Consider the following 57,671-nt stretch of genomic DNA (forward strand, 5'->3'; position numbering starts at 1 on the left):
TGACCTATATCACTCTCGTCGATTCGGGTGTGTTGATCCCCCCACCGCAACAGGCAAATCCGATTGAAAAATCAGAACCGCCAGTCCAGCAGGCTTCGCCTTTTAAAACCACCGAGCGTCTCTAAATCCCCGTATCCTGACCGCAGGGATGGTATCTCCTTCTTGGGTCCTTTATAATCGCACGGGTAAAAACTCAGCGAGATCAGGAATAGCCCAATCTAGAGCAGGGGAGCAACAGCATGATTATAGCCGGCGTCCAGATGGATATCGCCCTGATGGAGAAAACGGAAAACCTCCATCGAATTATCGCAAAGATGCACGAAACGGCTTCTGAGGGAGCGGAACTGACTGTGTTCCCCGAGTGCGCACTGACCGGCTACTGCTTTGACAGTCTGCAGGAAGCAGTGCCACTGGCTGAAACGATTCCGGGTCCCACAACCAAAACTTTGCAGCAGGTTTGCCGCGAGTTAAAACAGACTGTTGTGATCGGTATGCTCGAGCAGGCTGCACATGGGGTCTATAACTCAGCAGTTGTAATTACACGAGAAGGTGTGCTGAGTAAATATCGAAAAATCCATTTACCTTATCTCGGTGTCGACCGGTTCGCGACGCCTGGCGACCGGGGATTCGAGGTCTTCGAACACCCATCCGCACGTATCGGTTTGAATATCTGTTATGATAGTGCGTTTCCAGAGTCATCCCGGGTCATGACACTCCAGCAGGCTGATCTGATCATCCTGCCGACGAACTGGCCCACCGGTGCAGACTGCTTAGCCGAACATGCCATCAATACACGGGCCATGGAAAACGGAATCTTCTATTGCGCTATCAACCGGGTCGGTGAAGAGCGGGGCTTCCAGTTCATTGGCAAGAGCCGCATCTGCGGCCCCGCCGGCGAAACTTTGGCCACTTCAACCGGGAGAGATGAAGAAATTCTGTATGCCACCTTCGATCCGGAGCGAGCCCGCAACAAACGCGTTGACCGTGTCCCGGATAAACATGTGATTGATCGTCTCGCGGATCGTCGTCCTGAAATGTACGGTCTGATCGTGGAGCCCCACGGATTAAAACCTCCCCACCGTGGTTGATCTGCCGACATAATGAGCCCATAGGCATGCCGGACAACCGCTTAGTTTGGCATACACAATGCTATATGTTCTCCAACTGGCAGCATTCCCGCTTCCGTTCCCTGGATACGTACCGGGACCAGAACAGGCTGAAATTCACATAACAGCCTTTGTTCATTTACACTTACAGAGACGAATGGAGCGTTTCAGTTTCTTGACAAACCCGCTCGCCATGAAAATGCGAGTCAACTAATCAGTGATGCTGAAAAGAAACACATGAAGTCCAGACTGTTTCAAAATGTGATCGCGGCCCTGATTCTGTTAATCGTTTCAGGAGTCTGTTTTCAGGCACTCGTGAGTCACCCGGCAGATGTCCTGGTGGGTGTCCAGAACCAGGGATATAACGACACAACCAACCAGTTCATCGGCTTCAAAGACTATCAGCGCGAGTGCATCCAGCAATTCAACCAGTTTCCTTATTGGAATCCCTGGTCATTGCTGGGCATGCCCTGGGTGGGAAATCCACAAGCGTCTCTGTTCTACCCGATCAACTGGATATTCTTTTTCCTAAATGCGGCTTCTACAATCAGCTGGGTACTGGTTCTACATCACTGGTGGGCCGGCTGGGGCGCGTATCTGCTCGGTAGAATGTATCGGTTGAATTTCTTCAGCGCACTGCTCTCAGGGATTGTTTTCCTGGCAGCTCCTTACTTTGTTGCCAAAACGGGCGAAGGGCACTTCACGTCTGTCACACAAATCGCCTGGTTCCCCTGGATCTTATACGCGTACGAACTCCTGCGCACAGGCAGTAAAAAAGCGGTTCCCTTCCTGGTTGTTGTGATCTCTCTTGCATTTTTCTGTGGTCACGTTCAGGAACTCTACTATCTGCTGCTGTTCCTCACCGCTGCGATTGTCATTGAATCTATCCTCGAACTCTTTTTCAAAAAGAAACCAATTGAAAGTGAGCAGGGTGCCGTAACCGAACTGGAAGAAACAAGTAGACCAGGTCTCTGGATTAAAGGCTGGCTGACGGCGGGGCTGTTAACAGCAGGGCTTGTCGCCATTGATCTGATCCCGGTGTTCATCTATACGAAACAGGCAGTCCGCTCCAGTGGAATTGACCTGGCCAGCCTCAGCGCAGGTAGCCTGAATGCAGCCAGCCTGCTGCAACTGATTGATCCGTTCGTCTGGGGAAAACCGGACCAGTATACCGGCCCCGGAACCTTTTACTGGGAAGCGATCTGCTCGTTTGGATGTCTCCCTCTGCTACTGGCTATTGTGGGAGTTTTAAGTTCCTTTCACCAACGAATCGTCATCCGGCTGACACTGATTGGACTGATCGCATTTCTGCTGGCATTCGGCCCCGAACTTCCATTTTATAAGTTGTTTTATCAACTGATTCCCGGGGCATCGATGTTTCGAATTCCTGGTCGTCAGCTATGGATCTGCACCCTGGTCGTCGCAATGCTGGCCGGGTTTGGATCTCAGTGGATTTCGCTGTTGTATCAGAACTCAAAAGGTCGAACCATGCGGCTGCTTGCAGGAATCGCTGTTGTTGCAGCTCTACCAATCCTGATCTATCTGATATTTAAGTCTGCAGGGAGTCTTAAAGTCAGTCTGGCTCCAGACAAGTTGTTCAACATCCAGGCAGGCTACCTGCTGACAGCCCTGCTAGGCATCTCGATTGCTATTTTTCTCACCAGCCTCTCACGAAAAGCCGCTTTCGGAGGACTCGTGATCCTCTGCCTGATCTGTACCGGAGAACTCTCGATCTATTCAAACCACATCCTGTGCACGATCCCCCAATCATCCATCCGGGGAGAGACAGAAATTGTCCAATTCCTGAAGAATAACCTGGGGGAACACCGTGTTCTGGCTGACCAGCACCTGCTGAGTGATCGTGAGGCCTGGAAAAATCAACTCTTAAAAGTTCAAGGTTATGAACCAGTGCCCCTCGTACGACTCGGGCTCCTGGCAGCCGCCACGTTCGACCAACCCAATGCAGCCAGGATGATGGCAGGATTCGACTCGCCACAACTTGAAACAGCGGAGCCACAGCTACTTGACCTGATGAGTATCAAATATGCCGTATTGAGAACCAGCGAGCCCGTTAAGCTGGAAGGTTGGAAGACGGTTTTACAGGGTCAGGTGCCTGCGGAATATACTCTCAGGGGATCAAAGCCACGCCAGATTCCATTCCAGATTATCGAAAACCAAAACCCGCTTCCCCGCGCTTACCTGGTCGGACAAACCCGTGCTCTTCAGGACGAGGAGTCCAGTAAGAAAATCGTAGCAGTCATTTCGAAAGTCAAACCACGTGATGAGGTTTTACTGAGACAGGATGTCCTCCCCAAGGGAGACAGACAGGCATTTCAACCGGCTTCCATCCTGGAAAACAGCCCCAATTCACTGAGTCTTCAAGCGGATCTTGACGCGCCAGGCTACCTGGTCCTGTCCGACATTTATTACCCCGGCTGGACTGCCAGACTCGGTCAGCAGGAACTACCAGTCTTGCCCGCGGATTTCTCTTTGAGAGCGATTCCTCTGCCTCCTGGCCAGCATCAGGTTCAACTGAGCTTCGTTCCGCCCGGCTTTCAGATTGGTCGTGTTATTTCTCTCACCGCCCTGGCAATATTATGCATTCTGCTGGTAAAAGCATTCCGTTCAGACTCTAAACCGCAAGCCGAATAAGACTTGGTATAGACGAGGATCGATCAATCATTCTTTCGATCGTTGTTCTCTGATGTACTCTCTTTTTGTCGCTGCAGGAATTTTTGCACTTCCGTTTCTGTCGGTACAAAACCACCGCCGATGAATTTCCCCAGGGGACGTTCTACCCGATGTACCAGATAGCGTCCCGATCGAAACACGACGGGTTGAGACCAGGGATAGGCTCCCTTGAGACTGACGGGGTACTGAGGCGGCACATTCTTTTCTGGACTTTCCGCAGTTGCGAGTGCTGTTTCCCTGTTAAACCCGCTCTCGATCAAATCGGTCACGATGAATTTCTGCGGGCTGTCTTGAATCGCCTGGTGAAGATCACCGCGGTGCTTGCGACAGAAGACCAGTACCGAATCGAAAAAGCCAAAGCGGGTCGCTGGCTGCAACCCTAATTCCGGATAGAGATAAATTAAAGTACTGTTGTAACAATGCAACTCGCGGTCTTTGAGCTGCTGCTCCGCCAGAAACTCACGTACGGCTGCGAGATCTTCCCAGTCGACCTGGACCAGTAATGCCAGCTTCGATTTTAATTCTGCATCGCTGGATTGCAGCAGACAGGTCTTCCACAAGCGGACTCGATCAGGCTTAAACGCAGGAAAAGTAAGCACCACCAGCAGTAAAAACAGGGCCATTCCTGACTTCCAGCCCCAACCTAAAGCATGTTGACTGTAACGACTGCCCAGATAGCCGCCGATCACCGCGATCGCCAGCAGATGAGCAGGGGGATGGACATAATCAAACAGATGCTGAAATGCCATCGACTGAAACAACCAACCCAGGTACATCAGGGCCAGTAGACTTTGATCTCTTGAATCAGGACTGGAAACATCCTCTGGTTCAGCCTTGCGACGTGCTTTCCAGCCGTCTTTCAACATGATCAGCGCCAGAGGAATTGCAATCAGATTCAGTAGAAACCAGGGATAAAATCGATACAGAAACTGCGCAAACCGCATCACAGTCCAGCCAGATTTCCGCGCTGCTACATATTCCGGGTTCCACTCTAGAAACGTTTCCAGAAACCAGGGCCAGGCACCGGTCTGCCATAACCAGGCAATGCCGGCTGCTCCCAGAAACAGTCCCCCTGACAATAATCCTGTCAGGTCAAGTAGAGAACGCCGCCACTGTCCCAGCAGCCAGACAGATCCCAGCCAGACGCATAACGCGGGAACCGCGACAAAAGGTTTGATCCAGAATGCAGTTGCCCAGAGCAAACCTTCCAGAAATGCCCAGCCCCAGATCGAAGCGACTCTGATTTGTTTGTCTGCGAGCAGGCGATCGAGCTGTTTTCGCCTCATCCAGAGTGCTCCCATTGATGGAAGCAGAATGATGGTATCTCGCTGGAAGTGACACCACTCCGAGAGAGAGAAATAAAAGGCATAGAGTGCAATGGCGATCCAGAGCATGCCCGTAATGGAGAGCTGGCTTCTTCGACTCCAGAAGGCCAACAAGGTCACCGATCCGGTAAAAAACAGCAGATCGACACACCGCAGGGCATCAGAACTCATGCCGATGATCGGTCGAATCAGCATGTGCAACCAGACAATGCCCGGCAGATTGGTTTCAAACATGTGCTGATACAGCGTCCCGCCATCCAGCACCGTCTCTGCTTGAACATCGTAAAGCACGACATCTGTTGCCAGCGGCATTCTGATAAACAGGGGGACACACAGTATGACCAGAAATAACAAAATTATACTGGCAAACCAGGCCCCCAGGGAAAACTGTCTGTCTGGCTGGTCAATCACCCAATAACTCCACATAATTACAGTACTTTTGTGCAATTACACATCACCAGACAACACTATAGACAGCATAAGCACTATAGTTAAAATATATATTTTGTATCCAATACAAAAAACAGACATTTCATATGGAAACTGTCTAGTTCTACTGATTACCCTGACTTGGCTCAGAGTTATCTAAACTTATGACATCAACGTTATTTCGTATTGAGATCTGATCACGTGGACCCGGCACATCTGACTGAATTAATTGAGCTTGAGGACAACTACTGGTGGCATGTTTCCAAGCGGAAACTGGTTACCGAGATCCTGACCAGAGAGTTCCCCGCCCCCGGGCTGCTGATTGAGGGGGGGATCGGTTCAGCACGAAATCTGCTTGAATTCAATCGCATGGGATATGATGTCATTGGATTTGACCTCATGGAAGCAGCTGTGGAATATGGTCGTTCCCGAGGACTGGATCAGCTGCACGTGCATGAATTGAGCCAGCCCTGGCCCGTTGATCCAGGATCTGCGAAAGCGGTCCTCTTACTGGATGTCATGGAGCATGTGGAAGATCCGGTGCAACTCCTCACCAATGCAGCCGAAACGCTGGAACCGGGCGGAGGCATCATCATTACCGTTCCTGCTTACCCCTGGCTCTACTCCGACTGGGATCGCAAGCTGGGGCACTTTTGTCGCTATACAAAATCCCGATTTCGGGATAACGCCAGGCAGGCAGGTTTAAAAGTGAAATGGGTGACTCACTGGAACTCCTTTACACTGGCTCCCGCAATTTTGGCTCGTGGCAGGGACCGCTTGTTGAATAAAAGAGATGACTCGCCCCCCCGTTTCAACCGTGTCTCTCGCTTCACAAATTCCTGTCTCATGTCATGCGCAAGGCTTGAACGCACACTGATTCATTCGACGGGGGTTCCTTTTGGACTGTCCCTGGTAGGAGTTCTGATCAAATGAGCGCAGCCAGTGATATCCAGACCACAAAAGATTCTGCTCGCAAACCGGTTACTGATGTACTCATTTCAGTAGTACTTCCTGTGTTCAATGAAGAAAGCGTCCTCACGGAACTCCAGCAGGCAGTTGAGGAGGCTCTGCAAACCGTAGGAAGTCAATATGAAATCATCTTCGTCAATGACGGTTCCTCAGATAAAAGTGGACTGATACTCGATGAGTTGGCTGAGCTCAACCCACGAGTAAGGGTATTACACTTTGCGAAAAATTTTGGTCATCAGGCAGCAGTGCAGGCGGGACTGCTGCATGCGATCGGCGATGCCATCGTGATCATGGACTCCGATATGCAGGACAGCCCGACTGCGATCGTGGATTTCGTGGAAACCTGGCAGGCTGGTTATGACGTCGTTTACGCCATTAGAACCAAGCGTAAAGAAAACAGTCTCAAACGCTGGGCATTTCAGACTTTTCATAAAATACTGAATCAGATCTCCCATACGCCCATTCCCCGTGATGCCGGCAATTTTGGTTTAATTGATCGCAAAGTTGCCATTCAAATCGCACAACTCAATGACCGTGACCGGTATTTCCCTGGTCTGCGTTCGTGGGTTGGATATCGACAGACCGGAATCCAGGTTGAGCGAATGGCACGGTACGATGACAACCCCCGTGTTTCTTTCGTACAACTCTGTCGACTGGCCAAGACGGCAATTTTCTCATTCTCATTCCTGCCTCTGACCATCTTCTACCTGATTGCTGCCCTTTCCACTCTGGTATGTCTCGCTCTGATCTCATTTGTGCTGTACCACAAACTGTTCACCGGGTTGGCGATTCCAGGCTGGGCATCAACCACGATTACCGCCTCTTTCTTTGGTGCCCTGAATGCACTGGGAATCGGTATCCTGGGCGAATATGTGACACGCATCTATGACCAGGTTCGGGCACGACCCATGTATATCGTCGGTTCCAAGACGAATTTTACAAACCCGGAAATTGAAGCTCCATTGCTGGCCAGGCAGAAACAATCGGAGCCAGAACCGACACCTGTTTCACGGGATTTGGATCCAGAATACTCCAGACAGCGTTGAGAACAGGCTACTGCGAAGTGTGCTTCGCAATACTGACCGAATCCTGGAAGCGTGAGCTCGGCTTTTCGCCGGACTGCTGATTGCGATCCACTTCATAATTCTGCGTCGTATGCAACAGACGCGGTCGGAAGACGACCATCAGCAGCATCGGCAGATACCAAAGCAGATAGACACTTCCTTGCTGCGGATACCAGAGCAGGGTGGCAATGATGATCGCCGTCGTGTGTGACATTAAATGTCCCAGGTTTTTACGGCGGGGCCAGATCGTCAGACAGGTGATCAAAAGCACAAAAATCACAAATACGGGGATGCGATACGCCGAATCGTACGTGCTCCAGAAGCCCGGCATATGCTGGCCTCCTTCGAACTTCAGCACGGACCAGTTGATCGAACCGATCGTCTGTTGCGTGAAAGAGAACCGATCAACTGATGTCAGAATCAGGCTGCCCAGCAGGACCACAGCCACCAGAGTTCCGGAAAGTACAAATCGCTTGAGCCCGTTTTTCCAGTAGAAACTGGCCCAGAGAGGCAGCAGGAAGACAGGGAAGAACATCGCCCCACAGGCCAGACCCATGAAAATCCCGGACAAAATTGGCTTCTGATACGTTACGAATGCCCAGACCAGCAGTGCCGCTGGCAACACATGGTTGGCTTTACTGACGTCATAAGCGGTACAGGGGAGCAGCAGATAGAGCAGGGCCATCGCGAGCCCCACTTGCGTGTCTGCAAAATGGACCTTCCCCATGATAATCAGTCCCACAACCACAAACGCGTGCGCCAGAATCGCCATGATTCGAGCAGCCAGAGTCGCGTGATCCAGGGTCCCGGTAACGACTGCATTGGAGAAGGGAACCACTGGAGCAGCCAGCAGTCGCGCGGTAGGACCAGCTTCAGCAGGCTGAGCTTTTGAGGCATTACCGGCATCCTGCATACTTAGCAGACTGTCAGCCTGTTTAACTGTTTGGATCGTATCTGGTGCTGGGTTTTCAGTGAACACGCGCACGACAAAAAACGCAAAGATCGAGACACAGAGAAACGCCATTCCGAAGCTGTTTAAATTCTGTTCGCCGCGAGGACGCCGCTGAAAGAGACAGTCGATGCTCATCCGGATTACAAACAGCCCCGTCCCGACAAACAGCCAGAAATTACCAACCACGGGGTAGTCACCCAGGAATAAAAGACCCGGCGAAATTAAGAGGAGCAGAATCAGGTCCAGATTGCGCAGCGAAAAGATCCGGTCAAATCGGAAAAAGACCGCCAGCGTCAGCAACAGGGAAAGATAAAACCATGTTGCTTCACTCACATAATAATCAGGTAAGATGTGATTCATACAAGAATACCGCCAGTGACCTGAAATAAAATCACCAGTCGTCAGGGCTTAAGTTTCGAACAGGTCCCCTTGTTCAGCTTAAACCGATGCACTCCGACTCAGCCAGATCACGTTTGACCCAGACCTGACTGGGGAGCAGATTTGGCTTCATTGTTCACAGAATTTACATTTTAACCAGCCGATAATTCCAATTTTCTCAAGATCGCGGCGATTTTACCCGGAAAAATAACCATATGTCCACATAAACAGCGATCAGATCAGCCGGAATTGATCTGATCGCACTGTTTTGCAACCAGTTCAATTTCTAAATCGAAAGTAAGAACTCAGACAAAAACATCAGATTATTCAGGATTCTCTTTGAATATCTGATTTCTTACAGACATGATAAAGCCAGCAGACAGCCTCCCCAAAGCTGGCTGAGACGACAACTTGTTTCCCCGGAAATCCATGCCTGATCAATGGAGATTTCAGATGAAGAAATACTGGACTTCAAGTTTCCTGTTCCTCTTTCTGATGTTGATCGGAGTATCGTCTCCCACTTTTTCGAAAGAACCTGCTGTTAGCGGGCAAGAGAGTTCATCATTCCTGGAAGCCTGCCTCCCCAAATTGAACACGAAACAGGGTATCTGCGTTGTATTGGGACCGCTCCCGGATCAACAGGTATCTGAGATCAATCGACTCATTGAGCAAACTCAATTTCAGATCTATTTCCAGTCTTCTGATGCAGCGCAACTGGCTGAACTCCGCATGCTGGCAGATCAACGGGGTTTTCTGGGAAGTCGTCTGTTTGCTGATGCGGGTACCAATAATTCAATTGCTCTCGCCAGTAATTTAGCCGATGTCGTACTGGTACCAGGCCCCCTTAAGAATGATCAGACTCGTGCAGAAATTCTCCGGGTCCTGCGTCCTCAGGGAACCGCTTATCATTCTGAGGGAGAACTCACCAAACCGATTCCAACCGGCAACGATGACTGGACGCATCCCTATCATCGTCCCGACAATAATCCTCAGTCAGAAGATCAGAATGCGCGGGCTCCCTACCGCACTCAGTTTCTGGCCGATCCTAAATTTTCCCCCATGCCCGAAGTTTCGGTGGCAGCGGGGGGGAAAGTCTTCAAAGCCTTCGGGCATATCGCACACAAACAGAATCAGAATGCAATCCTGAATACCTTAATGTGTATCAATGCCTTTAACGGCACGATCCTCTGGAAACGTCCTCTGCCTGAGGGATTCATGATTCACCGTAACACGATGATTGGCACTCCCGATGCCCTTTACATGGCCGATGATAAGTCCTGCAAAATTATCGATAGTGAAACCGGTAAGATCAGAGACGAAATCGTGATCGATCAGAAGTTTTCTGATGGACCGGTCTGGAAATGGATGGGAATGCAGGATGGCGTGCTGTATGCACTGGTCGGAAATAAAGAGGTCAAAGTTGATACCCAGAAATCTGCACGGCGTGGACTGGGGCACTGGCCCTGGGACATGTGGAAGGGCCATGATTATTCCGATCCGAAAAATGCATTCGGCTTCGGCAGAACTTTCGTGGCAATCGATATCAGCAACAAACAGATCCTCTGGCACTTCAAAGACCAGGACTATATCGACAGTCGGGGCGTCTGTATGAAAAACGGACGCATTTTCTACTACTGCCCAGATAAATTCCTGGCATGCCTGGAGACGAAAAAGGGCAAACAACTGTGGAAAAACAACGATCCCAAGCTTCTGGCTTCTATCGGATCCAACCAGCGTGCTCAACACTATGTAACAGGATACGCTACCACCACCTATCTGAAATGCAGCGATGACTACCTGTTTTTTGCTGGTCCACAACGGCTGCATCTGGTATCCGCCTCTGCGGCCGATGGCTACCTGATGTGGGAAAAAGAGCATGGAAATCTGCAACTGGTGCTCAGAAAGGATGGCATCTATGCAGCCGGCCCCAAAGAGACAGGCATGAAGCTGGACTACGCAACGGGTGATGTCCTCGCGGCACTCCCCACCCGCCGTGCCTGTACCCGGGCGACCGGCAGCGTCGACAGCATCTTTTTCCGCACCAGAGGCGGTACTGTGCGACTGGAAACGGCCACCGATTCAGCACAACATATCGCTCCGATGCGGCCTCCCTGTCAGGATGGCGTGATTGTCTCGAACGGACTACTGTACTGGGGCCCCTGGATGTGTGGTTGCGAACTTTCGCTGTATGGTCACATCAGTCTGGGCCCGGAAGAGAATTCGTCTACTCCCGCCGCACAAACGCCCCCGCGCCTAACCCGATACACGGATCAGTTGGAAACAGTTGAGCCACTTTCAGCGAATGAACAGGACTGGACCGCTTTTCGTGGTGATGCCTGGCAATCTTCCAGTACCGACGTCGTAATCCCTCTTAAAACAAAACAGGCCTGGACCACGAAAGTTGTCAGTAATGCTCTCCCTACAGCCCCGGTTGTGGCAGGGGACCTGATTTTTGTCGGAGACCGCAATGGGGCAATCTCTGCTTTCGACCTGGAGGGGAAACCGGTCTGGAAACGCTATACCGGCGGAGCGATCTACTATCCTCCCACAATCGCACAGGACCGCCTGTTTGTGGGCTCAGCTGATGGACGCGTCTATGCGTATGCGGCCAGAACAGGCGAACCGCTCTGGTCATTTCGCGTGGCTCCCGCAGTCCGCTGGATCCCGGTATACGGTAAGCTGATCTCGACTTGGCCCGTTTCCGGAGGAGTCGTCGTCCACGGTAACACCTTGTACGCAGCAGCGGGGATCGCCCACTTTGACGGCACACACCTGGTTGCCCTGGATCCTGTTTCAGGAGAACTCAAGCAGGAAAATAATACCTCGGGAGTTCTGTCCCCCACAGTCAACAGTGGCATTAGCCTGCAGGGAAGCCTGTATGTAGCTGACGATGAACTCCGTTTCCTGGCCGGAGGCGTGTATGAGGTTGCCCGTTATGACCTCAATACTCTTAAGTGCCTCAACACGCCGCGTTCCGAGGTCACCTCTCAATACCGTACCGCCTTTTATCCCTACTATCCTGAATATGGCAAATACCTGTCGATCGAACATACTCTCGCCGACCGCAGGGAACTCGTGCATGATGCCAGTTACGAAGGCAGCGTATTCACCAACCTGACGCTCAAGGAAGCGTTGCCTCCCGGAGCTCCTAAAGAGAAAAAAGAGGTTGCCCGCTGGCTGAGTATGCGGGCACGCAGAACCGGACAGGCAATCAAACGCAAAAACCTTTGGGAAGATCAGCATCAGCGGCGTTTCACCAGTTTCATTGTGTCTCCCCAGACACTGCTGACAGCCGGACACCCCGACCAACAACCAGAGAAGCCGTTCCTCACCGCCATCGACATCGGAAAGGGCACCGATCACTGGTCACATCCTCTACCAGCACTAGCAGTGAAAGGGGGGACCGCCATCGATTCCCATGGCCGCATTTTCGTCACACTGGAGAATGGCCAGCTCTGCTGTTTCACGCCGGAATAAGCCAGCTCATAAAGTCTTGTATTGACTTTCAGTGCAGGAGAAAATCCGTTAGGGTAAGGCTGTCGAACGATCTGAATTAACCCGTAAAAGTGAATCCCCATGGCAGCCACGATCCAGCTTTTTCTACCGCAGCAATACTCAGCAACAATTCCAGTGCCCCCGGAAGGATCCGCACTCAAAGTTGGAGCCTTTCCTCAGAATCAGACTTGTGATCTGTCAGCGGCAGACATCACCGGACTCTGTGAGCAGACAGCAGCTGATTTTGTGGGATTTCTGGATTTTCCTATTTCAGTCTCCGGCTTGCCGGATCCACTTGTATCGGGGCAACTGGAAACTCCTCAAAACAGTCTGAGCGTGTGCCCTTTCAACGAAGCGACGCTCTTTAGTCAGGCGTGGGACACACTGACACCCACTGCTGCAGCCCTGGCCTTGAATCCCCTGGAACATGCATTGGTCCTCTTCAGAAATGCGGACTTACAGAACCTGCAGAATCTGACCGCCAACAGCCATCTGCTCTGGCAGGCATTCATTCAACTGATTCAGGCTGAAGCGAACTGCCAGATACTTGATGCCGTGATCGACGTCGACGACTATCATGGATTCCCCCGACATTTACCGGAGCTGGCTCCTCACGAACCTGGCTCGGAATGCGAGTGGCTTTTTTCACTCCTGCAGGCATATCAGCCAGAGAAGGATCTGCCCAATTTCAGCTCCCGCCCGGATGCGAAAGCCGTGAAAGCTGGCCTGCTTTGCATCCATGATTACCTCGAGGAAAGCCATCAATATTCGCAGTCGGTGCAACATGACGGCAGACATCGTGCAGGTGACTACTGGCATCACATCATGCACCGCCGTGAGCCCGACTATTCAAACGCCAAATACTGGAGCAGGGCAGTCGGCCATCACCCGCTGCTCAATGAACTCCCGGACGTCATCGCCCCTTTATTTGCACAGTTTGAGGACAGCCAAGTTCTAGATTGGCAGACCCCACTGGTGTCCAGTGGCAGATGGTCGCTGAACGAGTTCGTCGACTGCTGTGCAGAGTCAGCAGCCTCAGGGAATGCCTCCCTGGATACCTTTGCCAGGCAAAGTCAGTGGATCGAAATGCAGCTTTTACTCCAACGGACATCCCTTGATGCGACAACAGGTTAAGAACAGGGGATAATTTCCGCTATACGGAGGATCTCCGGAGTCGGTTACGACCCGCAGGATTCTTATTTTTAAATACGGAATAGAAATTCAGCAGAAATGAGCCCTTAAATTCTGTTGACAGCCGCGTTTGGGCGGTTATGATTTAATTACTTACCGCTCAATCCTCCTGCGACTCTCCTGCGGGCAAACCGAGTGGATATCCATCACTGGGATTTCCTTCGAGATATCGTTTCGCAGGGCCATCATGCGGGAATTAGATTTCCTCCTGATCTCTCCCTGCCGCCGGCAGAGCATACCCGATTGGAACATCCCGACTATGCTGGTGTTCATTTTCGGTGAAGCTTCCATCTGATACCATTTCACTGAAAGAACCGGATTACAGAGATTCACGGAATCGTCTACCTCGACCGATTCATAGAAGTTAACGGGACCGTTAGTATGTTTGGCTTTCCTGGCTGGATTGAAGTCGTCATTATTCTCGGAATTGTTCTCCTGCTGTTTGGCAAACGTCTGCCCGGCGTGATGAATTCCCTCGGTAGAAGCATTGTCGAATTCAAAAAAGGAGCGAAGGAAGGGGAGGAATCCGATGACGATTCCTCAAAGTTCTCTTCGCAGGATTCCTCCAAAGACAGCTAGTCAGGCTGACGAACCGCGACTGCGCGAATCAGAGGTTGAATTCAGTTTCCAATCGCCACAAGGTGCACAGTGCTTTCCAATTTGCGGAACACCTTCATCACCTTCATGATAATTGAGAGGTTAAAACATGTTCCAGACCATCACACACATCAATGCCGTCCCCGCCTTTCTGGGTATGCCTGGCGGTTATGAAATGATCATTGTCGGCATTATTGCCCTGCTGCTGTTTGGCAAACGATTGCCAGAAGTCGCCCGCAGCCTGGGTAAGGGGATTGTCGAATTCAAAAAGGGAGTGAGTGGTATCGAGGACGAAGTCAATCAGGCTTCTTACTCACATTCTCAGCCTGAAACACCACGCCCCAAACCGGAAGAACGTTCGGAAGAATTCACTGCTCCGAAATTCGAAGTTCCCAGTTCCGAACCCAAAGAAGAAAAATCAGAGCAGGCTTAGTAAGAAGGCTTTCTGCTCAGAACTTCCACATCCACGATCCGACCTGACGGTTTCGTCAGGTCGACTACGATCGGCTGAGGTGTCACTTGTTGAGAGATGTTGCCGGCGGCATCTCTCGCAACAACCTGCAGATAAAATTTGGAAGGATTCCCGGGGCGAACCGACCAGGTAAACCGCCCCTGGTCTTCCTGCCACTCCACAATCGGCTCCCAGGGACCACCTGGCTGGGTCGAGTAATTGATGGCGATTGGCTTTTCTGCAGGGTTAGGCTCGCTGATATTCCAGGAAATCGTGACTTTATTCGCTTCCCCTCCCACTCCCTGAACCACTGGGTCCAGTTGAATCACCGGTGCCTGACGATCCACCACAACGACCACATCAGGCTTTTCGCCTGACCTGGGCAGGGCATCGGCCAACCCCGCACCACTGCGAACCCGCAGGGTAAATCCGTAAATTCCATCGTTGGGAACTTCGACCTGGAAGGGACTCTGTTTATCGGGGTCTTCACCGTATTTATACCATTTTTGGCCATTGTCTTCTGTAATATAAAGCTCGACAGCTCCCACTCCCGAAGGTCCAACCTCGTCGACCTGGAAACCGATCTGGAACTGAGTCCCGTTCAATACCTGTTTCCGATCAGCCGACCAGTTTTGAGCAGGCATCGGATACCGGTTTTTCGCATATGCAGGCCGTTTTTCGGGATCGTCGGCAACGTACTGTCCTTTGACCGAATCCTGGACGGGAGCCCCCGCTGGTGGAGCGGGATCAAATTGTCCCTCTCGGGGAAAGACCCCGGGCATCTGACGATTCGCCAGCGGAGTAGATGGTTCAAGCGCACCAGGCTGTTCCGGCTGACCGGGTTGCTTCAGACTGGAATAAGGAGCCGGTGAACCCGGATCGTTCTGTGTTAGACTCTGATCGGGAAGAGCCCCTTGCGCGATCGGTTGATTGAAATCTGGCAGATCCTGCTTCGGCTTGGGTAATGTGCGGCTGGCTGCCGCCACGACACGAATCTGTTTCTGACTGCTCCCCACGTTGTTCGCCCGGTCTTTGATCATACCTCGTACTGAAACAACGCCCCCCTGGGAAATTGACCAGGTCGTCTGACCTCGGCTGTTAGGGGCAACAATCACACGTTGCCAGTCCTGGCTCCCATTCTGGGCATATTCCAGGACCAGTTTAGTGGGGTCCAGATATTTGTCCTCAGCGTTCCAGATCAGCTGAACTTTTCCCGGAGAAACCTGTTTCAGATCCAGATCGAGCTGGGGAGGGGTGGTATCGATGACCACACGCAGACCAGGTTCGAAAACGCGCCCTGAGGGGTGCAGTTGATTATTGGCATCAAGTGTCCGGACCGAGAACCAGTATTCGCCATCCTGGGTCGCCGTGAAAGGAAATTTCCGCGTCGAAGGAGATACCGATTGCTGATGATTCCAGCTGACTCCGCGATCGGTCGAGACATAGAGGCGGATCTCCCGGGCCCCCAGACGATCAATTTCCGCCTGATCGTAGTGATAAGGAATCCGGAACTGCGTTTTACTGGTAAAGACAGGCGATGCCGTAGCTGCAGAAACAGAAGTTGCAGCGCCACTCCAGATACAGCAACTGATTACCAGTAGTGAAAATAGTCTCATGCCAATGCACCTCCATGGCTGGATGACAATAGAATCAGGCCATCCTGCCCTGGAGCCCCTCCTGCGATTATGGTAACTGATCCAACAGCCATGACGTACGGGGATACTAGTGATGGATCGAACTCTGGCATGACAAGCAGCCTGAAATGGGCCGTACGCTCGCCTGGCGTCGCTTGAACCGTCAATTCAGAATCGACGGACCACTAGTAGACCGAATGCCGACTATCGGAAAATATCGTCCATTCGGATCTTACGACTTGAGACGATCTTTCGGGTTGAAACAGTCGTATCAGTACTGTTTCAACCCGTCAGACTTAAATGGTCAGACTGGCCAGTTATTTATAAAGCCTTGTTGAATCAGGCTTTGCGAAGCTCGGCAATTTTGGCCATGTATTCAGCGGTCAACTTCTGGATCCCTTCCAGATCGCCATCAGCGACCATCTGTTTCGTCACTAGCGAACTACCCAGACCGACGGCACAGGCACCTGCTTTCATATAGGCAGGCAGCGTTTCCAGATCGACTCCGCCGGTAGGCATGAGCGGGATCTGGGGCAGGGGACCGTGCAGGGCTTTGAGATATTCGGGACCACCTACAAAAGCCGGGAAGACCTTAATAATGTCCGACCCAGATTCCCAGGCAGTCAGCACCTCGGTGGGTGTAAACGCGCCCGTCATGATCAGTTTATCATAACGGTTACAGAGCTCGATCACGTCTGGATTCACAGTCGGAGTCACAATAAATTCCGCCCCGGCCAGAATCGCAGCCCGCGCTGATTCCGGGTCGAGAACGGTCCCGGCCCCCAAGAGGATCTTGTCGCCGATCTCCCGTTTCACCTGAGCCAGAATATCCAGAACATTGGGGACGGTAAATGTGACTTCAATCACATCCAGGCCCCCGGCATAGATGGCTTTGGAAACATCGACCAGTAATTCACTGGAGGGAGCGCGAATAATCGCCACTGCACCACGATCCATAACCTGTGAGAAATCCGCGTGACGACTCATCTGCTGTTACCTCTGTTTCTCTGATATCTTGATCAAGCTGATAGGAATAGAATTCGTTTATTACGACTGAAAAGAGAACTGTTCGGCAAATTCCAGGATCCACAAGTCCATGAGGTCCTGAAAAGACTGAATGTCAGCCTCTGCAATAAACTGATAATGCGAGCGGTTAAAGGTCTCTTTATTGCGAATGGTTGCTTTAGCAACCAGTTCAATAATATGTGTCTCTGTAAACGGCCTGACAATCATTTCCAGCCGACTGTACAGTGTCTGTGCCTTGCCACGTGACAGATTGACATCATCGCGGGTAATGCGGGATCCCCAGCCCTCTTCACCCATGACTGTATTAAACTGAAAACCGGGGAAGTGATCGGCCAGTTTCTTCAGACAGTTATCAATGTGATCAGTCAGTTCGAGTCGGTACTTCAGATGAAGATTACGAAACTCCTCCTCGGACATCTTCTTACCGACTTCCTGCCGGGTTTCTTCATCTTTGGCCGCACGCCCCTTATTGATCGCGTGCTTAAGACGCTTTTCAAAGTCCATTCGTAATCCCTGAAATTCAAAACCGGTCGTTATTAAGTCATAAATCAAAATTCGCTGCCGAGCAGGCAGACCTCTATTATACGTAGTTACTGGCAGAACAGATCATAAAAGTGATGAGTCTGGTATGCAATGCAAGGCACACCCGTGAGCAGCAGATCTCTGGTGATTCGTTACCTCCCAAATAATGATTCTCGTTCAACTTAAGGTAATATCGACAATGTAAGTCTTACCAGAACCCCAGGTACTGTGAGTGCTCTCTCTGTTCGGTTGTACCCAATCCCTGCTGTGGCCCGGGTTCCCTTACAGGCGTCTGGAAAAACCCGATCACCCCTGTATTTAAAGCGGTTTATTCCAAAACGCCACAATTATGCGATTCACCACAGAACACCTGTTTTGATTTCCCACCGTATTTTGCTCGACTTTGGCGCATGATATGCAACTTCATTTAAACCACAGCCACGGCACTCAGACTCAACAGGGCTTGCCTGAATTATGGTTCTTTCCAATAATGAAGAAAAGCTCAGCAGCGTTCAGATGGACGTCACGTCCAAAGGACTCGCTCGAGGTGACTGTCGCAGGTTTAAACTAGGAAAGGCAGAACGAGATTTCCTTCTGCTGATTTTAAAGTGACTCAGAATTATTTATTACAGGGAAATCAGGCGGCTAAGCAGAAGCTGTTTAAGGAACTCTTTGACGGACACGCCGTTGAGTGGGGTCTGGCAGTTTTACTAATCATTTTTTTGATTTGGGTAATAGTATGGATCGTAGGACGTTTTAGGGAAAATGAAGATCGTCATGTCGATGCGCGTGAATTACTGCTCCAGTTCGCAGAAATGCAACGAGAAGGTGACCTTACCGACGACGAATTCCGATCCATCAAAAAACGGCTTGTTGATTCATCCGATAACAATCCGGAACGAGAGAAGAAAGACGAGTTGTCCGATTCTCCAGATGTGAGTGACCAACAACTTCCCGGTTGAAGGTCAGCTGTGCTTCATCGAGTTCCTGTTTGGAAACGACTGTATCACCCGATTGATTGCCTCTGATAATTATTTCTGATTCTAAATGAGGAACTCATTTCACAAGTTATACCTATCGAGTGATTTGCAGGGAGGCAGAATCAAAACTCACTGGACGTTGAACGCCATAATATTAGTTGACACCGTTGAAGGGAAGCTATGCCCACCGGACGAGATATCACCTCTGGAAAACGTAATTCTTCTGGTAAGAAAAATGCGAACTGCTCTTTCTGTAGAAAAAGTTATCGCGAAGTCGGCCCTCTGGTAGAGGGGCCCGATAATGCCTATATCTGTGGAGAATGTATAGAAGTCTGCCAGTCGATTCTGGAACAGGAGCATCGTCGTCGTGGAACGACTAAAAAACTGTTCAAGAATGTTCCAACTCCCCGGGAAATTGTCACACACCTGAATGACTACGTCATCGGCCAGGAACGTGCCAAGAAAGTCATGGCGGTTGCTGTCCACAACCACTATAAGCGACTGATGCACGCCGAGGAAGCCAGTTCAGATCTAGAACTGGATAAATCAAACATCCTGTTGATCGGCCCCACTGGTTCCGGTAAGACCCTGCTCGCCAAGAGTCTGGCTCGCTATCTGCAGGTACCTTTCGCCATCGGTGATGCGACAACCCTCACAGAAGCCGGTTACGTCGGTGAAGACGTTGAAAACCTGCTCCTCAAACTGCTGCATGCTGCTGATTTCGATGTAGAAGCTGCCCAGCGAGGAATTCTGTTCATCGACGAGATCGATAAGATCGGCAAAACCAGCCAGAACGTTTCGATCACACGCGACGTTTCTGGAGAAGGGGTACAGCAGGCACTGCTTAAGATGCTGGAAGGCACCGTTGCCAACGTGCCTCCTCAGGGTGGTCGCAAGCATCCCGAGCAACAGTACATCCAGCTTGATACCAGCAACATTCTGTTTATCTGCGGTGGTACTTTTGTGGGACTCGAAGACATTGTCGGTAAGCGACTCGGTCGCAAGACTATCGGCTTCGGACAATCCCATCAGAAGAAAGACCAGGAAAAGTCCAAGAACGACCTGCTGGCTCAGGCCTCAGTCGATGATGTACTTGAATTTGGCCTGATTCCTGAACTGCTCGGACGACTCCCCGTTCTCTCCACACTCAGTCAGTTGGAAGAAAACGATCTGGTTCGCGTCCTGCAGGAACCAAAGAATTCTCTGGTTCGCCAGTTTCAGAAGTTCTTCGAAATGGAAAACGCCGAACTGGAATTCACAGATGCAGCCCTGCACGAAATTGCCTGTATTGCCCAGAAAAAGAACACCGGAGCTCGTGGTTTACGTAGCGTGATCGAACAGGCCATGTTCGACATCATGTACGAACTGCCCGAGCAGGAAGCCGGCAAGAAATACGTGGTCACTCCGGAAATCATCCGGGGCACTGAACATCTTTTCCCCAAAGATGACTCAGCAGCCGCATAGACTTGCCCCTGGGCAGAATCTATAATGAACTTGAAATGAACAATTTCCCGCCGGAGCAGCCCTCCGGCGGGTTTTCTTATGTGTGGTCAATCGTTATGAAAATTCGTCTGAGCCTTCAAAATGGTTCTAAAAAACTGAAGTCGATGACACTCACGAAAACGACTTTGGTAGGCCGATCAGCCGACTGCGACTTAAAGCTCAAGTCCGATCTGGTAAGCCGTCATCACTGCAGGATTGTGCTGACTGAGTCAGTAGCGCTGGTACATGACCTGGGTAGTTCCAACGGCACCTTCATCGATGGGAACAGGGTAACTCCCAAACGGGATACCAAGCTGCTGCCGGGCTGTGTGCTTTCCATTGCTGATGTCAGCTTTCGTATCGATTACGACCCACAGGCCTTTGTGGACGTAGGCTCCACAATCAACCTCAAAAGCGTGGGGAACTACTGCCGGAGCTTCCTTTTGCCTCCGCTTCAGACGATGTAATTCCCGTCGCAGTGGATCTGCCGGAGAACCAGGATAAATCATCCGGGAAAAAGTCCAGCGAAACGGTCACCATCGACGAATACAATCCAGATGCGGAAACTTCAGAAAATAAAAAGACAATTCAATTTCCAGAAATTGAATTAACGGATAAGATGAGGCAGAGTTAAATCTTCTTTGTCACCAGAGCAGGATCCGCAGATGTCAGACAACGATGTACAAGACCTCCTGAAGTTAAGCAAGCAGCTCCTCGACGCCATTGATCACAAAGACTGGAACACCTACACCAGTCTCTGCGATGAAGAGCTGACCTGTTTCGAACCAGAAGCCCGGGGGCATCTCGTAACCGGGATGGATTTTCATCGCTTCTACTTCGATATGAACCCGACAGGTCGCCCGCGGCAGTCTACTATCAGTTCCCCCATGGTTTCCATCATGGGAGAAGTTGCTCTGGTCACCTACATTCGCGTGGTACAGTCGATTGACGAGCATGGCCACGATCACAGTACTGCCTGCGAAGAATCCCGCATCTGGCAGAAACAGGACGGAGAATGGCAGCACGTCCATTTTCATCGTTCCACCATCTGAAATACCAACCGCGCCAGGCCTGCCCAGTCTAATCATGTTCGCTCAGGCCTGAACAACCATGATTGAGTTAGTATGACCAGCGAAACAGAACCCCGATCCCAAATCGTGATTCTCTGCGCCGATCTGATGTTTCAAAGTCAGATCACCGGTGCCGCCCGTCTCAATGGTTTCTCTTTTACCTGCGTCCTGAGTCTGGCTCAGGCGTTGGGAGAGCTGACAAACGAGCTCCCTCAACTGCTGATCATTGATTTAAATCAGCCGGAAATTGACTGGGAACTACTGACCAGGACGATGCAGCAATTTCCACAATTGACCAGCATCGCTTATGGACCGCACGTTGATACAGAAACACTTCAGCAGGCCAGGGATGCAGGCTGTGACCAGGTTCTACCACGTAGCCAGTTCTCCGCGAATCTCCCGCGATTACTGCAGACAGCACTCTCGACAGACGATTAGCTCAGACCAAACTTTTTCAGCAGGCCCTGGTAGGCTTTTTCGCCATCTTCCAGAGCGACGACGGCGCTGATCCGGGTTTCACTGGTGTTGATCATCTGAATGTTGATCTCCGCTTCCGCCAGGGCGCTGAACATTGACTGCCCGACTCCCGTATGGCTGCGAAGTCCAATCCCAACTACTGACAACTTGGCAATCTCTGCCTCATGGCTCAGTTCGGCGTCTCCCCACTCCGAGAGCAGCGGCTCGACCAGTTTCAGGCTTTTCTCCAGCGAAGTGCGCGGCACGGTGAACGAAAGATGTGCCTGTTCCTCTTCGCCCATGTTTTGCACAATCATGTCCACGGAAACACCGCCTTCTGCGACGACGGAAAACAGACGTGAGCAAATGCCCGGATTGTCCGGCAGATTTCTGACAGTAACTCGGGACTGACTCTGATCCAATAGAACTTCGCTGACCACGATGTCTTCCATATGAGAGAGTTGATCGACGATCTCCTGCTCCAGTTCTGCTGTTTTCTGCTGAGACTCATCAGGCTGTCCCTCTCCGGCCTGAATCTGATTCGACGCAAAATCGTAGCTGGTCAAACGGTCCAACTCAAAACCGTTGTGGATCACGCGGACTGCTTCATCGCATTGATCCCGGTCGACGAGTACCGTCACCTTGATTTCGCTGGTAGTAATCATACCCACATTGATATCAGCGTCTGCCAGGATTGAGAACATCCGACTGGCAACACCGTAATTGTTCCGCATGCCACTGCCGACGATGGAAACCTTGGACAGATTGGTTCCATGCTGAATCTTACCGGCGCCGATATCTTCAATTGCCTCGCCAGCTGCGGTCAACGTCTCGGCAAGGTCTGACTGAGGCACGGTAAAGGACACCCGTGCCAGGCCCCCCGTCCCCACATCCTGAACGATCATATCCAGGGTAATTTTACGTTCTGCCATCCGGGCAAAAATACTGCTCATGATGCCTGGCTCGTCCGGAATATCGGTCAGGCTCACCCGAACCTCATCCCTCACAAAGGCCACACCGGTCACTACCGGAGCCGCATCCAGCGCCTGTGCCGCGATCAAGGTGCCTTCACCATCCGAAAAAGAGGGACGCACCTTCAGGGGAACTCTGTATTTTTTGGCAAATTCAATAGAACGCGAATGCATCACGCCCGCTCCCAGGCTGGCCAGCTCCAGCATTTCATCGTAAGAGATGCTGGCCATCTGATGGGCCTCGGGAACCACACGGGGATCGGTGGTGAAGACCCCTTCCACGTCGGTATAAATCTCGCACATGTCGGCTTCGAGAACAGCTGCCAGCGCGGTCGCCGTTGTATCACTTCCCCCACGTCCCAGGGTGGTAATATTCCAGTCTTTGTCCCGCCCCTGAAAGCCGGCAGCAATGACGATCTTGCCTTCATTCAAAGCCGCTTTCATCCGCTCAGTCGAGATTGAGATGATACGAGCTTTCGTATGCGAGGAATCAGTCACTACGCCGATCTGAGAACCCGTCAGACTGATCGCCTCGACGCCCAGTTTATGAATCGCCATCGCCATCAATGCCACTGATTCCTGCTCGCCGGTAGAGAGCAACATGTCCATTTCGCGGGGAGTCGGACGATCGGTGATTTCAGCAGCCAGGCCGACCAGTTCATCCGTTTTTTTGCCGCGGGCGCTGACAACCATCACGACCTGGTGCCCCGCCTGATGCATGGCGGTCGCGCGACGGGCAGCAGCCTGAATCTTACTGGTATCAGCGACACTCGTTCCACCGAACTTCTGGACTATGAGCGACACGTCTCGTCTCCAATTTCTAAACTTCTGATGCTAAAGAACTTGAGTAGGGTAATCTCGACTGGCAGAACAAAACGGCTCCATTCCTGCTGCCCAAGTGCTAGAAAGGTAACAAATCCCCTGTGATTCGTGAATCAACAGGCTGGGGGGATTCCGTAAAACCTGGAAAAGCACGGAAAACTGACAGGTTCTACCAGTTCAGCCACCACAGTCCCCGGAAATCAGTAGCTGGAACCCCAGGCAATGGCATATTGTACACCACCTCAATGGGCTATAAGAGCCATGATTTCATCCGCCACCTTCCGGGAAGCCTCGGGCAGGGCCAGCTTCTGCATGGCCACAGACAATGAATTCCGTTTCGTAGAATCATGCAATAATTCGACCACAGCAGTCTGTAGATTGCGCGCGGTCACTTCGGCATCAGCCATCTGCTCTACCAGTACCGCAGCTCCTTCTGCCTCATAGAATTGAGCATTAATCAGTTGATGATCACCGATCGAATTTGGGTAGGGAATCAATAGCGTCGGACACCCCGTACAGGCCAGCTCTGCCAGAGTCGTAGCTCCCGCCCGCGAAATCACCAGATCGGCCTTTGAATACCATTCCGCCAGATCATCAATAAAGGGTTCAACGGTTACGCGCAATTCGGAATCGTGTTCCTGAAGATTCTGATATTCCTGCACCGCATACTTCCAGTCTGTCTCACCTGTCTGATGCACGACATGCAGTCTGCGAGGCAGGGCATCTCGCCCTCGTTCTAACAAAGCGAGTACCGCCTGATTCACCGCTCGTGCCCCCTGGCTGCCACCTAGAACCAGCAACAATATCTCTGATGGTTCACTCTTTTGGTTGGTCTCAAAATGCGTCATCTGCTCACGCACTGGATTACCAGTAAAAGCAATCAAAGGCTTTCCAGAGCGAGGCTTGGGAAGACGGGTTTCGGCAAACGAAGTACAGATAACATTGGCGCGAGAGAACAGAAACCGGTTGGCTCGACCGGGAATGATGTTCTGCTCTAACAATACAATCGGAATATTAAGCCAGCTGGCAGCCAGAATCACAGGCACACTGGCAAACCCGCCCAGTCCAATCACCGCAACCGGTCGTTCCGCACGCAAAATCCGCCGCGCCTGCAGACAGGCACGTCCGTTATTCCAGAAGAATCTCCACGGAGCGCTTTTCAACTCATTACTGGGAGAAGAAGCCAGTCCGAGATGCTGATACCCCGAACGTTCTATAATCTGCTGCTCGACCGGTCGATTGGAACCAATAAATGTAATCGAAAAGTCGTCCATTAAGGCGAGTTGTTCTGACACCGCAATTCCGGGAAGCAGATGACCGCCAGTGCCACCGCCGGCAAAAATAAGAGATCGTTTCTTAAGACGGGATTCGGTCATCATTGTGGACGCTACTGGACAAGGATTTCAAACTGAGATCAGACAGCTCAGCATAGAACATGTCATAGGAAAATCCCAGTCACTCTTTTTCCAGCTCTTCATCCTCATACTCTTCATCCTCGTACTCTTCATCCTCGCACTCTTCATCCTCGCACTCTTCATCCTCGCACTCTTCATCCTCGCACTCTTCATCCTCGCACTCTTCATCCTCGCACTCTTCATCCTCGCACTCTTCATCCTCGCACTCTTCATCCTCGCACTCTTCATCCTCGAATGCTTCATCCTCGAATGCTTCATCCTCGAATGCTTCGTCAATTGGAAGATAGGACACTGACTGATCAATGGCAGGTTCAGGATCACCTGACTGATCCAGGGCAGGATCGATCTGCAGACTTTCATCTGTTCCCGCGCGTGTTAAGCTGACAATAATCCCCAATGAAAGTAGACTGACCATCAGGTTCGTTCCGCCATAACTAATCAGAGGGTGCGAAATCCCCTTGGGTGGAACCATAGCTGTGACGACGGCCACATTGATAATTGCCTGCAACACCAGCTGCAGCAAAAGTGTAAAACCCGCAACATAGGCAAAAGACTTCTGATTCTGGGAACGCAGAATATTGAACCCGGCCAGGAACAGCCCGATCCAGAGACCTGCAATTCCCAAGGTACCAATCAACCCCAGCTCTTCACCGGCAACAGAAAAGACAAAGTCAGTATTCGCTTCGGGAAGAAAGCTGAGCTTTTGCGCTCCTTTGCCCAGACCGGAACCACTGATTCCGCCAGCCCCCAAAGCCATGAGAGACTGTTTCAGCTGGTATGGCGCCGATTGCCAGTCAGTCCAGGTATCTACAAAACCGGTGATACGTTTCAACTGATAAGGCCGCAATGCCACCAGCATTCCGACCGCAGGAATCGCACATAATAGACCTAACATAAAATTACGAAGAGGCCAGCCACCGAGGAACAGAGACAACGCCACGCCCCCCACAAGAAACAGCGAGGTTCCCAGGTCAGGCTGCTTCAGCACCAGTGGAATCACGAGGAGCAGGGGAACCAGCAGCGGAATTGTGCCTTTCCACCAATGGTTTAAAAACGCCCGACGCTGGACCATCAATCGCACAGTCAGCAATGGCAAAGCGATCTTTGCCAGCTCGGAGGGCTGCAATGAAACAGGCCCTAATCTCAGCCAGCGCTGAGCACCATTCACCCGCGTCCCGACTCCCGGAATAAGTACCAGCACCAGCAATGCTACGGTTCCCCAGAAGAGCAGGGGCGCACGCTCGTACCAGAATCGGGCTGGCAGCATGGAAGCAATTGAGGAAACTACAACCGCCAGAGCTAGAAAGGTCAGGTGTCGGGACAGGTAAACCTGCTCAAACTCGGTAGGCCAGGACGTAATACTGGCACTATGTACCATTAACACCCCGATCCCCAGCAGCGCGCAAGCCATCGAGATGAACAGGCTGCGATCATGATCAGGCTGAGTTTGCGGCAGGAGTGAGGTAGGTTTCATATTCCGATCTCGAAAATGACACAGAGTGACATCTCTGAAATCGTCTATTTTTCGGGCACCTCACCAAAGGTAACCCCATAACCAGACCCTGATTCAGAAACATTGCCGCCCGACATGAATCAGCTGACAAAACCGTGATAACAGGCCATGGAATCGCTGCCCCCACTTCGCAGACCGCTAGAATCGACAGAACAGCCAGTGCTTTTCAAACTTACCTGAACCGAACTGATTCGACGGCAGATCAGGTTGCAATTTTCAGACTGGCAACAGCAATAATCGCCAGCAAGGCGGAACAGATCCAGAAGCGAACCACAATCTTCATTTCATGTTCGCCCTTGAACAGGAAATGATTGTGCAGAGGACTACAGGCCAGAATGCGGTTTCCGGTTCGCTTATACCAGAACACCTGCAGCATCACACTCAGTGTCTCGACAACAAAAACGCCGCCGGCAATCACCAGTAAAGCCTCCTGTCGAATGACCAGCGCCGCAAACCCGAGTAGCGCTCCCAGAGGCAGGGAACCGGTATCTCCCATGAAAACCTGGGCTGGATAACAGTTGAACCAGAGAAATCCAAGCACCGCCCCCACGGCTGCTCCCAGCAGAATGCTGAGTTCACCCGCCCCGGGAATGTAGGGGATTTGTAGATATTCTGCCATCACCTTGTGTCCCGCCAGGTACGTCAGGCCGGCGAAAGCAGATCCGGCAAACACCATACACCCACTGGCCAGTCCATCCAGCCCATCAGTCAGGTTGACAGCATTGGAACTCCCCGTCATGACCAGCATCGCCCAGGGAACGAACAGAATTCCGAGGGGAAACACCAGACGAGTGACCGGCATGATCAGATCCAGGCCCGCTGGAACCGTTGAATGACTGTAACACAGAGCAGCCCCAATCAATGCAGAAAAGATTAATTGCACAATCAGTTTTTGCCGCGGCTTCAGACCATTCTGTTTGGTACTCAGCTTCACCCAGTCATCATAAGCCCCCAGCAGCCCAAATCCCGTTGCCGTCAACAGACCGAGTTGCACGTAGCCACTGGAAAGATCCGCCCAGAGCAGACCGGAGATCAAGATTGCTCCCACGATAAAAATGCCCCCCATTGTCGGGGTTGCATTCTTGGAAGCATGAATTTCATTGAGCTTTTCCGAGGCGCTGTCGATTCGTTCCCGGAAACGTTTTTCCAGCCAGCGAATCGCAAACGGGCCGAGTAGAATCGCGATCAGAAATGAAGACAGGCTGGCCAGCGCAATGCGTGCAGTCAGAAACACACGCGAATCGCCCGTGGAGAGCACTTCCAGTTTTTCCAGCAGGGGAGAAAAATGATTCAACAGCCAAATGATCATGCAGTGTTTTTCTCGCCCGGATTCAGGGGCTCATTCATTTTTTTACCAGGTCCTGTAAAGAGACCGGGCGCCGAGACCCCAATCTCGACGCCCGGAAATGATTTCACCATGATACAGCATTGGAGTGATCGACCCAATTAATCACAAATTCCGGTGCTGATTTGTCCGCCGAAGCGAACGCGCTCTGGATTCCCGCAAACCCTAAGCACATGGCAAAATCATTGAGTTAGACACATGAAATATTCTTTTCTCCCGAAGTGGACCGCTCTGAAACCTGCTGCTTGAGATATTCCAACAGCCGCTCCATCCGCATACCACGGGAACCTTTGACTAAAACGACATCTCCCGGCTCCAGACCGGAAAACACATCCGCTTGAATCTCTTCAACATCTGTCCCTTGCACGATACATCCAGCAGGGAACTGTTCTTCGAGTGCTCCTGCCACAACGGATGCCGCCTGGGCACCACAGACATACAATCGATCGATTGTGGAACAGGCGATCTTTTTTCCAATTTCGCGATGATAACCGGGCGAGTCTGGCCCCAACTCCAGCATGTCACCCATTACCAGAATCCGCTTTCCGTGAGTTGGCCAGTCGCTCAACAACTCACAAGCCGCTCGCATCGAAACCGGACTGGAATTGTATGCGTCATCCACCACGGTCCAGTCTCCAACCAGTTCGACATGACAGCGACCGCGAACTGGTTCATACTCCCGCAGGCTGTCTGATAATTCCTGATTTGACAGTCCCAGCACTTTACCAACGGCAATCGCGATCAGAGCAGGGTAGACAAAATGACTGCCCATGACTGGGATAACAAAATTTGTTCCATCGACCTTGAAGGTCAGGCCATTTTCTTCCTGACGAACCGCCACAGCTCGCAAATCATTGCCTTCTCCCAAACCAATCCGGAACGAGGGAGCAGGGCTGCGAGAGACCAGAAAGTCCGCATAGGCATCGTCACCATTGACAATTGCCAGTCCCGAAACAGGAAGTTGCTCAAACAGTTCTGCCTTTGCTTCAGCCGTTCGCTGGAGTGTTCCAAAATGTTCCAGATGCGAAGGCCCGATTCCAGTAATGACACCGATCTCAGGACTCACCACTTCTGCCAGACTGCGAATCTCGCCCGTCTGCGAAGCCCCCAGTTCCAGTACCGCGAACTGATGCACAGACTCAAGCTGAGCAATGCTCAGGGGGACACCAAACTCATTGTTATAGTTAGCAGGACTCTGTACCCCTTCCAGATAAGGAGCCAGGGCCGTGTAAATCATATTGCGGGTGGTTGTCTTGCCAACACTTCCCGTAACTCCGATGACAGTTGCTGACTGCTGCCGGCGATACCAGTGAGCAAACCGCGTGAGTGCCTGATTCACATCATCCACCAACAAGAGTTGTGCCGAGTTGCTTTCAGAGACGAGCTGCTGTTTCACAACACAGGCACTTGCCCCCCGTTCCAATGCCTGCTTTACAAACTCGTGACCATCAAGGCGCTGTCCCTGAATTGCAAAGAACAGATCCCCTGGTTGGACCGTGCGTGAATCAATTGAAATCCCGCTGACACCAGCTGTACCGGCAGCGGGATCGAAGTTATTCGATCTGCTGAGAAGCACCTTACTAAGTGTTGCGAGAGATAGATGATTCATAACTGTCTGGCCCGTAGTTCCTTTGAATTGTGAATAATAGAATCTGTTAAGCGGAAACTTTCTGAGAGTCCGAAATTTTCTGCTCCGCGAAATACTGTTCTACAACCAGTCGATCGCGGAAGGGAACTTTCCTGTCACGTAAAATCTGTTCGCATTCGTGACCTTTACCGGCAATCAGCACCAGATCTCCTGCTCCGGCTTCTGACAAAGCATATTCGATCGCTGCCTTCCGATCTTCGATCAGTTCCGGCGTCACTCCCTGAGACTGACAGCCGGCAGCAATCGCTTTCATGATCTGAAACGGATCCTCGCTCCGCGGATTATCGCTGGTGATGATCACCCGATCCGCTTCACTGCCCGCGATCCCCAGCAGTCCACGTTTCGAACTGTCGCGATCCCCGCCGGCCCCAAATACACAGAATAAACGCCGATTGCAGACCTGTCGGGCAGAGAGAATCGCATGTCGCAATGCGTCATCAGTATGGGCATAATCAATCAGCACGCTACAGGACTGGCCACAATTCACCTGTTCCATTCGACCGGGAACATTTTCCAGCGCCTGAATTCCGGTCACGATTTCCTGGAGGCTCAGACCAAGCCCCAGGCAGACAGCTGTTGCCGCCAGGCAATTCGAAACATTATGTCTGCCAATGAGAGTCGTACTGACTGACACAGTGTCTGCCTCGAATACAATTTCAAATTCTGTACCAGCCGCTGATTCCTGTATCCCAGTCGCCTGCAGATCTGCTTCCGACTCAAGTCCGTAAGTCAGCAGCTTTTGATCCGACTGCTTTCCGTCTGCCATCGAACGACAAACGGGATCATCGAAATTCAGCACCAGCGTCCCTTCAGGCTTGAGATGCTGAATGATTCGTGCTTTACAGGCTGCATAATTTTTCAAATTTTGATGATAGTCAAAATGATCCTGTGTGACATTCGTCACCGCCGCGACAGCCAGCTGTGTTCCCGCAAGCCGGCTCTGGTCGAGGGCATGGCTGGAGACTTCCATTACTGCATGTGTGACTTCATTCTTGACCATTGCAGATAATAACTGCGACAACTCTAACGCATCGGGCGTCGTCAGCGAAGAAGGCCGAGACTTATTTCCATCATGGTACTCGACCGTGCCTGAGAGACCGGTTTTGTGACCGGCACTCTGTAAAATCGACCGGACCAGCCAACTGACCGTTGTCTTTCCATTGGTTCCGGTAATCCCTACCGCCTCCAACTGCCTTGAAGGTCGGTCTGCCAGTTCCATACACAGAATCGCGTATGCCTTACGAACGTCAGCCACAATGCATTGAGGAACTTCCAGCCCCGTCAACGGACGACCGGTCAGTACCGCCTTGGCACCGTTTTTGATTGCCTCGGGGATATACTTTTCAGCAGACTCCCTGGTCCCGGCAATCACCACAAACAGGTCTCCCGGCTGACAGCGTCGACTGTCGGACTGCAGGGAAGTCACGCAAATGTCGGCACAATCCACAAAGCTCGCGGAAGGAAATTGCGATCTTAAACTGATGGCAATCGTTCCCGGCGACAAGCTTAACGATGAAGATGACATGGATGTGAGGTATGAACCATGCATTTCAATGAAACCAATGTCTGAAAGGGGGTGGCTAGGGAATGCTTTGATCTAAAAGGCTGGTGGCAAATAATAACAGCCGGAACTGGCTGGGAGATGTGCTTGGAAGTGATTGATTTTTGATTGCGTCTTTGAAGTGGGAGCATTCTCCCGATTCTTCAAATCTGGTCAAGGCGGGTTATGCAAAAAAATGCCGCAGCCCAAACCGCTTGTAATTTTTACACAGACAACTGCTAATTCATCCAAACTGCTCCCTATCCACAGAACCAAAAGCAATGGGAGGCAGGGCTCCTTTCGGCTGAAATTCTGCCCCCAGAATCCACCTTAACCTGCAGCTTACACCGTCAGGTTCTTAACCCCCGCTACCCCAAAAATTAAAATTAGTATTTTTACCTATTTCATAGATAATGATATGGATTGTCTCGAAACCGGAAGGTATGCTGAGAAATTATCAGGCCCTATCCAATACATGTCCTAAATGCCTGATATCAAAAAACCTGAAGTTATAGGTCATTTTCAAACTGCAAATTCTTGCCAGCAATCTGAACCACACTGTGGTGCGTGATTTGCTGAATATAAAACAGAAGAAAGCTCTCTTTATGGAGAATGTATTCTTACTCTGATTTTCCCTGGATCCCATAATTCATTTCGCTGTGCCTAAGGAGAAAGAGGATGAAACTGAACTCGCGCCTCAAAAAAGGTTTTACTCTGATTGAGTTACTCGTCGTCATTGCGATTATTGCCATCTTAATTGCACTGTTATTGCCGGCAGTCCAGCAGGCAAGAGAGGCAGCCCGTCGATCGACGTGCAAAAACAACCTCAAACAGATAGGCCTGGCGTTCCACAATTACCATGATGCACACAGCTGTTTCCCCTTTTCCTGGTTTGTAGATGCCGCCAACCCTGCAAATCCGAAAGCCAGTGTTTACAACATCATGCTTCTCCCCTACATGGATCAGGCACCACTCTACAACCAGTGGAATTCATCGTATCCTGCTTTCGATCAGTTGGCCGCCATTCCTGCTGTGCAACAAAACCTGCAGGTCATCAAGAACCCACTTCCAGTCTTCATGTGTCCTTCCACACCAGAGGCCACAACCCACACCTACGACTTAACACCTGCCGGATTTCCACTTACCTACACCGCTGCTCGAACTGACTATTGCCCGGCTTTAGGGGTTCGCGGCACTTATTCTTCAATCGCCTACACCGGCCACCCGGCAGCTAACAGTCGATCCGGAATGCTGACCAATGTAGGAGTTGACCCCAGCAATCCTTCAGGGGGAAGCAATACGATTACCAGAATTCGTGATGTAATTGACGGAACCTCTAATACAATCCTGCTCGGCGAACGGGTGGGAGGCACAAATATCTATACTGGCACAACCATTCACTCGGCGTTCACATCCGCCTATGGCTCAACTAATGGTGGCGGATGGGGAGACCTCCTGAATGGTGAGCACTGGTACTCAGGTTCTCTCAGAGATGGTACACCCGATGGCCCCTGTGCCATCAACTGCACTAATATCAGAAGTGCAGGCTTTCTGAGCTTCCACGTTGGAGGGGCTCACTTTCTGCTGGGCGATGGCGCCGTCCGTTTCATCAGCCAGAATGTTGATGCCTACACTCTGGCATCTCTCACCACTCGTGCGGGGGGAGAAGTCCTCGGCGAATTCTAAACCTATCTTGCCCAAGCAACAGCAGGCTCAGCGTCAGATGCTACGTCTGGCGCTGACAGGTTTAGCCATTCCACATCAGCCACAACCGAGAAAGCTCCATGAAACGAATCAATGCCATTCCCCTGATTTTATTGTCGCTTGTATTCACAGGCTGCAACCATGTAGAGGAACCTTACACAAAAAAAACCTATCCCGTAAAAGGGAAAATCACCGTTGATGGCAAAGCCCCCGGGTCCCCGATTCAAATCAATTGCGTCAATAAGGGTGAAGTTGATACGGAACACCCTACGCTATCAAGAGGCTCAAGCGATAACGATGGCGTCTTTGAACTTTCAACTTATACAACCGGTGATGGTCTTCCTCCCGGCGAATACGCTCTGACTTTTGTCTGGAAGAAATTCGATTTGGTGAACCGTGGCTATAGCGGACCGGACAAGTTGAAAAAACGTTATGATTCACCACAGAAGTCAAAAATAGAATTTTCTGTTAAAGAGGGCGATGAAGTTGATCTGGGTGTCATCGAACTGACCACCAAATAAACCTTCCCGCAATCATCTACAAAACGGTCGCACCAGAATGACTCAACCAGGCGGCCCTAAATAGTTGCACGCCACTCCTGCTCATATACCGGAAGTAAAACATGTTGCAAAGAACCTGTATTCTCCTGTTATTTTTCAGCTTCAATTCGGTACTCCCTGCAGCGGAAAATGTAAACCTCCGCACCAGACCGGTAGACGCGAAAGAGGTTCCCGAGGCTTTCTTTAACTACATCCAGAAAGAAGAGCCTGAATACAAATGGGAAATCCATGACTCACTGTCCCACGACGGCGTGACAGCCTACCCTGTAGAGCTGACTTCACAAACGTGGCAGGGACACACCTGGAAGCACTGGCTCTACATCTTTGAGCCCGATCAGGTTCGGATTAACAACAAGGTTCTGCTGTTCGTCACAGGGGGCAGCAACGGCTCGCGCCCCAACGAAAAAAGACTCAAACCCGCCTTCCTGCTTGCCAAAACCACGGGAGCCCGCATCGCCTTACTGACACAGGTCCCCAATCAGCCCTTGTTTGATGGCAAAAAAGAGGATGATCTGATCACCGAAACCTGGCTGCAATACCTGAAAACGGGAGACGAAAACTGGCCGTTGCTGTTTCCCATGGCCAAAAGTGCCGTCAAAGCCATGGACGCCATTCAGGAAATTGCGCGCGAGCATCGAAGTATTGAGATTGACGGCTTCGTCATTACCGGGGCATCCAAGCGCGGCTGGACCAGCTGGCTCACACCCGTTGTCGACAAACGGATCATCGCCACCGCACCAATCGTGATCGACACCCTGAATTTCCGCAAACAGATGAAACATCAGATTGCCACCTGGGGAAAATACAGCGTCCAGATCATTGACTACACCAGCAAAGGCCTGATCGTTGAAGGGGTCGAATCCCCTCGGGAAAAACACCTGCGACTGATGATGGACCCTTACACCTACCGCCATCAACTCACACTCCCCAAACTCCTCGTCAATGGCACCAATGATCCTTATTGGGTCGTCGACGCCATGAAGTTTTACTGGTCAGATCTGGTAGGTCCGAAGTACATCCTGCAGGTCCCCAACGCAGGACATGACCTGGGGAATGGAGTCGAATACGCCCTGCAAACCATTGCAGCATTCTTCATCCATGCAGCAACGGGCCAGGAACTGCCGAACATAAGCTGGGACAACAGCAATGATTACGAACTAAAGCTGACTTGTGAGAGCAAACCGACTCGGGTCCGCATCTGGAGTGCTTACTCTGACGATAAGGATTTCCGTGACGCCCAATGGACGTCACAAGACGTTGCCTCGGAAGACAATAGCTACCTGGCTAAAATAAACAAACCAGAGAAGGGCCATGTCGCCTACTACATGGAAGCCATCTACCACATCAATGATATCCCTTATTCACTCTGTACCATTACTACCTCGAAGTAACTCAGGCTGGATTCGAGAGGGGGAGGTCCTTTTTCAAATTCTTAGAAAGAAGGTTTACTTTTCATCTATCAGTTTCTTCAGTGAATGTTAAGATTGAGTCAGAGGATAGACCCAAATCCAGTATGTTGATGGAACGATTTCAACTGGTGGTGAAAGGAACAACCACATGAAAAGTAACCCCCCCCCCGCACAGCCCAACCGCTTCCCGCAAACACAGCTTCACGTATTGCTCCCCGTAATTTCGAAGCGCCACACGCACTCGAATGTGAGATCAAGCACGCGCTGGCCATCGACTCCGATGTCTGCCTGAACTCTCTGGTCGTGCGTCGCACCAAAAATGGTGTCTGCCTGGAAGGTGTGCTCGAGTTCGATGACGAATGCCCGGATCTCAGCAAACGAATTCAGGCACTGACCGGCGTAGAAGAAGTCATCAACCACATGGTGATGAAACGCCGCATGCCTATCCCCCCCAAAGGCTGATAAACCCCTGCTGCACAGAGGATTCAGAACGTCAGGTCAGAGCACTACCTGCGCAAAACGTTTCCTGCACGTCTCCGATTTCACGAAAAAATGCTGAAATTCCTCTGTGCGCCGTTTTCAAGTTCTGATAAGTTTCGCGAATCAACCTCGCTGTTTTCGGCGTCGTCAGCTTTGATTCACGTCTTCAATCATGACCATGATTATCGGCGCCCGGACAAGCCTTTACCGTCATTATTTTCGATCCAGCTGCTGCCTGATTCAGGATGAAGCAGGGCACCAGTTGCAGGAACTTATTGAAGCACTTATCAGTAGCAGGAAGGCCACTATGAGTCTCAATCAACCCCCCAATCAGGACTTAATGGTTCAAATTCGCTGGCTTATCCGCAGAGATATGCCAGAGGTTCTCCGTATCGAAGAAGAAAGCTTTGAGTACACCTGGTCTGAAGAGTACTTTCTCAGCTGCCTCCGCCAGCGGAACTGCATCGGAATGGTAGCCGAACACAACCATCAGATCGTTGGATTCATGATTTACGAACTGCATAAATCTATGATCCAGGTACTGAATTTCGCTGTTGCCCCGGAATTTCGGCAGCAGGGAATCGGTCGCCAGATGGTACAGCGGGTGATCGACAAGCTCTCGCAGCAACGACGCCGGGAAATTGTTCTGGAAGTCCGTGAAACCAATCTTTCGGCCCAGCTGTTCTTCCGAAAAATGGATTTCCGCGCTGTCTCAGTGCTGCGGAATTATTTCGAAGACGCCGGGGAGGATGCTTATGTCCTCCAGTATCGCCTGCAGCGGACCGAACAGGAGTTTGCTCCTGGCCTATCTCCCAAGAACCGGATCACGAACTACCTGGACGCCTCCGACGCTGCCTGAAACTGACAGCACATGACTGAACTCTCGCACGGCGAAGCAACACAGAGTCCTGAGACGCCTGCGATTCAGCTGCGCGGAGTCCGTGTCCATAATCTCAAAAACATCGACCTGGATCTGCCTCTGCAGCAACTGGTGACAGTTTGTGGCGTCAGTGGTTCAGGCAAAACCAGCCTTGCCTTTGACACCCTCTATGCGGAAGGGCAAAGACGCTACCTCGAAACCCTCTCGCCGGCAGCACGTCAGTTCATTCATCAGTTGCCCAAGCCGGACGCTGACCGGATTACCCGGATCCCCCCTACGGTCGCTCTCAAACAGAACGCCGGACGACGCGCTGCTACAGGTAAAACACTGGAACCGAACGTCGGCATTGAATCCGGGATTCAGAATTACTTCCGCCTGCTGTTCAGCACCCTGGGAGAGGTTATCTGCTCAAACTGCCAGATCCCCGTCAAACCACAATCCCCAGAATCGGTCCTCACTTTCATACACAGCCTGCCTGAACAGACACGTTTCCAGATCTGCTTTCCTTTGGGATCTGTTTCTGATCGACCGACCGACAAACTGCTGGCCGAACTGATTCAGCAGGGCCTGACGCGCGCGATCATTGATCACCACTCCTGCAAGCTCGACGAATTGGGCACCAACAGCTCGATCACGAATAACTGCCTGATCGTACTCGATCGCCTCAGCACTCGTAAAGCAGATGATCAGCGTATCCTTGAAAGCCTGGAGCTGGCATTTACCGAATCTGCTGGTACAGCAACATTACTGGTAGAGCAGCTACCAGCAAGCCAACCGAAGGACACACCATTCATTGTTGATGAACAGGAATGGTACCGCTGTGATTTCTTCTCCAGCCTCACCTGCACGCGATGCCAGGAGAGCTACCTGAAGCCTGAGCCACAGCTCTTTAATTTCTTCAGCCAGATGGGTGCCTGCCCAGTCTGTCGGGGTACAGGTACTGCTCCTCAGTCAGGCGAACTCTCCTGTCGTTCATGCCAGGGAAGTCGCCTTAACTCCGCGGCTCGTGCCGTCCGGATAGCAGATTTGAACATTGATGAGTTGGGGGCACAAGCGATACCACAGATCAATTCCTGGCTGAGTCACCTCGATTCAACACCCGCGGCAACTTCGCTGGTCAGGGAGATCACTAATCGACTGCAGACATTGGAAGACCTGGGCATCGGCTACCTGTCCCTCAATCGCCGTCGTTCCACGCTTTCCAGCGGAGAGCAGCAACGAATCGCACTCACTGCCGTTCTCAGCTCGAACCTCGTCAACACACTTTATATTCTGGACGAACCCTCTTCGGGCCTGCATCCAACTGACAGCCAGCGTGTGATTTCGATACTGCAGCAGTTACGAGACCTCAATAACAGCCTGGTTGTCGTGGAACATGACCCGGAATTCATTCGTGCCTCAAACCACATTATCGAACTCGGCCCCGGTGCCGGTAGAGTTGGGGGAGAACTCGTTTTCCAGGGTTCAATTCTCGAAATGCAAGATGCGACTGACTCGCCAACCAGCCGTTTTCTCAACTCAACTCATTCCAATGACTTTGGATCCCTATCCGGAAAACAAGCGAGTGGATCGATCACCCTCACAGGCTGCACCACAAACAATCTGCAGAACATTTCAGTTACTTTTCCGCTGGGGCAACTCTGTATCGTTACCGGTATCAGTGGAAGCGGTAAAAGCAGCCTGGTGGAACAGACCCTGTTCCCCAGCCTCACCAGCGCACTAGCTGAAGAGCCCATATCAGCCCTGGAAGCAGGTTATGAGTCAATCTCCGGAACAGATCAGATCGACGAGGTTATTCTGCTGGATCAATCACTGATCGGCCAGACTCCCCGCAGCATCCCCGCGACCTACCTGAATCTGTTTGATGAAATCCGCAGCATCTTTGCCCAGACCGCTGACGCGAGACTGCGAAACCTGACAGCCAAAGACTTCAGCTTCAACAGTAAAAATGGGGGACGTTGTCCTGAATGCAAAGGAACCGGCTTCATCGAAATCGACCTGCAGTTCCTGGCAGATCTGACCATGGAGTGCCAGTCCTGCCACGGAGAACGCTATCAACGCGAACTTCTGGAGATAAAATATCGCAAACTGAGCATCGCAGATGTTCTGAAAATGACCGTCGATGAGGCATTCCCCTTTTTCCGGGGACAAGCGTCACTGCAGAAAAAACTAAAGCAACTCAAAGATGTGGGACTGGGTTATATCCCCCTGGGTCAGCCACTCCCATCCCTTTCTGGTGGAGAATGTCAGCGACTCAAACTGGCAGCTTACCTCACGACCAGCAGTCGTAAACGCACACTGTTCCTGATGAATGAACCAAGCCGAGGCCTCCATCCCCTGGACATACAATACCTGCTCAATTGCTTTGAATACCTGCTCACGGCGGGACACTCCCTGATTTTGATCGAACACAACCTGCAACTCATTCGGATTGCCGATCATATCATTGACCTGGGACCAGCCGCAGGAGAGCAGGGGGGCCAGATCGTAGTCACCGGCACACCCACCGAAGTGGCACAGCACCCCGACTCCCTCACGGGTGCAGCACTCCAGAAGCTGAACTCTGGTTTTTAGCAATCACACTGAATCAACGTCTGCGGCGTTGACGCTTCCCTTTTTTACCGCCCCTGCCGGATGATTTTCCTGACGCTGACTTGGTTGCTTTGCCTCCCGACTTTTTCAGATCGTCAATTCGGTCTCGCAGGAGTGCCGCCCGCTCGAACTCCAGTTTCTCCGCTGCTTCAAGCATTTCACTTTCCAGTTCATTGAGAAACTCCTGGGTAATGTATTCTGACTCGTCCGAAAAGCCGACTGACTCCCGCACAAACTGACGCGCCTCGATTTCGTCTTCAATCCCCCGCTTAATCGCTTTGCGAATCGTTTCCGGAGTGATGTTGTGCTCGCGGTTATACTCTTCCTGAATCGCGCGGCGGCGTTCCGTTTCCTCAATCGCACTCTGCATACTGGGAGTCACTCGATCTGCATAGAGAATCACCTCAGCATTCACATGTCGTGCCGAACGCCCGATTGTCTGAATCAGACTTGTTTCACTTCGCAGAAAACCTTCCTTATCTGCATCCAGAATGGCGACCAGTGACACTTCCGGAATATCCAGTCCTTCGCGCAACAGGTTAATCCCCACAACCACATCATACTTCTGCTCGCGGAGCCCCCGCAGAATTTCAACCCGCTCAAAGGCATCAAGTTCAGAATGCAGCCATGCGCAGCGAATGCCTTCTTCCTGAAAATAAGACGACAGATCCTCCGCCAGCCGCTTGGTCAGGGTCGTTACCAGCACACGCTCATTTACCTCCACCCGCTTGAGAATTTCTTCCTTCAGATGAGGCACCTGACCGCGAGCCGGGACAATGCGTATCGCAGGATCAATCAACCCCGTGGGTCGAATGACCTGTTCAACAACTTCCCCCTCAACGCGTTCCAGCTCCCAGTCGCCTGGTGTCGCGGAAACGAAAACAGTCTGCTTACGGCGTTCGTTCCATTCTTCGAAGGTGAGAGGCCGGTTATCGAGAGCCATTGGCAACCGGAATCCATGATCGACCAGGTTTGTCTTACGCGAACGATCCCCGGCAAACATGGCTCGAATCTGAGAGACTGTTACGTGCGATTCATCTACGAACAACAGGAAATCATCAGGAAAGAAGTCCAGCAGTGTATCCGGTGGGGAACCTGGTTTTCTGCCCGCCAGAGCACGGCTGTAATTCTCGATACCCGGGCAAAAGCCAACCTCCTCCAGCAGTTCCATATCGTAGCGGGTCCGGGCACTGAGCCGCTGAGATTCCAGCAACTTCCCTTCGCTCTGTAACACCTGCAGCCGCTCATCCAATTCTGTCTGAATCTCTTTGATCGCTGATTCAATCCGTTCCTGCGGAAGAACAAAGTGCTTGGCAGGGTAAATGTAGGCCTCGTTGACCGTTCGTAATACCTCGCCCGTCAAAGGATCAATGATCGCCAGGTTTTCGATTTCGTCTCCCCAGAACTCGATCCGATAGGCGAACTCTTCATATGCTGGCCAGCATTCAACTACGTCTCCACGTACGCGAAACCGGGCTCGCGCCAGTTCAACGTTGTTGCGATCATACTGAATATCTACCAGTCTGCGGAGCATATCATCCCGGTCAATCTCCTCTCCCACACGCAGGGGAATCATCATCTCCAGGTAGTCTTTGGGTGACCCTAAACCATAGATACAACTCACGCTGGCAACCACGATCACGTCCCGCCGACTGACGAGTGCACTGGTCGCAAGAAGCCGGAGTCGATCAATCTCATCATTGATCGAAGCGTCTTTCTCAATATAAATATCGCGCTGCGGGATATAGGCTTCCGGCTGATAGTAGTCGTAATAACTTACGAAATAAGTGACCGCATTATTCGGAAAGAACTCTTTGAATTCAGAATACAATTGCGCTGCCAGAGTTTTATTGTGTGAAAGTATCAGAGCAGGACGTCCCAGTTCTGCGATCACATTGGCCATTGTGAACGTTTTACCAGATCCGGTCACCCCCAGCAGAACCTGGTCAGACTTGCCTTCTTTGATGCCTTTCACCAGTCCATCGATGGCACGGGGCTGATCCCCCGAAGGTTGAAAGTCACTCTGTAACTGAAACACGGACATGGTTGCTCTACTCTCTGCGTCTGGTCAGCGCACCGGTTCACCTCTGACCGGAACGGGGAAATGCATCTCTTCTATGTCAGATATTGTAGAGCATCCTGGTGTCGCGAATAAAGGGAGCCACTGATTCCCGGCAGAGAACTAATAATCCCAGCCCGGACACCTAAAAAATGACTATGCTTCCGGATGGAGTGAGTCCGGATCGGTGTCGTCACTTAGACCCACCTCTGGTTGATCGCTCACAGCAGATTCGTCCTCAGGAGCAGCATCCGAAGCGACTTGATCAGGCTCAGTCTCGCCCGACTCGGGAAGTGCCTCTACTTCTACCTGAGCTGTCTGCACCATCTCGGGATCATTTGTTTCGACACTGGCAACTTCCTCTTCCGCATGCTCAGGTACCGACGCGTCAGTAGTCTCCGCTATCGGAGCGCAGTCTGAGTCTTGCGTTTCGGGCAGGGGAGCCATAATCCAGATTTCGCCGTAATCTTCCGGCTGATCTGCCCGGAAATGATGATGACGAAGCAGTTCCAATATCGCCAGAAAGATCCCGGTGATCCGACTGCGCAGTTTTTCGCCTTCAAAGAATGCACTGAAGGCGAGTTTCCCTTCCTGACGCACGCGGGCTCCGATTCGCTCTACATATGTGGAGATTGGCGTGTCGTCATAAGTGATGCTCGACTCCTCTTCGACTTCTTTGCGTTTCACTACGCGGGCCAGCGCACTGACCAGGTCCCAAAGTTCGACCTCCTTGATGAGATCCTCTGCAGGATCCTTACCCGATTTGGGCCGTTCATCTGATAGTCGGGGATAACGCTCCTGCCATTCAGCAGCGTGTTCTTCCAGAGCGTTCGCTGCATCTTTGAACTTCTTGTATTCCAGCAACTGCTGAATCAGATCGCTGCGGGGATCGTCAATCACTTCCGCAATTTCTTCTTCTTCCGCCCGGGGAAGTACCATCCGGCTTTTGATTTCCGCCAGGGTACTCGCCATCACCAGAAAGTCACCCACCAGATCCAGATCAATCAGTTCCAGCACGTCTAGAAACTCATTGAAGGATGACGTAATCGTAGCCACAGGCAGGTCCAGAATGTCGAGCTCATTCCGACGGATCAGGTACAACAGCAGGTCCAATGGACCACTGTATATCTGCAACTCGACCTTATATTGGGCAGTCGTCATAAGTTTGGTTCGGGCTCTGTCACGTAATATCGTCAGGGCAACATTACGATAACCTGTTCTCTGTCAGCGGGTTAGAATACTTATTTCAATTCAGGCGGTGGGCTATTTTTCGTCAGACTTCGCGCACACCAGCCTGCTATGATCGTTATCGTCAGATTAACCGTCACAAATTGAAACTTTCCCCAGCTTCGGAGGGGAAAAGAAAAATCGGCAAGTCCTGATGACTTGCCGATTTTGATTCATCGTTTTCCGATGACACAAAGCTGAAGCACCTTAAGTTCCTCTCAGCGATTTCATCCTGAACAATCGATGGAGAAGTGCCTCCGTGATCCATTTTGGAATCACGCTGCTTTGCGGACAGGCATTTGCAGAATTTGTGGTTCTGGCTCTTCGCAGGCAGCCAGGAAGTTTTCGAAGACCTGCATATCCAGAGCGGAAGCAGAATGATTCTGCGGGTGCCACTGCACACCGACACAGAACCAGTCCTCATCAGGTACTTCGATTGCTTCAACAACACCATCCGGTGCTGTTGCAGAAACCACAAACATTTTGGAAACATATTTCACAGCCATGTGATGCTGGCTGTTCACCCGAATTTCTCCGGGACCATACATTTTATCAACACGGGTACCAGGTACGATATCAATGATATGTCGCAGGTTCGCTTCAACACCATCACGGTGATACATGGCACCAGGAACATCTTCTGTCACATGCTGGTGCAGTGTTCCACCACTGATGACATTCATCAGCTGCATACCAGATCCGATGGCCAACAACGGCATTTTCATTTCCATGGCCATGGTGCAGACGCGACGATCAAAGTCTTCACGACGCAGGGGCATGGCGCGGGAAGCAGGGTGCTTTTCGAATCCCAGGCGAATCGGATCCAGGTCCAGAGCACAACCCGAAAGTACCAGACCGTCCAGCTGTTCGAGCATTTGTTTTAAGTCATCGTCATCGGCCAGCGGGGGAACCATGACGGGAATTCCGCCGGCATCGGTCACTGAGTCATAGTAGCCAGTGTAGAACCAGCTCAGTGCCTGTGTCTGTTTTTGCTCGGGGCGAAAGTCTCCGGTAATTCCGATCAGAGGTTTTTTTGACATCGAATCCATCCTTCACTTCAAATGCACTTCCTGTGCGGTCAAAACGGGTTGGGGAGGTAACGGGATATCCCCAAAAACCGGGGACCGGAGAAAGCAGAGCGATACGCTAACGAAGTGCGTTCGAGCGGATGAAATATCCCCCCTGTCGAACGAATAGAAAATAGAATCCATTCTCTTCTAGCGGTCCGTTCCTTCGGTCCGTGTCGGACTGATGTGAATCAGTCCGTTTGAATGTCGTCTGTGAGTCAGTTCGAATCATTCAAGTGGGGGGATCTTAGTACCCCGTCTGAAGGCTGTCCAGCGAATCGATCATTTTGAGCGATTATTTTTTCAAGTTGCAGATCAGACACCATATCTTGTGCCTTGGGTGTTTCGCACACCTGAATTTGCATCACAAATCGGCTTTTTTCAGAGAATTCTTTTGAAACTGGGGTTTTCCCTGCGACAGACTGGCAGGCTTAAGCCGTCTCTAAAGCTTCATTCTGTTGATTTGACTCGGTCGACAACGCCGGCAGGGCGGACGCACCAATGGCTGCCAGCAACAGGCAGGGAATAATCGCATAAAAGGCCAGATGGGGAGCTCCCAACGAAACGAAATGACTCGTAATTTTTGCCTGAATCATTCCGCCACCTCCCCAGGCCATGCCCATGGTAATTGCTGAAGCAACACCACCACCTTTGGGAAACAGTTGATGAGAATAAGAAACCATCGCTGGACTCGTCCCCCACAACACCAGCCCGCTGGGAACCAGCAGGAGCGTCATCAACCACGTGGGACAGCCTTCCCAGCCCAACACCAGCATCAGCGGAATTCCCAGCAGCGGACAGGCAATCATAAACGCTTTTTCGTGACCGGATTTGAACCGGAACGCCATCAGTAACATGCCGACACTGGCAGAAAACAGAAAAACGGATTGCACTAACCCAATTTGAAAAGCAGAAACATTCTGATCTTTAAGAATGAAAGAAATCAGTTTGTCCATCGCCATGTTTGGAACCAGCCTCAATGAACAGACCATAAACAGGAACAGTGCCAGAGGGATTTTTCCTTCCAGCATATGATAGAGCGATTGAGGTTTCTGAGTTTTATCGCGTTCGAACAGTTTTGCTGGTGGTTTTCCAACGTAGTGTAGAATCAGGATCAAACCGGCATACAAAGGAGCCAGGATCCAGACACTTTTCAAGCCCCAGGTTGTAACAATGGCACCACAGGCAATCGGTCCCAGCGCCAGTCCCATTGCGCCACCAAACATGAATAGCGACAAACTCCGTGTCCTGCGTTCGGGGATCAGAGCTCCCGCGACCACAGCGGCCTCGGGATGAAAGGAACCGATGCCCACGCCCCCAGTAACAATGCCACACACAATACCGCCACATTGGGAGCAGGTCCGACCAGAGGCATCATGATCGCCCCCAACACAGGACCAATCCATAAAATTGAGGGAATTGGATATCGATCGCGAATATAGCCGAAAACGGGTTGCGCCAGCGATGAAGCCAGTGCATGAATCGTCAAAACCAGAAACAATGCGTTTTCCGAAAGCGAGTGTACCCGTTCCAGTTCCCCCCAAAGGGGACCGACCACAATGGCTGAGGCATCAACGATGATGTGCGTGAGCGTGAGACAGATCAGACAGCGATAAGCGTAGGGCATTTTGAAACAGAATTTCGAGGCAGGGGATCAAACAGGAGGACAGCTGATATTCTACTGATGTGCCCCGTGAATTGGAAATCGGCTGCCCTGGAGCAGTCTGAGTTTTGATATGTTTTCGGCACGTGATATACAGGGATGATGCATTGTGATTTTAAGAAAAACAGGCTATACCAGCAGAAGTTCAGTGACTCAACCTTCGATTCAGGAAAGATGGATACTTGGAAACAGCGGCAGAATGGTCCTTTGACTCAACCAGTGAAGCAGATACCCGGCGTCTAGGGGCACTGTTGGCCGCTCAACTGGTTCCAGGCACGGTCATTGCCCTGAATGGGAATTTGGGTGCCGGTAAAACTCGACTCGTCCAGGCGATTTCCGCGGCACTGGGAGTCGATCCTTCTGAAGTAAACAGCCCCACCTTTGTACTGGTGCAAGAGTACGAAGGTCAACTTCCGCTCTACCACTTCGACACCTATCGTCTCAAAGATACAGACGAATTCCTGGAACTGGGAGCAGACGAATTATTGTATGCAGAGGGAGTATGCCTGATTGAATGGGCGGAAAAAGTTTCAGAAGTGCTGCCCCGTGATGTCTTGCAGATCACGATCACACACGCCTCAGAAACCGCTCGTCGCTTCGAATTCAGCGGACTGGGTCCTCGTTCAGCCAAAATCATCGCCGCTCTCAAAACCATAGGCTGAAACCATAACACCATAATGCCGCATCGGCAGGGAGGCCAGACATGATAAATCCAGCTGAGGAGAAACTGCTTGTTACAGGTGCGACCGGACTGGTAGGCAGCCAGGTGATCCAGCGGGCGCTAGAACTCGGTCAACCAGTCACCGCTCTGGTCCGCTCTGTAGAGCAGGCGTCATTCCTGCAAGAGCAGGGGGCAGAACTGATTGAAGGCGACCTGACCCGTCCCGAAACTCTTCAAGGCAAGCTCTCGGGCGTTACCCAGGTCGTACATACCGCCGCCAAAGTGGGAGACTGGGGTAAGGTCGAAGAATACCGTCAGACCAACGTTACCGGTTTAATGAACCTGATCGCAGCTCTCCAGGAACAATGTAAGCTACAGCGATTTATCCATATCAGCTCCCTGGGCGTTTATGCAGCCCGTGATCATCATGGCACTGATGAAACCGAGCCCCCTCATGCATCCGGCATTGATGGTTACACTTTGAGCAAAATCGAAGCAGAGCAACTGCTCCAGCAACAGTCGATTCCATATACCATTTTGCGTCCCGGATTCATTTATGGCCCCCGCGACCGGACCGTTCTGCCCCGAATTCTGGAGCGACTCCAGTCTGGTCAGTTTGCATATCTCGGCTCTCCTGAGAAACTGATGAATAACACCTATGTGAAACACCTGGTGGATGCTATCTTTCTCGCATTGAATCAGGAACAGGCCGTCGGTCAGATATACAATATCACCGACGTTACCCTGGTCAGCAAACGGGAGTTCATCTCAACGATCGCAGAACAGGCCGGATACAAGTCACCAGAAAAAGTAGTCCCACTGTCGGTAGCCCGGCACCTCGCGAAACTGCTTGAGCGACTCTGGCGTCTGCTGGGAAAGAAACAGGCCCCCATCCTCTCTCAGGCACGTATCAAGTTTCTGGGATTGAATCTGGACTATAGCACGCTCAAAGCGCAGCATGAGCTGGGCTATGCACCACAGACGACCTATCAAGAAGCCATGTCAGAGACTATTGACTGGTTTCGAGAACATCAGAAATTGCCAGGGTAACTCTTACTTGTGAATTCCCTGTGAAAATACCTGTTTTTATAGATCTCCAGAGAATGGGTATTTGACCCGACTCTCTCTTCAAGCTTAGAATAGCCACATGGAAAGTGAACTGACGTCTGCACCCGATCTGCCAGAGACAGAAACAAATCTCCCCCAGCGGAGTCGGCGGCGGTATATCATCAGCTATCTGATTCAACTGGCTATTTTCCTGACGATATACATCCTTTCCATCGGTCCATTGTTCTGGCAATGGTTTGCTTCGTACCACTCAATGAGCTCCCCATTCTTCGCCGCATTCTATATGCCACTCTTACTGGCCTGTGACCTCTGTCCGCCCCTCGCAGATGGCGTAAACTGGTACATCAATCTCTGGATCTAAGCCACCTGACGATTCAGGTCAGTCAAGCTTGCAGCAGCTTTCAGGATCTGGTCGCCTGAAAAGAGACGCCCTGAATTCCCAGGCTTTTAACATCAAAGCTCGTCCATATCAAAAACCCAAACCTCAGTAGCGTAAGGTAGATTGACAAACCCAATATTCCAAATACACTCATTAACTGGAGCACTGTCGTGGAATTCTCCCCAGTGTCCTGCCTTAGATATCTCTCACTGCGCAAGCCAATAACTGCCTGGACGGCAGCCATCATATGGGAGCACGGAAACTCATGAGCGACACACGTCCTTTTGCTCACCTGCATTGTCACACTCATTTCAGCATGCTGGATGGCGCCAGCCGCATTCCGGAAATGGTCAGCAAGATCAAAGAAGCAGGCATGAACTCGCTGGCAATCACCGACCACGGCAACCTGTACGGAGCGATGGACTTTTATAGCCATTGCCGGAGTCAGGAAGTCAATCCGATCCTGGGTCTGGAAGCGTATATTGCCCCCCGCAGCCGTTTCGAAAAGGGGGCTTCGCGGATGAAAGAGGCCAGTTTTCACCTGACCTTGCTGGCCCAGAATCGTCAGGGGTTCGAAAACCTGATCAAACTCTCATCCATGTCTTACCTTGAAGGCTTTTATTATAAGCCGCGAATCGACAAGGAGATCCTGGAAGCCCACAGCGACGGACTGATCCTGCTGACAGGCTGTGCCGCAGGCGAACTGTCGCACCATATTCTGGGAGAAGACTGGGAAGAGGCTGAAAAGCTATGCGCCTGGTATGAAAAAGTATTCGGCGATCGCGTGTATATGGAGATCCAGAATGCCGGTCTGGAGATTCAGCGGCAGTGTATGGAAGGCACAGTCGAACTGGCCAACAAAATGGGCCTGCCACTGGTTGCCACCAACGATGCGCATTATGTCGAACAGGAAGATGCTGTTGCCCAGGACGTACTGCTCTGCGTAAGTACGCGTGCGGTCGTAAGTGATGAAAAACGGATGAAAATGACAGGAGACCAGTTCTTCGTCCGTACTCAGGAAGAAATGTATAACGCGTTCCCCGGCTTTGAGGATGCGGTTGCCCGCACACAGGAGGTTGCCGAGCGGGTCGACATTCAGATGTCGGACAAAAAATTCTACCCGGTATTCCAGCCACCGGATGGCATGACAGACACTCAGTATCTGCGCAAACTCTGTGAAGAACGCCTGCCCCTCAAGTACGGTGATGAATTGAGCCAGGCGCACTGGGATCGTCTTAACAAGGAACTGGGCGTCATCGAGCAGATGGGTTACTCCAGTTACTTCCTGATCGTGTGGGACTTTGTCGTCTTTGCTGAAAGTGAGAAGATCCCCTGTACGGCCCGTGGTTCGGCTTGTGGAGCCATTGTAGCTTTCCTTCTGGGAATGTCGCAGGTCTGCCCCCTGAAGTACGATCTCCTGTTCGAACGATTTCTCGACCCCAGCCGTACCGAACCGCCCGATATCGATATCGACTTCTGTCGTGACCGCCGTCAGTTGGTGATCGACTACACCAAAAAGAAATACGGCGAACGCAGCGTGGCCCAGATCGGAACGTTCGGTACACTCAAGGCCAAAGCCGCCATCCGTGATGTCGGCCGTGCGCTGGGCGTCCCCCTCGCGCGCGTCAACGAAATTGCCAAGATGGTTCCCGATTCACTGGGGATCAAGATCAAAGATGCCATCAAGGAAAGTCCCGATCTGCAAGCCGCCTACGACCAGGATATGGAAGTAAAACAGCTGCTTGATCTCGCTATGCAGTTGGAAGGTCTCTGCCGCAGTGCAGGGACCCACGCTGCGGGAGTGGTGGTCGCCGACTTGCCACTTTCTGAAGTCGTCCCCCTGCAGACAATCACCGGCAAAACGGACATTATCACCCAGTGGGATGGTCCTACCGTGGAATCGGTGGGGCTGCTCAAGATGGACTTCCTCGGTCTGCGAAACCTCACTATTCTGGACAAAGCCGTTCAGAACGTTAAGAAGCATTGTGGGATTGAAATCAATCCGCACCAGCTTCCTCTGGACGATGAAGAAACGTTTGCCCTGCTGCAACGCGGAGAAACAAAGGGCATTTTCCAGTTGGAAAGTGGAGGAATGCGTGACCTGCTGACCAAGATGAAGCCGGACAAGTTCCAGGACATCATCGCTACGTCGGCCCTGTATCGCCCGGGTCCTCTGGAAGGGGGGATGGTGATGCAGTACGTCGATGTGAAACACAACCGGATTCCGATCCCTAAAGTTCATCCGATCGTGGATGAAATTCTGGAAGAAACCTATGGCGTGATGGTTTACCAGGAACAGGTGATGCGGATTCTGAACCGCGTCGGAGGGATTGAGCTTTCTGCCGCGTATCGTTGTATTAAAGCGATCAGCAAGAAGAAGCTCAAAATCATCGCAGAGTTCAAAGACCAGTACATCGCAGGTGCCAAAGAACGGGACATGGATGAAAAACTGGCAATCGAACTCTTCGACATGATCGAAAAATTTGCCGGTTACGGTTTCAATAAATCGCACTCCACAGCTTATGGGGGGTAGCCTATGCAACTGCGTACCTTAAAGCGCATTATCCCAAAGAATTCATGGCCGCCTTGCTTTCCTGTGGGATGGAGAGCCATGAGCGAATCAACGAGCATGTCGATGACTGCCGCAGAATGAAAATTGAAGTTCTGCCACCGGACATCAACCGGTCCGATGTGGAATTCAGTGTCGATGGCGAAAAGATTCGTTTCGGCATGGGCGCCATCAAGGGGGTCGGGGAGCAGGCCCTCGAAGAAGTAGTGAAAGAACGGGAAGAAAACGGTCAATACAGCAGCCTGTATAACCTGTGCGAACGTGTCGACCCCAAATCGTTAAACCGCAGCACCTTGGAAACACTAATCAAAGCTGGTGCCTTGAACAGCCTGGGCGGCAATCAGGCACAATTAATGCTGACTGTAGAAAGAGCAGTGCAGTCGGCTCTCAAGATTCACAAGGACCGCGCACGCGGGCAGAAAAGCCTGTTCGGCGATGAGCCTGCCAGTGATGAATCCGATTCTGCAGATGAGGCACTGCTACCAGAAGCCGAAGACTGGTCGAGGGCACAGAAACTCGCCGCTGAAAAGGAAGTATTTGGTTTTTACCTGACTTCACATCCCCTGGCTGAAATGGGTGATGCCTTGACCAAGTACGCGCAGAATAGAACGAATGAACTCGCAGAAATGGAAGACCGGGACGAAGTCATTCTAGCCGGCATGGTCTCCTCCATCAAAAATGCTGCCACCAAGAAACCCAGTAAGAACGGTCACACCCGGTACGTAAACTTTGACTTTGAAGATCCGCACGGCCTGGTACGCTGCATTATGTGGCCCGAACAGTTCGCTCGCTTCGGGGAAAAGGTCAAGATGGAAGCCATGGTGATCATCAAGGGTAAGATAGACAAACGGGGCAGGGAGCCCAACGTAATAGTGGACCAGTTACTGACTCTCAACGACGCCCGCAAACAGTTTACCGACCGGTTGGCGATTAACTTCAAACGAGGAGTCCACACGCGACAGGATATGGTCAATGTACATGATGTGCTGACGCAGTTTCCAGGACAAACCGAGGTTATTCTGGTCGTCGATTCCGTGGACCAGGAAAAGCCGGATACGAGCTTGAGGTACGTCTTGAACCCGCCCGGTAATCTTCGCGTGTCCTGCAGCGAGGAGTTCGAAAACCGCCTGAAAGCCACGATTGGTGAAAGTCATATCCACTTTCACACTCCTGTCGTGAAGAAAAAAGCGATTGGCGGAAGTATCGGTCGCTAAGCCCGTTGCAGCGACAAACCGTTTAAAAGTGCTGTTTTCGACTGATTTTTAAGAAATCCGGGGCTCCAGACGAACCGAAAATAAGATATAGTTGCGCTACCGATACGGTAAATTTGCACATTCAGGAAGAAAAAATGGTTAAAAAAACATCGGGAATACTTTTGCTGGCGCTGACAGGACTCTCAGCACCGTTCTGGTTTTCTGCAACCAGGGCAAACCAGCAGACAGGAGAATCCCGTCAGCCACTGCAAACCCGTCAGGCCGTTCTGCAGCAGATTCCACCTCGTGTAAAACCAGAGTGTGAGAGAGCGAATTCCCCTCAAAAGCCTGTATCTCAGGCTCAAGAATCGGACGTCATTACTGGCGAGATGATTTCACAGTTGACTCCCGAAGAGATTCTGACCCGGCTCGTTGGACGTTGGGAGCAGACCAAAAGCACCAGCCGACAGATCCTTACCATCGAAGAGAACGGCAAGGCGACGATGATCGTCGAACCTCAGGGACTCTGGACTGCTGTCCTGGGAGACCGGGTCACGATCAATATTGAGTGGAGCCTCAATCAGGGGAAACTGACACTGCGAACCATTGGCGGAAGTCCAGAGAGTAAAGTAGATTACATCAAACAACTCTGGGGAGAAGAATTTGTCCGGGAAATTCACAGCATTGAGAACAAAATGTTCACACTGCGGGATGACTCCGGCGAAGTGAATCAAAAATGGATCCGCACTTCCTACTGATCAAAACTTCCGTTTATCCCGTCAGTTACGCTTCCATGCCACTCCGAAACTTGTACTCTCATCTATTTCGCCTATCATAGAGGCACATGGCTTCTGCCTCTGATCTTGCGAATTCAGGCAGGACGCTCAAGATTCACCTTCTGTTGCATTTTCTCTATACAGAAATCCACACACCGTAATTCAGGCGGGTGAAGAAGCGTAATTAAGAGGCTGGCACTTCAGCCAGTGATACCAACGTTGTTTACTACTGAAAGATCTTTTTTAATGAGCACTCAGGTTCCCGCATCTTCTTCTCGCTGGCAGTCGCTGGCGGACCAGGTTTTATCCGGTTATCAGCTGACCCGTGAAGAGGGTCTGGAAATCTTAAATTCATCTGACGATGAGCTTCTGGAACTGCTGGCAGCCACCTATCGGGTACGGCAAAAATACTTTGGGAAACAGGTTCAACTCTATTACCTCAAAAACGCCAAGAGCGGACTTTGTCCAGAAGACTGCGGTTACTGCTCACAAGCCCGCGGATCCAAGGCAGACATTCCTAAGTACCGTATGCTGAATGAAGAGAAGCTGCTCGAGGGCGCCAAGGCCGCCGATGAAGCTAAAGCAGGTACTTACTGTATCGTCGCCAGTGGACGTGGCCCCACCGACAAAGAAGTGGAGCACGTTGCCAGTGTGGTAGAGAAAATCAAATCAGAATACGACCTTCGCATCTGCTGCTGCCTGGGACTGCTTAATGAAGAGCAGGCACAGCGTCTTTCGCAGGCCGGCGTGAACCGGATCAATCACAACCTGAACACCAGCCGCGAATACTACGACAAGATCTGCTCCACCCATACGTATCAAGATCGCCTGAATACTCTGAAAGTGGCCAGGGAAGCCGGAATGGAACTCTGCAGCGGACTGATTGTCGGCATGGGAGAAACACTGGAAGACATAGTCGATGCCACTTTTGAGCTGCGTACCCTGGAAACCAAATCGATCCCGGTCAACTTCCTGAATTCCATCGAAGGTACTTCACTGGAAGCAGTAGATGAGCTCGACCCCCGTCACTGCCTCAAGGCACTCTGCCTGTTCCGCATGGTTCATCCCTCAACGGAAATCCGAATTGCAGGCGGACGCGAAGTAAACCTGCGTTCGATGCAGGCCATGGGGCTCTATGCTGCGAATTCCATGTTCGTCAGCGACTACCTCACAACCAAAGGGCAGGCCGCAGAAGCAGATTATGAAATGATTTCTGATCTCGGATTCGAAGTCATTGTATCGGGCCACGAAATGGATGCATCCACTGAAGCCCCCGAACTGGCAGGACAAACCGAGTCCTGCTGAGCCCGCTATATTATCACCCCAGGAGGGTTTTGTGAATTTCACAAAGCCCTTATCTGGATTGAGGTTGTAAGAATAACGCTCCCAACGTATGATTCCGCCTTCGGATTGAGCGCACGGCGTACAGGCCTGCTCAATCTGCGGGAATGGAATCCATTATCTTAGAGTCAGGGAGCACCTGAAATGAATTCAGGCAGACTGCGTGCCAGCGATCTTTCCAACAGCTCGGCAGCCGAAAACGAAACCACCCCCACCTTCAAGATTTTTCCGAGTACGGAAGCAGCCCCCTTTGATCACCCCGATCAATTGTTGAAGGGCATCGCCCGCTCACGCGATTATCTGCTCTCCCTGCAGGATCCCGACGGCTACTGGTGCGGCGAACTGGAAGGAGACTCAATTCTCGAATCAGAGTACATTCTGCTCCTCGCATTCCTCGGTAAACAGCACAGCGAAGAAGCGATCCAGTGTGCCAATTACCTGCTGGATATCCAGATGCCCGAGGGGGGCTGGAACATGTACCCCGAAGGCCCCATTGAAATCAGTGCTGCAGTAAAAGCCTATTTTGCCCTGAAACTGACGGGCCATTCGCCCGACGCTGAGTACATGCAACGGGCTCGTAAAGCGATTCTGTCAGCAGGCGGGGTCGAAGCCGTCAACAGCTTCACACGGTTTTACCTGGCACTTCTGGGAGTGATCCCCTATTCGAAATGCCCCGCTGTCCCTCCCGAACTGATGCTGATTCCACGCTGGATGCCATTCAACATTTTTGAAATGTCGGCCTGGTCCCGAACCATTCTGGTTCCTCTCAGTATTCTCTGGGAATATCGCCCCTCGGTCACACTTCCGGAAGAGCAGGGGATCAACGAACTGTTTACAGGTTCCCCAGAGAACTACCCTCGAAACGTCCCGAAATCAGAGGCACTCGATTCCCTCAAGAAAAAAACCTGGTTCGACTGGCACCGCTTCTTTCAAGTCGTCGACCAGGGCTTCAAACTGGTCGAAAACCTGGGGATCAAGCCTTTTCGTAAACGGGCAGTCAATAAAGCCTATCAATGGATGCAGGAGCGATTCGATCACAGCGATGGACTCGGAGCCATTTTTCCTCCAATCATCTGGACCGTGATCGCTTTAAAATGTCTTGGAGAGGATGAAAGCAGTCCTGATATCCAGCGTGCCTTGAAAGAACTCAAAAAACTACAGATCAAAGACGGCGACCGCATCCGCCTGCAGCCCTGTAAATCCCCCGTCTGGGATACCGCCATCAGCACGATCGCACTTCGGGAAGCAGGCGTCTCCAATCGTCATCCGGCCATCCGTCAGAGCGTAAAATGGCTGCTCTCCCAGGAAGCCAGAATTCCGGGCGACTGGGTTAATTCAAGCAAATCCCAGACTCCCGGCGGCTGGTACTTTGAATTCAACAACGAGTTTTACCCCGATGTCGATGACACAACGATGGTCATCATGGCCCTGCGTCGTTGTCTGCCCAAAAACCTCAAACAGGATCAATGGCTGACCGACTTCCTGGTCAATCCTGAATGGAATCCCTACGAAGAAGACCTGGATACAGAAGCGATTGTCGCAGGCAGAAGTGAGTCGCGCGAACAGGCCTTTGCCGACCTGGAACTGTTACAACCAATGATTGGCGCCATCCGCAGGGGCGTGCACTGGGTCCTGGGAATGCAGAACAAAGATGGCGGATGGGGCGCATTTGACCGGGACAATGACCGGGAATTATTCACACAGGTTCCCTTTGCCGATCACAATGCGATGGTGGACCCGAGTACCGCCGATTTAACGGCCCGGGTCCTGGAAGCATTCGCCGATGTCCAGCTCCCCATCAACCACCCCGCTACGCAACGCGCGATTCAGTACGTCTGGAGCGAGCAGGAAGACGATCACTGCTGGTACGGACGCTGGGGAATCAACTACCTCTATGGTACCTGGCAATCGATTGTCGGTCTGGTTGAGATTGGAATCCCCGCGGACGACCCTCGAATTGTCCGCGCAGTGGGCTGGTTGAAGTCAAAACAGCAACCCAGTGGTGGCTGGGGCGAGACAGCTGACAGCTACGCTGATCCCTCTTTACGCGGACAGGGAGAGGCTACGCCTTCTCAGACCGCCTGGGCTCTAATGGGCTTGATGGCAGCGGGAGAAATTGACTCAGCTGCAGTTCGCCGAGGTATTCACTACCTGCTGGAAACCCAGAAGAATGACGGTAACTGGGACGAAGAACCATTTACCGGAACAGGCTTCCCCAAGGTCTTCTATCTCAAATACCACCTGTACCGCACCTATTTTCCGCTAATGGCATTGGCCCGATTTGAACGCCTGCGTCGTTGAAAAAATTGCATGCCAATATTTCCAGAAATATAGGGTCCACCCCTATGCACAGAATTCCACGTTCGTCAAAAAAACAAATTTCCTGATAAATTTCAGCAAAATAAACACCTGAAAAACAGGGACTTGAGGCAAAAGTATACACACTTGTCTCCTGCCGAAAAAATATTTTAATTTTTTCTTAAACTAAGAACAAGCAGTGCTTGTTTCCTCTTCATCGCAGGTATATTTTTCTACTGCGATTGCTATCCATCCAGACTGTGAAGTCTACCAATTTGCTCGCAGATGGATTGGCAGTTCGACTGCACAGGCAGTTCAAGCAGGCGCCCTCTAAACCCAACCCTAAGACAAACTGGAGTTAAGATGAAGAGTCGTAAAGGAACCTCAAAGCGTGGGTTCACATTGATTGAGTTACTTGTCGTGATTGCCATCATCGCAATCCTGATTGCACTGCTTCTGCCAGCTGTACAGCAGGCCCGTGAAGCAGCTCGTCGTTCTACCTGCAAGAACAACCTGAAGCAGATCGGCATCGCTATTCACAACTACGCCGATACTCACACTGTTTTCCCTCTCGGTTATGTCAACCAGACCAGCAGCTCAACTGACTTTACCTGGGCATGGTCTACCTTCCTGCTCCCATTTGTCGATCAGGCACCACTCTACAATACACTCAACCCGAATGGTGGCCTACTGCTTCCCGCAGCAAACACCACCTACAACGGTCAGCCCGCTTTACAAACAGCAATTCCTGTTTACCGCTGCCCATCGTCTGTCGTACCTGTGATCAACAACCAGCGAACTGACAGCGTTCCCAGCGGTTACGGCTCTCTCAGCTATCCAGCCGTTTCTGGTCACGTAGCTGCTCTGACCGGTACCCCTGTTACTACCTATCAGGATAAGGGGACCTTCTACCCCCGTAGTAGCGTCCGATTCCGTGATTTCACTGACGGAACATCCAACACAATTCTGGTTGGCGAACGTGCCTTCCAGTTCACTGGAACTGTCACTCAGCAGCCATACGCTGCCATCTGGGCCGGCGGACGTACCAACAACATCGGTACCAGCGGAATCATCACCAGCCTGAAAGAAGACAGCCTGGGCGTAGTTTCTGATGCAACTCGTATCAACCTGAAATCAGGTCCTGCTCATCGTGGATTCAGCAGCCAGCACGTAGGTGGTTGCCACTTCCTGCTGGGTGATGGTACTGTTCGCTTCATCAGCGAAAACATCAACTCTTCTGACTACAATTCATCCAATGGCCCAGCAGCCATGGGAACTTATCAGAAACTGGCGATCATCAATGATGGGCAGGTTCTGGGCGAATTCTAATCGCGATAGTATCAGTCACCGTTGAGGTTTCCTCAACAGCACTGTTCATAAACAGGCAGGCTCTCAACCCGAATCAGGGAAGCGAGACCTGCCTGTTTTTTTATGGTTTCTCCAGTGCAACACTGAACAGGAATTGCAGGAAATTCCCTCCCCAAAAAATTTTCTTGTTGCACAACTGGGAAAAATCAGATATCGTTTTCTTCTGGCTCTCCTGCTCATGAATGACACCTGACGATTACTGCGATAGTCCACGAGTGATATACTTCCATGTTCGGGAGAGGAACTGTTTCTGTTCCTGGGCATAAGTATTACGTTTCAATAGTCGCGAGTCGCTCCGCGAATTGAACTTTCCCAGGGAAGGGGCGCTTATGCAACGAGTGCATCGTTTCCGAGTCTGGCCTGACGTTTCGTTATCGCTGCTGGTTCAGCTTCGCTCACTGACTCTTCGCACTCGCCCTCTCTCTACTCTCTGCTTCTTACTCTGGTCCCTGACAATCGCGACTGAATTATCAGCGTCGGAACAGGAAGACTGTGAGCAACTTCTCCTGACCGGCCAGTATCAGTCTTGCATTCAAACATCTGCCCTCGCCATTGAAAAAAAGGCGTACGGCTCCGAATGGCCGCTGGTCAAAGCACAGGCTGAGCTTGCCGTCGGGCAATACGCTGAAGCCCAGCAGACGATTGACGCTGGCCTGAAACGCTACTCATGGAGCCTGCCTTTACGATATCTCGCCTGGCAAATCTACCACCTGAATAATGAGCATGAAGCTGCAGACGCGTTTCTGAACAGCATTCATGAACTCGCCAGCCGTTCTGCCTGGCGCTACACCGATGCTGACAGTCTGGTGGCGCTGGGACAGGCATCCCTGCAACGGGGAATGGATCCTGGTCAGGTACTCGAAACTTTTTTTGATCGTGCCATCCAGGAATATCCCGACCAGCGAGCTGCCTGGCTTGCCAGTGGGAATCTCGCTTTAGCAAAGCACGATTATGCTCTGGCCAACGAAACTTTCACAGCGGGACTGAAACAGGTCCCCAAGGATCCAGATCTCCTCTTCGGACTTTCACAGGCATTAGCACGTTCCGACTCTCAACGCGCTGCCGTGCTCGCCGCCGAAGTTCTGGAAATCAATCCCCGCCACATTCCAGCACGAATGATGCAGGTTGGCCGGCTGATCGATTCGGAACAGTATGAGGCGGCCAAAACGGAACTGAATCAGATCCTTTCGATCAATCCTCATCTGGCGTCTGCCTGGGCCAGCCTGGCTGCGATCGCCCATTTTGAAAATCGTCCTTCCGATGAAACCGCCTATTACTGGCAGGCCTTAAGTCATCACGATCAAA

Annotated in this window: 46 protein-coding genes (2 of these 46 only partly in view); 30 read left to right on the forward strand and 16 right to left on the reverse strand. The window is 51.5% G+C overall.

Annotation, left to right across the window (positions count from 1 at the left end):
* The 3 genes from F1728_RS02180 to F1728_RS02190 all read left to right on the forward strand — a co-directional run.
* Positions 1 to 125, forward strand: partial view of a metal-dependent hydrolase gene (locus F1728_RS02180; RefSeq protein ID WP_155362709.1) — the end only. It extends 598 nt beyond the left edge of the window; 125 of the gene's 723 nt are visible here — the last part of the coding sequence; its start codon lies off the left edge, out of view; its stop codon occupies positions 123 to 125.
* A 114-nt stretch (positions 126 to 239) separates the two neighbouring features.
* On the forward strand, positions 240 to 1,088 hold the full coding sequence (locus F1728_RS02185; protein WP_155362710.1) for a carbon-nitrogen hydrolase family protein: 849 nt from the start codon (positions 240 to 242) through the stop codon (positions 1,086 to 1,088).
* Between the two features lie 255 nt (positions 1,089 to 1,343).
* Positions 1,344 to 3,758 (forward strand): YfhO family protein, encoded by a 2,415-nt coding sequence (locus F1728_RS02190; RefSeq protein ID WP_155362711.1) that lies wholly within the window; start codon positions 1,344 to 1,346, stop codon positions 3,756 to 3,758.
* A 23-nt stretch (positions 3,759 to 3,781) separates the two neighbouring features.
* Here F1728_RS02190 and F1728_RS02195 read toward each other — a convergent pair whose 3' ends face one another.
* A complete protein-coding gene (locus tag F1728_RS02195) occupies positions 3,782 to 5,533 on the reverse strand; it encodes a hypothetical protein (RefSeq protein WP_155362712.1) in 1,752 nt (583 codons plus the stop codon).
* Between the two features lie 219 nt (positions 5,534 to 5,752).
* Here F1728_RS02195 and F1728_RS02200 point away from each other — a divergent pair, with 219 nt between their 5' ends.
* On the forward strand, positions 5,753 to 6,484 hold the full coding sequence (locus F1728_RS02200) for a class I SAM-dependent methyltransferase (protein ID WP_194242644.1): 732 nt from the start codon (positions 5,753 to 5,755) through the stop codon (positions 6,482 to 6,484).
* The gene (locus F1728_RS02205; protein WP_155362714.1) at positions 6,481 to 7,566 is read left to right on the forward strand and encodes a glycosyltransferase family 2 protein; all 1,086 of its coding nucleotides are present in this window, start codon (positions 6,481 to 6,483) and stop codon (positions 7,564 to 7,566) included. Before F1728_RS02200 ends, F1728_RS02205 begins: the two co-directional genes overlap by 4 nt.
* 7 nt (positions 7,567 to 7,573) lie before the next feature.
* Here F1728_RS02205 and F1728_RS02210 read toward each other — a convergent pair whose 3' ends face one another.
* Positions 7,574 to 8,896, reverse strand: a complete 1,323-nt coding sequence (locus F1728_RS02210) for a hypothetical protein (protein WP_155362715.1) — start codon at positions 8,894 to 8,896, stop codon at positions 7,574 to 7,576.
* 471 nt (positions 8,897 to 9,367) lie between these two features.
* Between F1728_RS02210 and F1728_RS02215 the strand changes: the two genes are divergently transcribed.
* The 4 genes from F1728_RS02215 (at position 9,368) to F1728_RS02230 (ending at position 14,630) form a co-directional block, all read left to right on the forward strand.
* Positions 9,368 to 12,391: a PQQ-binding-like beta-propeller repeat protein gene (locus F1728_RS02215; protein WP_194242645.1), complete on the forward strand. Its 3,024-nt coding sequence runs from the start codon at positions 9,368 to 9,370 to the stop codon at positions 12,389 to 12,391.
* Positions 12,392 to 12,490: 99 nt separating this feature from the next.
* The gene (locus F1728_RS02220) at positions 12,491 to 13,543 is read left to right on the forward strand and encodes a hypothetical protein (protein WP_155362717.1); all 1,053 of its coding nucleotides are present in this window, start codon (positions 12,491 to 12,493) and stop codon (positions 13,541 to 13,543) included.
* A gap of 438 nt (positions 13,544 to 13,981) precedes the next feature.
* Positions 13,982 to 14,179: a Sec-independent protein translocase subunit TatA/TatB gene (locus F1728_RS02225; protein WP_155362718.1), complete on the forward strand. Its 198-nt coding sequence runs from the start codon at positions 13,982 to 13,984 to the stop codon at positions 14,177 to 14,179.
* A gap of 127 nt (positions 14,180 to 14,306) precedes the next feature.
* Complete coding sequence (locus tag F1728_RS02230; protein ID WP_187782269.1) at positions 14,307 to 14,630, forward strand: Sec-independent protein translocase subunit TatA/TatB; 324 nt, start codon at positions 14,307 to 14,309, stop codon at positions 14,628 to 14,630.
* Here F1728_RS02230 and F1728_RS02235 read toward each other — a convergent pair.
* From F1728_RS02235 to F1728_RS02245, 3 genes are all read right to left on the reverse strand, one after another.
* A complete protein-coding gene (locus F1728_RS02235) occupies positions 14,627 to 16,264 on the reverse strand; it encodes a fibronectin type III domain-containing protein (RefSeq protein ID WP_155362719.1) in 1,638 nt (545 codons plus the stop codon). The genes F1728_RS02230 and F1728_RS02235 overlap by 4 nt on opposite strands.
* A gap of 357 nt (positions 16,265 to 16,621) precedes the next feature.
* Entirely contained in the window at positions 16,622 to 17,269 is a 648-nt protein-coding gene (locus F1728_RS02240; protein WP_155362720.1) for a bifunctional 4-hydroxy-2-oxoglutarate aldolase/2-dehydro-3-deoxy-phosphogluconate aldolase, read from the reverse strand.
* Between the two features lie 60 nt (positions 17,270 to 17,329).
* Positions 17,330 to 17,812, reverse strand: coding sequence for a hypothetical protein (locus F1728_RS02245; RefSeq protein WP_145040173.1), 483 nt, complete (start codon positions 17,810 to 17,812; stop codon positions 17,330 to 17,332).
* Between the two features lie 626 nt (positions 17,813 to 18,438).
* Here F1728_RS02245 and F1728_RS02250 point away from each other — a divergent pair.
* The 5 genes from F1728_RS02250 to F1728_RS02270 all read left to right on the forward strand — a co-directional run bounded on the left by F1728_RS02250 (position 18,439) and on the right by F1728_RS02270 (position 21,800).
* Positions 18,439 to 18,792, forward strand: coding sequence for a hypothetical protein (locus tag F1728_RS02250; RefSeq protein ID WP_155362721.1), 354 nt, complete (start codon positions 18,439 to 18,441; stop codon positions 18,790 to 18,792).
* Positions 18,793 to 18,990: 198 nt separating this feature from the next.
* Positions 18,991 to 20,274 carry an ATP-dependent Clp protease ATP-binding subunit ClpX gene (gene clpX / locus F1728_RS02255; protein WP_145183950.1) on the forward strand — a complete coding sequence of 428 codons (1,284 nt, stop codon included), beginning with the start codon at positions 18,991 to 18,993 and terminating at the stop codon, positions 20,272 to 20,274.
* Between the two features lie 95 nt (positions 20,275 to 20,369).
* Entirely contained in the window at positions 20,370 to 20,759 is a 390-nt protein-coding gene (locus F1728_RS02260) for an FHA domain-containing protein (protein WP_228030470.1), read from the forward strand.
* A 198-nt stretch (positions 20,760 to 20,957) separates the two neighbouring features.
* On the forward strand, positions 20,958 to 21,344 hold the full coding sequence (locus tag F1728_RS02265) for a DUF4440 domain-containing protein (RefSeq protein ID WP_155362723.1): 387 nt from the start codon (positions 20,958 to 20,960) through the stop codon (positions 21,342 to 21,344).
* Between the two features lie 72 nt (positions 21,345 to 21,416).
* On the forward strand, positions 21,417 to 21,800 hold the full coding sequence (locus tag F1728_RS02270; protein WP_155362724.1) for a response regulator: 384 nt from the start codon (positions 21,417 to 21,419) through the stop codon (positions 21,798 to 21,800).
* Here F1728_RS02270 and F1728_RS02275 read toward each other — a convergent pair.
* The 6 genes from F1728_RS02275 to F1728_RS02300 form a co-directional block, all read right to left on the reverse strand.
* A complete protein-coding gene (locus F1728_RS02275; RefSeq protein ID WP_145440397.1) occupies positions 21,797 to 23,593 on the reverse strand; it encodes an aspartate kinase in 1,797 nt (598 codons plus the stop codon). The two genes, F1728_RS02270 and F1728_RS02275, sit on opposite strands and share 4 nt — an antisense overlap.
* Before the next feature lie 260 nt (positions 23,594 to 23,853).
* Positions 23,854 to 24,990 carry an undecaprenyldiphospho-muramoylpentapeptide beta-N-acetylglucosaminyltransferase gene (murG, locus tag F1728_RS02280; protein WP_155362725.1) on the reverse strand — a complete coding sequence of 379 codons (1,137 nt, stop codon included), beginning with the start codon at positions 24,988 to 24,990 and terminating at the stop codon, positions 23,854 to 23,856.
* 76 nt (positions 24,991 to 25,066) lie between these two features.
* On the reverse strand, positions 25,067 to 26,500 hold the full coding sequence (gene ftsW / locus F1728_RS02285; RefSeq protein WP_155362726.1) for a putative lipid II flippase FtsW: 1,434 nt from the start codon (positions 26,498 to 26,500) through the stop codon (positions 25,067 to 25,069).
* Between the two features lie 241 nt (positions 26,501 to 26,741).
* The gene (mraY, locus tag F1728_RS02290; protein ID WP_155362727.1) at positions 26,742 to 27,848 is read right to left on the reverse strand and encodes a phospho-N-acetylmuramoyl-pentapeptide-transferase; all 1,107 of its coding nucleotides are present in this window, start codon (positions 27,846 to 27,848) and stop codon (positions 26,742 to 26,744) included.
* A 226-nt stretch (positions 27,849 to 28,074) separates the two neighbouring features.
* Positions 28,075 to 29,493, reverse strand: a complete 1,419-nt coding sequence (locus F1728_RS02295; protein ID WP_155362728.1) for a UDP-N-acetylmuramoyl-tripeptide--D-alanyl-D-alanine ligase — start codon at positions 29,491 to 29,493, stop codon at positions 28,075 to 28,077.
* Positions 29,494 to 29,539: 46 nt separating this feature from the next.
* Positions 29,540 to 31,057 (reverse strand): UDP-N-acetylmuramoyl-L-alanyl-D-glutamate--2,6-diaminopimelate ligase, encoded by a 1,518-nt coding sequence (locus F1728_RS02300; RefSeq protein WP_194242647.1) that lies wholly within the window; start codon positions 31,055 to 31,057, stop codon positions 29,540 to 29,542.
* Between the two features lie 693 nt (positions 31,058 to 31,750).
* On the opposite strand from F1728_RS02300, the gene F1728_RS02305 reads away from it, so the two are divergent.
* The 6 genes from F1728_RS02305 (at position 31,751) to F1728_RS02330 (ending at position 38,679) form a co-directional block, all read left to right on the forward strand.
* Positions 31,751 to 32,758 carry a DUF1559 domain-containing protein gene (locus F1728_RS02305; protein WP_149345766.1) on the forward strand — a complete coding sequence of 336 codons (1,008 nt, stop codon included), beginning with the start codon at positions 31,751 to 31,753 and terminating at the stop codon, positions 32,756 to 32,758.
* Between the two features lie 98 nt (positions 32,759 to 32,856).
* Positions 32,857 to 33,297 carry a hypothetical protein gene (locus F1728_RS02310; RefSeq protein WP_155362730.1) on the forward strand — a complete coding sequence of 147 codons (441 nt, stop codon included), beginning with the start codon at positions 32,857 to 32,859 and terminating at the stop codon, positions 33,295 to 33,297.
* A 101-nt stretch (positions 33,298 to 33,398) separates the two neighbouring features.
* Positions 33,399 to 34,727: a PhoPQ-activated pathogenicity-related family protein gene (locus F1728_RS02315; protein ID WP_155362731.1), complete on the forward strand. Its 1,329-nt coding sequence runs from the start codon at positions 33,399 to 33,401 to the stop codon at positions 34,725 to 34,727.
* Between the two features lie 321 nt (positions 34,728 to 35,048).
* Positions 35,049 to 35,207 (forward strand): hypothetical protein, encoded by a 159-nt coding sequence (locus F1728_RS02320; RefSeq protein ID WP_155362732.1) that lies wholly within the window; start codon positions 35,049 to 35,051, stop codon positions 35,205 to 35,207.
* Positions 35,208 to 35,532: 325 nt separating this feature from the next.
* The gene (gene rimI / locus F1728_RS02325; protein WP_145040142.1) at positions 35,533 to 36,084 is read left to right on the forward strand and encodes a ribosomal protein S18-alanine N-acetyltransferase; all 552 of its coding nucleotides are present in this window, start codon (positions 35,533 to 35,535) and stop codon (positions 36,082 to 36,084) included.
* Positions 36,085 to 36,096: 12 nt separating this feature from the next.
* Entirely contained in the window at positions 36,097 to 38,679 is a 2,583-nt protein-coding gene (locus tag F1728_RS02330; RefSeq protein WP_155362733.1) for an excinuclease ABC subunit UvrA, read from the forward strand.
* A 13-nt stretch (positions 38,680 to 38,692) separates the two neighbouring features.
* Here the strand turns inward: F1728_RS02330 and uvrB are convergent, their stop codons facing one another.
* The 5 genes from uvrB to F1728_RS31170 form a co-directional block, all read right to left on the reverse strand.
* Positions 38,693 to 40,741 (reverse strand): excinuclease ABC subunit UvrB, encoded by a 2,049-nt coding sequence (gene uvrB, locus F1728_RS02335; RefSeq protein ID WP_155362734.1) that lies wholly within the window; start codon positions 40,739 to 40,741, stop codon positions 38,693 to 38,695.
* A 171-nt stretch (positions 40,742 to 40,912) separates the two neighbouring features.
* Positions 40,913 to 41,917 carry a segregation and condensation protein A gene (locus tag F1728_RS02340; RefSeq protein WP_155362735.1) on the reverse strand — a complete coding sequence of 335 codons (1,005 nt, stop codon included), beginning with the start codon at positions 41,915 to 41,917 and terminating at the stop codon, positions 40,913 to 40,915.
* A gap of 341 nt (positions 41,918 to 42,258) precedes the next feature.
* Positions 42,259 to 43,023, reverse strand: coding sequence for a gamma-glutamyl-gamma-aminobutyrate hydrolase family protein (locus F1728_RS02345; protein ID WP_228030471.1), 765 nt, complete (start codon positions 43,021 to 43,023; stop codon positions 42,259 to 42,261).
* Between the two features lie 458 nt (positions 43,024 to 43,481).
* Positions 43,482 to 44,387, reverse strand: a complete 906-nt coding sequence (locus F1728_RS02350) for an MFS transporter (protein WP_194242648.1) — start codon at positions 44,385 to 44,387, stop codon at positions 43,482 to 43,484.
* Positions 44,312 to 44,677, reverse strand: coding sequence for an MFS transporter (locus F1728_RS31170; protein WP_194242649.1), 366 nt, complete (start codon positions 44,675 to 44,677; stop codon positions 44,312 to 44,314). The genes F1728_RS02350 and F1728_RS31170 overlap by 76 nt, the downstream gene beginning before the upstream one ends.
* A gap of 218 nt (positions 44,678 to 44,895) precedes the next feature.
* On the opposite strand from F1728_RS31170, the gene tsaE reads away from it, so the two are divergent.
* From tsaE to F1728_RS02395, 10 genes are all read left to right on the forward strand, one after another.
* Positions 44,896 to 45,375, forward strand: coding sequence for a tRNA (adenosine(37)-N6)-threonylcarbamoyltransferase complex ATPase subunit type 1 TsaE (gene tsaE / locus F1728_RS02355; RefSeq protein WP_155362737.1), 480 nt, complete (start codon positions 44,896 to 44,898; stop codon positions 45,373 to 45,375).
* A gap of 41 nt (positions 45,376 to 45,416) precedes the next feature.
* On the forward strand, positions 45,417 to 46,424 hold the full coding sequence (locus F1728_RS02360) for an NAD-dependent epimerase/dehydratase family protein (protein ID WP_155362738.1): 1,008 nt from the start codon (positions 45,417 to 45,419) through the stop codon (positions 46,422 to 46,424).
* 97 nt (positions 46,425 to 46,521) lie between these two features.
* Positions 46,522 to 46,803 (forward strand): hypothetical protein, encoded by a 282-nt coding sequence (locus tag F1728_RS02365; RefSeq protein WP_149345758.1) that lies wholly within the window; start codon positions 46,522 to 46,524, stop codon positions 46,801 to 46,803.
* 283 nt (positions 46,804 to 47,086) lie between these two features.
* Positions 47,087 to 49,354, forward strand: a complete 2,268-nt coding sequence (locus F1728_RS32820) for a DNA polymerase III subunit alpha (protein WP_228030472.1) — start codon at positions 47,087 to 47,089, stop codon at positions 49,352 to 49,354.
* Between the two features lie 44 nt (positions 49,355 to 49,398).
* Entirely contained in the window at positions 49,399 to 50,604 is a 1,206-nt protein-coding gene (locus tag F1728_RS32825) for a helix-hairpin-helix domain-containing protein (protein ID WP_228030473.1), read from the forward strand.
* Positions 50,605 to 50,738: 134 nt separating this feature from the next.
* On the forward strand, positions 50,739 to 51,341 hold the full coding sequence (locus tag F1728_RS02375; protein ID WP_155362739.1) for a hypothetical protein: 603 nt from the start codon (positions 50,739 to 50,741) through the stop codon (positions 51,339 to 51,341).
* 264 nt (positions 51,342 to 51,605) lie between these two features.
* Positions 51,606 to 52,664, forward strand: coding sequence for a biotin synthase BioB (gene bioB, locus F1728_RS02380; protein ID WP_155362740.1), 1,059 nt, complete (start codon positions 51,606 to 51,608; stop codon positions 52,662 to 52,664).
* 180 nt (positions 52,665 to 52,844) lie between these two features.
* Positions 52,845 to 55,001, forward strand: coding sequence for a terpene cyclase/mutase family protein (locus F1728_RS02385; RefSeq protein WP_155362741.1), 2,157 nt, complete (start codon positions 52,845 to 52,847; stop codon positions 54,999 to 55,001).
* Between the two features lie 360 nt (positions 55,002 to 55,361).
* Complete coding sequence (locus F1728_RS02390) at positions 55,362 to 56,327, forward strand: DUF1559 domain-containing protein (RefSeq protein WP_145040116.1); 966 nt, start codon at positions 55,362 to 55,364, stop codon at positions 56,325 to 56,327.
* Positions 56,328 to 56,695: 368 nt separating this feature from the next.
* A protein-coding gene (locus F1728_RS02395; protein ID WP_155362742.1) for a peptidase MA family metallohydrolase crosses the window boundary here: on the forward strand, positions 56,696 to 57,671 show its start. The gene runs 1,649 nt beyond the window's last position; the window shows 976 of its 2,625 coding nt (coding positions 1–976); its start codon is at positions 56,696 to 56,698; its stop codon lies off the right edge, out of view.

The sequence above is a fragment of the Gimesia benthica genome (assembly GCF_009720525.1).
Lineage (GTDB): Bacteria > Planctomycetota > Planctomycetia > Planctomycetales > Planctomycetaceae > Gimesia > Gimesia benthica.

Excerpts from the sequence above, each read along its gene's own strand:
- F1728_RS02295 (WP_155362728.1), bottom strand. The coding sequence starts at position 29,493 with ATGAATCATCTATCTCTCGCAACACTTAGTAAGGTGCTTCTCAGCAGA.
- bioB (WP_155362740.1), top strand. The coding sequence starts at position 51,606 with ATGAGCACTCAGGTTCCCGCATCTTCTTCTCGCTGGCAGTCGCTGGCG.
- F1728_RS02375 (WP_155362739.1), top strand. The coding sequence starts at position 50,739 with ATGGTTAAAAAAACATCGGGAATACTTTTGCTGGCGCTGACAGGACTC.
- F1728_RS02265 (WP_155362723.1), top strand. The coding sequence starts at position 20,958 with ATGTCAGACAACGATGTACAAGACCTCCTGAAGTTAAGCAAGCAGCTC.
- uvrB (WP_155362734.1), bottom strand. The coding sequence starts at position 40,741 with ATGTCCGTGTTTCAGTTACAGAGTGACTTTCAACCTTCGGGGGATCAG.
- F1728_RS02330 (WP_155362733.1), top strand. The coding sequence starts at position 36,097 with ATGACTGAACTCTCGCACGGCGAAGCAACACAGAGTCCTGAGACGCCT.
- F1728_RS02340 (WP_155362735.1), bottom strand. The coding sequence starts at position 41,917 with ATGACGACTGCCCAATATAAGGTCGAGTTGCAGATATACAGTGGTCCA.
- F1728_RS31170 (WP_194242649.1), bottom strand. The coding sequence starts at position 44,677 with ATGCCCTACGCTTATCGCTGTCTGATCTGTCTCACGCTCACGCACATC.
- F1728_RS02305 (WP_149345766.1), top strand. The coding sequence starts at position 31,751 with ATGAAACTGAACTCGCGCCTCAAAAAAGGTTTTACTCTGATTGAGTTA.
- F1728_RS02385 (WP_155362741.1), top strand. The coding sequence starts at position 52,845 with ATGAATTCAGGCAGACTGCGTGCCAGCGATCTTTCCAACAGCTCGGCA.
- F1728_RS02360 (WP_155362738.1), top strand. The coding sequence starts at position 45,417 with ATGATAAATCCAGCTGAGGAGAAACTGCTTGTTACAGGTGCGACCGGA.
- F1728_RS02345 (WP_228030471.1), bottom strand. The coding sequence starts at position 43,023 with ATGTCAAAAAAACCTCTGATCGGAATTACCGGAGACTTTCGCCCCGAG.
- F1728_RS02190 (WP_155362711.1), top strand. The coding sequence starts at position 1,344 with ATGAAGTCCAGACTGTTTCAAAATGTGATCGCGGCCCTGATTCTGTTA.
- F1728_RS02220 (WP_155362717.1), top strand. The coding sequence starts at position 12,491 with ATGGCAGCCACGATCCAGCTTTTTCTACCGCAGCAATACTCAGCAACA.
- F1728_RS32820 (WP_228030472.1), top strand. The coding sequence starts at position 47,087 with ATGAGCGACACACGTCCTTTTGCTCACCTGCATTGTCACACTCATTTC.
- F1728_RS02185 (WP_155362710.1), top strand. The coding sequence starts at position 240 with ATGATTATAGCCGGCGTCCAGATGGATATCGCCCTGATGGAGAAAACG.
- murG (WP_155362725.1), bottom strand. The coding sequence starts at position 24,990 with ATGATGACCGAATCCCGTCTTAAGAAACGATCTCTTATTTTTGCCGGC.
- F1728_RS02230 (WP_187782269.1), top strand. The coding sequence starts at position 14,307 with ATGTTCCAGACCATCACACACATCAATGCCGTCCCCGCCTTTCTGGGT.
- F1728_RS02210 (WP_155362715.1), bottom strand. The coding sequence starts at position 8,896 with ATGAATCACATCTTACCTGATTATTATGTGAGTGAAGCAACATGGTTT.
- F1728_RS02365 (WP_149345758.1), top strand. The coding sequence starts at position 46,522 with ATGGAAAGTGAACTGACGTCTGCACCCGATCTGCCAGAGACAGAAACA.
- F1728_RS02205 (WP_155362714.1), top strand. The coding sequence starts at position 6,481 with ATGAGCGCAGCCAGTGATATCCAGACCACAAAAGATTCTGCTCGCAAA.
- F1728_RS02270 (WP_155362724.1), top strand. The coding sequence starts at position 21,417 with ATGACCAGCGAAACAGAACCCCGATCCCAAATCGTGATTCTCTGCGCC.
- F1728_RS02240 (WP_155362720.1), bottom strand. The coding sequence starts at position 17,269 with ATGAGTCGTCACGCGGATTTCTCACAGGTTATGGATCGTGGTGCAGTG.
- F1728_RS02315 (WP_155362731.1), top strand. The coding sequence starts at position 33,399 with ATGTTGCAAAGAACCTGTATTCTCCTGTTATTTTTCAGCTTCAATTCG.
- F1728_RS02310 (WP_155362730.1), top strand. The coding sequence starts at position 32,857 with ATGAAACGAATCAATGCCATTCCCCTGATTTTATTGTCGCTTGTATTC.
- F1728_RS02300 (WP_194242647.1), bottom strand. The coding sequence starts at position 31,057 with ATGTCATCTTCATCGTTAAGCTTGTCGCCGGGAACGATTGCCATCAGT.
- F1728_RS02235 (WP_155362719.1), bottom strand. The coding sequence starts at position 16,264 with ATGAGACTATTTTCACTACTGGTAATCAGTTGCTGTATCTGGAGTGGC.
- F1728_RS02215 (WP_194242645.1), top strand. The coding sequence starts at position 9,368 with ATGAAGAAATACTGGACTTCAAGTTTCCTGTTCCTCTTTCTGATGTTG.
- clpX (WP_145183950.1), top strand. The coding sequence starts at position 18,991 with ATGCCCACCGGACGAGATATCACCTCTGGAAAACGTAATTCTTCTGGT.
- F1728_RS32825 (WP_228030473.1), top strand. The coding sequence starts at position 49,399 with ATGGCCGCCTTGCTTTCCTGTGGGATGGAGAGCCATGAGCGAATCAAC.
- ftsW (WP_155362726.1), bottom strand. The coding sequence starts at position 26,500 with ATGAAACCTACCTCACTCCTGCCGCAAACTCAGCCTGATCATGATCGC.
- F1728_RS02390 (WP_145040116.1), top strand. The coding sequence starts at position 55,362 with ATGAAGAGTCGTAAAGGAACCTCAAAGCGTGGGTTCACATTGATTGAG.
- mraY (WP_155362727.1), bottom strand. The coding sequence starts at position 27,848 with ATGATCATTTGGCTGTTGAATCATTTTTCTCCCCTGCTGGAAAAACTG.
- F1728_RS02260 (WP_228030470.1), top strand. The coding sequence starts at position 20,370 with ATGAAAATTCGTCTGAGCCTTCAAAATGGTTCTAAAAAACTGAAGTCG.
- F1728_RS02245 (WP_145040173.1), bottom strand. The coding sequence starts at position 17,812 with ATGGACTTTGAAAAGCGTCTTAAGCACGCGATCAATAAGGGGCGTGCG.
- F1728_RS02225 (WP_155362718.1), top strand. The coding sequence starts at position 13,982 with ATGTTTGGCTTTCCTGGCTGGATTGAAGTCGTCATTATTCTCGGAATT.
- rimI (WP_145040142.1), top strand. The coding sequence starts at position 35,533 with ATGAGTCTCAATCAACCCCCCAATCAGGACTTAATGGTTCAAATTCGC.